The sequence below is a fragment of the Cellulomonas sp. ES6 genome (assembly GCF_030053835.1).
Lineage (GTDB): Bacteria > Actinomycetota > Actinomycetes > Actinomycetales > Cellulomonadaceae > Cellulomonas.
The window spans coordinates 1707684-1764573 of record NZ_CP125655.1 but is presented as its reverse complement, the minus strand read 5'-3'; the positions used below and the strand labels follow the sequence as shown (position 1 = coordinate 1764573).

Sequence of the window (56890 nt, the reverse complement as noted above, 5' to 3'; positions counted from 1 at the left end):
GGTTCGCCGCGCTGACCGCCGACTTCGACCTCGTGGTGGCGCACCGCCCGGACGACGCCGCGCCCTGGCCGCCCGGCGTGCGCGCGGTCCCGCTGCTGCGCGAGCCGCTCGACGTCGCGCTGCCGCCGGACCACCCGCTGGCCTCCCGCGCGACGGTCACGCCGGCGGACCTCACCGGCGAGCCCTGGATCGCCGTGCGGGAGGGCTTCCCGGTCGCGGGCGTGCTCGACGTGGTCGCCGCGGCGGCGGGCGCACCGCTGCGGGTGGTGCAGCGGTTCAACGACTTCGGCGTCGTCGAGGCGCTGGTCGCCGCCGGGCACGGGGTCAGCCTGCTGCCGCGGTTCACGGCGGGTCGCCGCGGGGCCCGCCTGGTCCCGCTCGCGGGGGTCCGTGCCGGGCGGCGCATCGACGTGCTGGCCCGGCCGGACCGGGTCGAGCGCCGCGTCGTCCGCCGCGTGCTGGAGGCCCTGCGTGCGGAGGCCGCCCGGTTCGGCGCCGCCGCCGGCACCGGCCCCCGGTAGCCTTGACCCTCGTGAGCCTGCGCCTGTTCGACACCGCCACCCGCGAGGTGCGCGACTTCGTCCCCGTGGTCCCGGGCCGGGTCGGCATCTACCTGTGCGGCGCGACCGTGCAGGCCCCGCCGCCGCACATCGGGCACGTCCGGTCCGCGGTGGCGTTCGACGTGCTGGTCCGGTGGCTGCGCCGCACGGGCCACGACGTCACGCTCGTGCGGAACGTCACGGACATCGACGACAAGATCCTGGCCCGCTCCGCGGAGGCCGGCGTCGCGTGGTGGGCGTGGGCGATGCAGAACGAGCGGGCGTTCACCGCGGCCTACGACGCGCTCGGCGTGCTGCCCCCGACGTACGAGCCGCGCGCCACGGGTCACGTCCCCGCGATGGTGGCGCTCATGCAGCGCCTGGTCGACACCGGCCACGCGTACGTCGCGGCCGAGGGCGACGTGTACTTCGACGTGCGGTCGTACGCCGACTACGGCTCGCTGACCAGCCAGCGGCTCGACGACATGGCCCCGGCGCCCGACGGCACGGCGGACGACAAGCGCGACCCGCACGACTTCGCGCTCTGGAAGGCGTCGAAGCCCGGGGAGCCCGCCACCGCCGCCTGGGACACCCCGTTCGGCCGCGGCCGCCCGGGCTGGCACCTGGAGTGCTCGGCGATGGCGCAGCGCTACCTGGGTGACACGTTCGACATCCACGGCGGCGGTCTGGACCTGCGGTTCCCGCACCACGAGAACGAGCAGGCGCAGTCCCGCGCGGCCGGCTACGGGTTCGCGCGGTACTGGCTGCACAACGGCTGGGTCACGCAGTCCGGCGCGAAGATGAGCAAGTCGCTCGGCAACGGGCTGCTGGTCAGCGTGCTGCTGGAGTCGGTGCGCCCGGCCGTGGTCCGGTACGCGCTCACCGCGGTGCAGTACCGCTCGATGCTGGAGTGGACGGCCGACACGCTCGCGGAGTCCGAGGCCACGTGGGACCGGCTCGCCGGCTTCGTGGAGCGCGCCGCCGAGCGCGTCCCGGGCGAGGTCACCGCGGCCGAGCTCTCCGCCGCGGAGCTCCCCGAGGGCTTCGCCGCCGCGCTCGACGACGACCTCAACGTGCCCGCCGCGCTCGCGGTCGTGCACGAGCACCTGCGGGCCGGCAACACCGCGCTCGCCTCCGGGGACGACGCGGCGGTCCGCGCGGAGCTCGTCTCCGTGCGGGCGATGCTCGACGTGCTCGGGCTCGACCCGGCCGGCCCCCAGTGGGCTGCCGGCACCACCGACGACCGCCACGCGGCCGCCCTCGACGCGCTGGTGCGCGCCGAGCTGGACGCCCGCGCCGCCGCGCGCGCGCCGCCCGGGACTGGGCGACCGCCGACGCGATCCGTGACCGACTCGCGGCCGCCGGGGTGGCCGTCGAGGACTCCGCCACCGGCGCGCGCTGGTCCCTGGCCGCGCGCCCCACCACCGAGGACGAGGACTGATGGCCGGCAACTCCCAGCGCCGAGGCGCCACCCGCAAGGCGGGCTCCAAGAAGGGCGCGACCGTCGGTTCGGGCGGCCAGCGCCGCCGCGCGCTCGAGGGCCGCGGCCCGACCCCCAAGGCGGAGGAGCGCGAGTACCACCCGGCGGCGAAGCGGAAGGCCGCGGCCGAGCGCCGGCAGGCCGCCGGCGGTCGCTCCGGGGGCCGGCCGACGGGCCGCGGCGGGTCCGGGGGCGGGCGCAACCGCACCGGCTCGGTCACGGAGGTCGTCGCGGGGCGGAACTCCGTGCTGGAGGCCCTGCGCGCCGGCATCCCGGTGTCCGCCGTGTACATCGCGACCCGGCTGGAGGGCGACGACCGCACGCGCGAGATCCTGCGGACGGCGGCCGACGAGGGCTACCCGCTGCTCGAGGTCACCAAGCCGGAGCTCGACCGCATGACGGACGGCGCCGTGCACCAGGGCGTGGCCCTGCAGGTGCCGCCGTACGAGTACGGCGACGTCGAGGACCTGCTGGACGCCGCCGCGGCGAGCGACCGCGCGCCGCTGGTCGTCGCGCTCGACGGCGTCACCGACCCCCGCAACCTCGGCGCGGTGCTGCGCTCGGCCGGCGCGTTCGGCGCGCACGGCGTGCTGGTGCCCGAGCGCCGGTCGGCCGGCGTGACGGCGTCGGCGTGGAAGGTCTCCGCCGGCGCCGCCGCGCGGGTGCCCGTCGCGCGGGCGACGAACCTCGTGCGGGCCCTGGAGCGGCTGCACGAGGCCGGCTGCTTCGTCGTGGGCCTGGACGGCGGCGGCGACGTCGCGATCGGCGACCTGCCGTACGCCACCGACCCGCTGGTGCTCGTCGTCGGCTCCGAGGGCAAGGGCCTGTCGCGGCTCGTGCGCGAGCACTGCGACGCCATCGCCTCCATCCCGATCGCCTCCGAGGTCGAGTCGCTCAACGCGGGGTCGCGGCCGGCATCGCGCTGTACGAGGTCGCGCGGCACCGCGCGTCCTGACGCCCGGGCCTCCCGGGTGCGGCCCGGCCGGCGGCGACGGACGATGGCGGTATGACCGACCACGACACCGCCGTCCGGACCGTCGCCGAGCTGCTGCGCGACCAGCGCCTGGGGGTGCTGACCACGCTCGCCCCCGACGGGACCCTCGTCGCCCGCCCGATGGCGCTGCAGGAGGTCGAGTTCGACGGCGACCTGTGGTTCTTCGCCGAGCGCGGGTCGCGCAAGCTCGCGCACGTCGCGTACGAGCCGCGGGTGAACGTCGCGGTCGGGTCCGGCGCCACCTGGGTCTCCGTCGCGGGGACCGCGGAGCTCGTCGACGACGTCGACAAGAAGCGCGAGCTGTGGAGCGCCGGCGTCGAGGCGTGGCTCCCGCAGGCCCGGAGTCGGCGGAGTCGGTGCTGCTGCGCGTGCGCGCGGAGTCCGCCGAGTACTGGGACGCGCCGGGCGGGCGGCTGGCGACGCTGCTCAGCTTCGTGCGCGCGAAGGTCCGCGGGGAGCGCCTCGAGGGCGAGAACGAGCGCGTCGAGCTCTGACGTGCGGCCCGCGGACCGCGGCCCCGTCGCGCGGCGGGCCGTCAGTCCCGGACGACCGGGATGACGTCCGTGTCCTCGCGCAGGTCGGCGGGGAGACGCCGAGCACGGCCTCCTCGTCCGGCCGGTTCGGCAGGATCGTCGCGATGTAGGACCGCACGGCCTCCTGCATCGGCACGTCCCGCCGCTCCTGCTCGGACAGGAACCACCGGTGGTCGAGCAGCTCGTGGTAGATCTGCGCGGGCTCGAGCTTGGGGCGCAGGGCGCGCGGCACGGCCCGGACGGCGGGCTCGAAGACCTCCGTCAGCCAGTCGTGCGCGACGAACGTCTCGTCGTCGTTCTGCCGGTCCGTCGCGGCGCGGAACTGGTCCAGGTCGTTGAGCAGGCGACGCGCCTGGTTCTCCTGGACGTCGAGCCCGGTGAGCCGCATGAGCCGCCGGGAGTGGTGGCCGGCGTCGACGACCTTCGGCTGGATGCGCACGGAGGTGCCGTCGATGTCGGTGGTGATGTCGAGCTCGCCGACGTCGAACCCCAGGTCGTTGAGCCGCTCGATGCGCGCCTGCACGCGCCACCGCTCGTCGAGCCCGAACCACTCGGAGCTGGTCAGGGCGGTCCAGAGCTCGGTGTAGCGCTCCGCGAGCATGTCGCCGATCGCGACCGCGTCGACCTCCTCCTCGAGGAACTCGCCGGCCTGCAGGTCCATGAGCTCGCCGATGATGTTGACGCGCGCGACCTCGAGGTCGTAGCCCCGCTGCCCGTCCGTGAGGCTGTCGTGCAGGTCCCCGGTCTCCGCGTCGACGAGGTACGCCGCGAACGTCTCCGCGTCGCGCCGGAACAGCGTGTTCGACAGGGACACGTCGCCCCAGTAGAAGCCCGCGAGGTGCAGCCGCACGAGCAGCACCGCGAGGGCGTCGATGAGCCGGGTCGCGGTGTCGGGGCGCAGCGACTGGCTGAACAGCGCGCGGTAGGGCAGCGAGAACCGCAGGTGCTTCGTGATGAGCACGGCCTCGAGCGGCTCGCCGTCGGGGAGGTGCGACCGGTGATGACGCCGACCGGCTCCACGCTCGGCACGTCGAGGCGGCCGAGCTGGCGCAGCAGCTCGTACTCGCGGTACGCGACCGTCTCGCCGATCTCCTTGATCGCGATGACCCGCCCGGACAGCCGCGCGAACCGCACCGTGTGCCGGGAGATGCCTCGGGGCAGCGCGGCGAGCTGGTCCGCGGGCCAGTCCGCCAGCGGGACGTCCCACGGGAGGTCGAGCAGGGCCGGGTCCGGCGCGGCCGCGGTGATCTGCAGGCGCGTGCGAGGGGTCATGGGGTGATTCTCCCATCCGACGACGAAGGGGCGGGGCCGGTGGTGTGCCGGCCCCGCCCCTCCGAGGTGGAGATGTCGTGCGTCAGACGGCGATGCGCTCGCCCGAGCCGGCGTGGAACAGGTGCTGCTCGCCGGTGCGGATGCGGACCCAGATCTTCTCGCCCTTGGCGGGGACCTGGCGCGGGTCGACGCGCACGATGACCTGCGCGTCGCCGGCACCGGAGTGGACGTCGGCCGCGCCGGCCTCGCCGACCAGCGAGCCGTACACGAACGCGTCGGAGCCGAGCTCCTCGACGATGTTCACGACCACCGGCAGCGCGTCCGGCGTGCCCTCGGGGACGACGTCCAGCGACTCCGGGCGGAAGCCGATCGTGATGCTGTTGTTGTCGTCCGAGACCAGGGTGTCGAGCGCGGTGCGCGGCACGGCGATGCCGGCCGAGCCGACCGTGGCGACACCGTCGACGATCGGGAACGTGCCGATGTTCATGGCCGGGGAGCCGATGAAGCCGGCGACGAACACGTTGGCCGGGGTGTCGTACATGTCGCGCGGGGTGCCGACCTGCTGCAGGAGGCCGTCCTTGAGGACCGCGATGCGGTCGCCCATGGTGAGCGCCTCGGTCTGGTCGTGCGTGACGTAGACCGTGGTGACGCCGAGGCGGCGCTGCAGCGAGGCGATCTGGGTGCGCGTCTGGACGCGGAGCTTGGCGTCGAGGTTCGACAGCGGCTCGTCCATGAGGAACACGCGCGGCTGGCGCACGATCGCGCGGCCCATGGCGACGCGCTGGCGCTGACCGCCGGAGAGCGCCTTCGGCTTGCGGTCGAGGTACTGGGTGAGGTCGAGGATCTTGGCGGCCTCCTCGACGCGGGTGCGGATCTCGGCCTTGGGGGTGCCGGCGATCTTGAGCGCGAAGCCCATGTTGTCCGCGACCGTCATGTGCGGGTACAGCGCGTAGTTCTGGAACACCATCGCGATGTCCCGGTCCTTCGGCTGGACGTCGGTGACGTCGCGGTCGCCGATGAGGATGCGACCGGCGTTGACGTCCTCGAGGCCCGCGAGCATGCGGAGCGAGGTCGACTTGCCGCAGCCGGAGGGGCCGACGAGGACGAGGAACTCGCCGTCCTCGATGTGGAGGTCGAGCGCGTCCACCGCGGGGCGCTCGGTGCCCGGGTACACCCGGGTGGCCTTGTCGAACGTGACCGTAGCCATGCGTGATCAGTCCCTTCACCGGCAGGTACGTGCCGGACGATCCGTCGTGAAGAGTGTCAGTGTGTCTTCGCTGACACGGCTCGAGGGAGGTCGGGTGACCCCCCTCGGTCCACGGACATCAAACCACACCCGGGCCCGCCGGTGGGACGTCGGTCACATCTGCGGGGAGTGCGCTCAGTTGAGGACCAGCACGTCGTCGGGCCCGAACCCCAGCAGGTCGCCGTGCCAGGCCCAGACGCCCTGCACGGCGTCGGGCAGCCGGGTCGCCCACGCGAGCGCGCCGGTGCCGAGGTCGAACGCCAGCAGGGTGCGCGACGACGCGGCGGGCGGCCGCGCGTCCTGGCCCGCGGCCGGCTCCACGGGTGTCCCGGCCGCGACGACCTCGGTGGTGATCCCGATCGCCAGGACGTGCCGGCCGTCGGTGAGCACGCCGCCGAAGTCGGCGACGACGGGTGCGGCGGTGCGCCACAGCTCCCGGCCGGTGGCCACGTCCACCGCCCACACCGCCTCGCGGTCCTGCCCGTAGAGGGTGCCCTCCAGCAGCACGAGGCCCGAGTCGACCCACAGCGGCCGCGGCAGGGACCAGCGCCGCCGGTCCCCGGCGACGTCGTAGCCGACGAGGTCCCGCCCGTGCTCGCCGTCGGTGACGACCACCTCGACGTCCGGCAGGCTGCCGTCGTCGACGAGCAGCACCGCGGGCGGCCCGGGGAGGGTGGCGACGGTCCGGCCGGCGCCGTCGAGGACGCGCACGGGGACTCCCGGGGCGGTGAGGCGGCCGGTGCGGGTCGCCTGCAGGTACTGCGACCCGGCGCTCTCCACGCGCCCGTCCGCGGCGGACAGCGCCCACGACCCGAGCGCGCCCTGGACCATCACGTGCCCGCGCTCCATGCCGACGGACGGCGGGTAGGTCAGCGCCTCGCGCGTGAGCGCGGCCGGGTCGAGCGGGACGCGGGTGCGCCAGCGCGGCTCGCCGGCCAGCGCGCCCCCGGCTCCCACGCCGTGACGACGAGCGCCCCGCTGGTCACGGAGGCCAGGGCGTGCACGGAGGCGTCGCCCGCCCAGCCGGACACCGGCGGCACCGAGCGCGAGCCCAGCCGCTCGCCGGTGCGGGCGTCGAACGACACCAGCCGCCCGGCCTCCGGCGGGCCGGCGACGCTGCTGCCGTCGTCGGCCGCGGCCACGGCCAGGGCGGAGCGGTCCAGCACGACGCAGTCCACCACCGCCGCCGGGTCGCCGTCGCCGGCGCACAGCGGGTACTCCGCGCCGAGCCCGGGCACCGCGGGGCCGGCGCCGTCGTCCTCCAGCGAGACGTGCCAGACGGTCTCCCCTGCGCGTCGACGGCGATCAGCTCGCGGGGGTCGTCCCACTCGGGCTGCGACGGCCCGACCCGCAGACCTCCCTCGGCGGTGATCCCGCTGAACACCACGGGCGCGACGGCGTCGGGCAGCCGCCGGGTCGCCTCCAGCGCCGGGCCGACGGTGCGCAGCACGCCGTCGACGCGCTGCCGGGCCGCGACCTCGGCCTGCTCGCGCGCGGCGAGGACGGCCTGCGTCCCGACCAGGACGGCCGCGAGACCGACCGGGACCGGCCACCACCGGCGCAGCCGACGACGGCGGCGGGCGAGCCGGCGGCTGCGCTCCGCCTCGGAGGCCGGGTCGTCGGGTGCGAGGTCCGCGCCGGTCCCGACGTCGACCAGCTCGACGTCCTGCATGGCGGCGCGGTCGCCCCTCATGGCCGCAACCTACGCCCCGGCGGCGCTCCCCGCCCCGCGGGACCCGGGCGTGCCCGGGGGTCGTCCGGTGCGCCCGCCACGGCCGCCGCGAGCCCGGACAGCAGCGCCGCGAGCTCCTCGGGGTCCGCGACCCGGAACCGGGCGGCGGTCGCCCCGTCGCCGACCTTCACGGTCACGTCCTGCGGGCCGAGCGCCCGGAACGCGTGCTCGTCCGTGACGTCGTCCCCGGCGAAGACCACCGTGGCGGCGTGCAGCTCGTCGCGCAGGGCCGCGAGCGCGGCGCCCTTGTCGGCGTCGAGCACCGACACCTCGACCACCTTCTTGCCGTGCAGCGTCACGGAGCCGAGGCGCTCGCCGACCGCCAGCGCCTCGGACTCCGCCCGGTCGCCGACCTCGGGGTCCGCCAGGCGGGTGTGCACCGCGACGGCCGCCGGCTTGGTCTCCACCCAGACGCCGTCGCGGCCGCGGGCCACCGCCTGCAGCTCGCCGCCGAGCGCCGCGAGCCGGTCCGCCTGCTCGTCGGTCAGGGCGATGACGTCGCGGTCCAGCCCGTGCTCCGTGACGCGGGCCCGCTCCGCGCCGTGGCTGCCGATCAGCACGGTGCCGGGGGGACCTCGGCGAGCCGGTGCAGGTCGGCCATGGCGCGCCCGGAGACGAGCGCCAGGCGCACCCGTGCGGGGCTGCCGGCCAGGGAGCGCAGGGCGGCCGCAGCCTCGGGCAGCACGCGGGACAGCTCGGGGTCGTCCTGCAGCGGCGCGAGGGTGCCGTCGAAGTCGAGCGCCAGCAGCACGGGCAGGCGCCCGGGGTCGGACACCGCGTCGAGCAGGGCGGTGCGCAGGTCGTCGGTCACGCGGGGTCCTCCTCAGACGTGCTGGTCGCGCACCGGCACGGCCGTCAGCACGGACAGGAACGAGTCCGACCAGTGGGCGACGTCGTTCTCCAGCACCCGGCGCCGCAGCCGCCGCATGCGCTTGCGCGCCTCGCGGGGGTCGATGTTGGCCGCGTGCTGGATGGCGTTCTTCAGGCCGGCGATGTCGTGGGGGTTGACCAGGATGGCCGCCCCGCCGAGCTCGTCGGCGGCGCCGGTGAACTCGCTGAGCACGAGGGCGCCCCGGTCGTCCGAGCGCGCCGCGATGTACTCCTTGGCGACCAGGTTCATGCCGTCGCGCAGCGCCGTCACCAGCATGACGTCCGCCGCGAGGTACAGCGCCGCCATCTCCTCCATCGGGTAGGAGTGGTGCATGTAGTGGATGGCCGGGTGGCCGAGCTCGCCGAACTCGCCGTTGATCCGGCCGACCAGCACCTCGACGTCGTCGCGCAGCTGCTGGTAGGCGCCCACGTTCTCGCGGCTCGGGGACGCGACCTGCACGAGGGTGGCGTCCGGGACCGTCATGCGACCGTCCTCCAGCAGCTCGCCGAACGCCTTGATGCGGTGCCGGATGCCCTTGGTGTAGTCCAGGCGGTCGACGCCGAGCAGCAGCACCTTCGGGTCCCCGAGCTCGGCCCGGATCTCCTTCGCGCGCTGCTGCACCTCCGGCGTGCGGGCGAGCGAGTCGAACGCGCGGGAGTCGATCGAGATGGGGAACGACGCGGCGCGCACGTGGCGCTGCACCCGGCCGTCCTGCCCGGTGAGCGTTATCATCTGGCCGCGGGTGGTCCGGTCGGTCAGCCGGCGCACCGCCCGCACGAAGTTCGCGGCGTCGCCGCCGCGCTGGAAGCCGACGAGGTCGGCGCCCAGCAGGCCCTCGACGACCTGGAGCCGCCAGGGGAGCTGGACGAAGATCTCCAGCGGGGGAACGGGATGTGGTGGAAGTACCCGATCCGCACGTCCGGGCGCAGCTCCCGGAGGAACGCGGGCACGAGCTGGAGCTGGTAGTCGTGCACCCAGACCGTCGCGCCCTGCGCCGCCTGCGCGGCCGCGGCCTCCGCGAACCGGCGGTTGACCCGCTGGTAGGCGTCCCACCACTGCCGGTGGAACGTCGGCGGCTGGATCACGTCGTGGTACAGCGGCCACAGCGTGTCGTTGGAGAAGCCCTCGTAGTAGTCGCGCAGGTCGTCCTCGGTGAGCTTCACGGGGACCAGGCGCATGTCGTCGGCGTCGAACGGCTCGAGCTCCAGGTCGGCGGAGCCGCCCCAGCCCACCCACGCGCCGTCGGACCGCTGGACCACCGGCTCCAGGGCGGTCACCAGCCCGCCGGGGAGCGGGTCCAGCTCGGGTTCCCGTCGTCGTCCAGCGTCACGTCCACCGGCAGGCGGTTCGCGACGACGACCAGGTCGTAACCAGCAGATGTCACGGATCCATCAGCTCCTTGGTGTCATCCTGACCCTAACGTGACCTTTGCGGTCCCGCCCGGGAAACGTCGGACGACAGGTCCGGGCCCGGTGGCGTCTCCACCGCCGGCCCCGCGTGCCGACCCCGCGCGCCACCGGGGCGGCGGCTACCGTGCCCGCATGGAGCGCATCGGCCTGGCACCGGGCGCCGAGATCGGCGGGTACACCATTCTCGCGCCGCTCGGCTCCGGCGGCATGGGCACGGTGTACCGGGCGGTGGACGGCGGGGGACTCCGGTCGCCCTCAAGCTGCTGCACCCGCACATCGGCGCCGACCCGACGTCGCGGGAGCGGCTGCGCCGGGAGGTCCTCGCCCTGCAGCGGCTGCGCCACCCGGGGGTCGCCGCGGTGCTCGACGCGGAGGCCGACTCGACGGAGGCGTTCCTCGTCACCGAGCTGGTGCCCGGCGAGGACCTCAGCGAGCGCGTGCGCCGGCGGGGTCCGCTCGACGCCGCCGCGCTGCACCGGCTGGCCGACGGGCTGCGGGACGCGCTCGCGGCGGTGCACGCCGCCGGGGTGGTGCACCGGGACCTCAAGCCCAGCAACGTCCTGGTCACGCCGGACGGCCCGGTGCTCATCGACTTCGGCATCGCGCAGGCCGTCGACGAGACCCGCGTGACGTCGACGGGGTTCGTCGTCGGCACGCCGGGGTACCTGGCGCCGGAGCTCGTCGACGGCGCCGAGCCGACGCCCGCCACGGACTGGTGGGGCTGGGCGGCCCTGCTCGCGTTCGCCGCCACCGGCCGCGCCCCGTTCGGCACCCGGCCGCTGGAGGCCGTGCTGGTGCGCACCCGCTCCGGCGACGCCGACCTCGCCGGGCTCGGCCCCGTCACCGCCGGCGCGCTGTGGGACGCGCTCGCCGCCGACCCCGCGGACCGCGCGCAGCCGGACGAGGTGGTCGCCGCGCTCGCGGAGGCCGAGCGGCGGGGGAGCGGTACTCGCCCGAGGCGGCGACCGTGGCGCTCGGCACGGTCGTGCCGTCCCCGCCGCCCGCCGCGACGGCAGCAGGCAGCACGGTGGCCTTCCCGGCCGCGGACGCCACGCCGACCGTCGCGCAGGCGTCGGGGACCGGGCCGGTGCCGCCGGCGGTGCTGCCGGCGACGGGGACCGCCGCGACGGCCGCGTGGCCCGCCGGGGGCCGCCGACCGACCAGACGCAGGCCCTGCCGCCCGGGGCGGGCGCCGCGGGACCTGCCGGGACCGCCGCGACGCAGGCGTGGCCGCGCTCCGACGGCACGGCGGTCGTCGCGCCCGCCGAGGCGCCGGTGCGGGACGGGGCGACGCGGGCGTTCGCGCCGCCGTCCGTCGCGCCCGCCGCCGCGGGGCCGTCCGGGGAGCAGGCGTGGCCGGGTGCGGCGGGCCACGACGGTGCCGCCCCGGGAGGCGCGTGGCCGGGAGGTGCGGGGCCTGACGGTGCGTGGCCCGACGGTGCCGGGCCGGCGGGCGCGTGGCCGGACGGCGACCCGCAGCCCGCCCCCGCGCCGCCGCGTCGCGCCGGGTCGCTGCTCGCCCTCGCGCTGCTGACGGTCGCGGGCGCGGCGCTGGCCCCGGGCTGGACGCTCGTCGCGCTGCTGCCGCTGCTGCTGCTCGCGCGCACCGTGGGGTCGGCGGCCCGCGCGGTCGCCCGCCGGCGGGAGCGTGCGGGTGCCCGGCGCAGCGACACCCTGGTGGCCGTCGCCTCGAGCCCGTGGCACCTGCTGCGGGCGCTGGTCACCGGCCTGCCGTCGCTGCTGGTCGCCGCGAGCGTCGTCGTCATCGTGCTCGGCGTCGGGTGGTGGCTGGTCGGCACGGGGACGCTCGAGGCGGGCCCCCTGCGTGCGGCCGACGACGCTCCCGCGCCGGACGCGGTGCCCGTGCTGCTCGCGGTCGCCGCGGTCGCGGGGCTGGTCGCGCTCTGGGCGGGGCCGTTCGCCCGCGACACCCGCGACGGGGCGCGCCGGCTGCTCGCCGGGGTGGCGCCGGGGCGCGGCGGGGCGACGGCGGTCGTCGTCGTGGCGCTGCTCGCCGCCGGCGTGCTCGTGGCGCTGGCCGCCGGGGGACTGCCGTCGACTGGACGCCGCTGCCGGAGCCGTCGCTGCCCACCACCGTGGGTGGCTGACCCGCAGCCCCGGGAACGCCCGGCCCGACCCCGTACCCTGTGCCCCATGACCGGGGACGACCGAGCGCGCGTGCCGGGCCCCGGCGTGCCCGCCGGCGTGGTCGTGCGCCGCACCCGGACGCACCTGCCGGCCGTCCTCGCCGCGCTGGCCGCGGTCGCCGTGCTCGCCGCCGGGACGACCACCGGCGCGGCGCGGGTGGTGCTCCACCAGTGCGTGCGCCTCGACGAGCCGCTGGCCGCGCTCGGCATCCGCCTCTCGCTGCTGCAGGACGTCGCGGACTGCCCGACGGGCACGCTCGCCGTCACCCCCGACCCGTCGCACGGCGCCGTGCTCACCCTGGGGCTCGTCCTCCCGGTGCTGGCCGCCCACGCCGCCCTGGCCGCCGCCGGGGCGGGTCTGACCGCGCTGCTGCTCCGCCTGGCGGGCAGCGCGCGCCGCGTCCTCGGGGCCGTCGTCCACGCGCTGCCCCGCCCGGCCGGCCCGCAGCCGGCCTCCGCCCCGCAGCCCCTCACGTGGCTGGCGGAGCGCTCCCGTCCCGCACGGGTCCCGCGCGAGCGGCACCCCCACCGTGGCCCTCCGCCGGCGCTCGCCTGAGCCCACCACCGGACACCCACGAGAGCAGGACAACCCATGAGCAGCACGACCCCCGGCAAGGGGAAGCAGACCAAGAACGAGCGGCGCGACGCCGCCCGGGAGCAGGCGCGGGTCCTCCGCGAGCAGCAGGCCAAGCGGGACCGCCGCAACAAGATCGTCGGCATCAGCGCCCTGAGCGTCGCCATCATCGCGCTCGGCGGCGTGGTGTTCTGGCTCCTCAACCAGGGCTCCGGCGGCGAGGGCCTCCCGGAGTACGCCGACACCCCGCTGAGCGAGGTCACGGACGCGCCGAACGTGGCCCTGGAGGACGGCGGCATCGCGGTCGGCGCCGACGGCGTCGGCGCCGAGATCGACGCGGACCTGCCGCGCGTCGACGTCTACCTCGACTACATGTGCCCCGCGTGCGGCGCGTTCGAGCAGACGAACGGCGAGAACCTGGTCTCCCTCGCCTCCGACGGGCAGGCCACGATCGTGTACCACCCGATCGCCATCCTGAACCGGTACTCGAACGGCACCGGCTTCTCGACCCGGGCCGCCTCGGCGGCCGCCCTCGTCGCCGAGCAGGCGCCCGAGGCGTTCCCCGTGTTCAACGAGCAGATGTTCGCGGGCCAGCCCGAGGAGGGCACGTCCGGTCTCACGAACGACGAGATCGCGGACATCGCGAGCGACGCGGGCGTCCCCGACGCCGTCACGGCGCTGATCTCCGACGGCACCGCGCTCGACCGGTTCGGCCAGTGGGTCACGTCGGCGACGAACGCCGCCTCGGCGAACCAGGACCTCGTGAACCCGCAGTCGGGGAACTTCGGCACGCCGACGATCCTCGTCGACGGCACCATCTGGACGGAGAACTGGACCGACCCCTCGGCGCTGCTCCAGGCGGTCGCGGGCTGACGCCACCACCCCGGACGCGGACCGCCCGCCCCCAGCGCCCGGCGCAGGGGGTGCTCCAGGCGGTCCGCGTCCGGGGCCACGTCGCCGCGGCACGTAGGCTGAGCGCTCGTGCCCTCCCTGCTCGTGGACCTGACGCCGCTGCGCGTCAGCCCCGAGTTCCGCCGCCTGTGGTGGGGCCTGTCCGTGGCGAACCTCGGCGCGCAGCTGACGGTCGTCGCGGTCGGGCTGCAGGTGTACGAGCTGACCCGCTCCACCTTCTCGGTCGGCCTGGTCGGGCTCTGCGCGCTGGTGCCGCTCGTCGTCTTCGGGCTGTACGGCGGCGCGATCGTCGACCACGCGGACCGTCGCACCGTCGCGCTGGTGGCGTCCGCGGTGAGCTGGGTCGCGACCCTCGGGCTGGCCGCGCAGGGGTGGGCCGGCAACGAGCACGTCGGCGTGCTGTACGCCCTGGTGGCGGTGCAGTCCGGCGCGGGGGCGGTGAACAGCCCGGCGCGGTCGGCCATCATCCCGCGGCTGCTGGAGCCCCGGCTGATGCCCGCGGCGAACGCCCTGCAGACCGTCGGGTGGAACGTGGCGCTGACGCTGGGGCCGCTGCTCGGCGCCGGTCTGGTGGCCGCGCTCGACTACGGCGTCGTCTACACCGCCGACGCGCTGCTGTTCACCTTCGCCTTCACCGCGCTGCTGCGGCTGCCGCCCATCCCGCCGGAGCCGTCCGGGACGCGCCGGGCCCGCGCCGGCCTCGCGTCGGTGCTCGACGGCCTGCGCTACCTCGGGACCCGGCCGAACGTGCGGATGACGTTCCTCGTCGACCTGATCGCGATGATCACGTCCTCCCCGCGCGTGCTGTTCCCCGCCGTCGGGCTGGTGTACCTCGGCGGCGGCGAGACCACCGCGGGCGTCATGACCGCCGCCGTGGCCGCCGGGGCGATGCTCGCGGGGGTGTTCTCGGGCGGGCTCGCGCGCGTGCGCTGGCAGGGCCGCATCATCGTGCTCGCCATCACCGTCTGGGGGTTCGCGGTCGCGGGCTTCGGCCTGGTGCTGGTGCTCGCGGGGCGCTCCCACCCGGACGACGTGCTGTGGTGGTCGCTGGCGCTCGCGGTCCTCACGCTCGCCGCCGCCGGCGCGGCGGACGCCGTCAGCGCGGTGTTCCGGCAGACGATCCTGCAGACCGCCACCCCCGACGACATGCGCGGCCGGCTGCAGGGCGTGTTCGTCGTGGTCGTCGCCGGCGGCCCGCGCCTGGGCGAGCTGCTGCTCGGCGCCGTCTCGGAGCACCTCGGGGAGGGCGGGGCGGCCCTCGTCGGCGGGCTCGCGTGCGTGGTGCTGCTGTGGGCGCTCGTGCGGTGGCAGCGCGGGTTCTGGCGCTACGACGCCCGCGACCCGCAGCCCTGACGCGCCGGTAGGCTGGCCCCGCGCGACGCCGCGGCGCGCGCCCGCCTCCTTAGCTCAGCTGGCCAGAGCAGCTGTCTTGTAAACAGCAGGTCGTCGGTTCGAATCCGACAGGGGGCTCCGACGAGGTCCGCGCACGGCGCGCGAGGTCGTCACGTGCGGACGAGGTCGTCAGGCGGACCTGACGACCTCGTGCCGAGGTGACGACCTCGCGGGGGTCAAGCCGGGCGGGCCGGCGTCAGGGGACGATGTGGCCCGCCGCGCGGGTCAGGGCGTACCACTGCGCGCGGGTCAGGGGCAGGTCCGAGCCCTGGGCGGCGCCGGCGACGCGCTCGGGCGTCGTGGTGCCGAGCACGACCTGCATCCGGGCCGGGTGCCGGGTGATCCACGCGGTGGCGATCGCGATCGGCGGCACGTCGTAGGCGGCGGCCAGCTCGCCGATCACCTGGTTCAGCTCGGCGAACTCGGGGTTGTCCAGGAACGTGCCGGTGAAGAACCCGGCCTGGAACGGCGACCACGCCTGCACGGTGATGTCGTTCAGGCGGCAGTAGTCGAGGATGCCGCCGGCGTCGCGGGTGACGGACTGCTCGGCGCCGACCATGTTGGCCGCGAGGCCCTGCGTGACGATCGCCGCGTGGGTGATCGACAGCTGCAGCTGGTTGGCGACGATCGGCTGCCGGACGGAGCGGCGCAGCAGGTCGATCTGCCGGGGCGTGTGGTTGGAGACGCCGAACGCCCGCACCTTGCCCGCGGCCTCGAGCTCGTCGAACGCGCGGGCGACCTCGTCGGGCTCGACGAGCGCGTCGGGGCGGTGCAGCAGCAGCACGTCGATGTGGTCGGTGCGCAGGGCGCGCAGCGAGCCCTCGACGGACTCGAGGATGTGCTCGTACGAGAAGTCGAAGTACGGGCCCTCGCGGACGATGCCGCACTTGGTCTGGATCGTGTACTCGTCGCGCTCGGACGGCGTGAGGGCGAGCGCCTGGGCGAACCGTGCCTCGCACTCGTGCAGCTCGCGGCCGTAGACGTCGGCGTGGTCGAGGAACGTGGTGCCGGCGTCGCGGCCGGTGCGCACGAGCTCGCGGATCTCGTCGTCGGACTTCTCGGCGATCCGCATGAGGCCGAGCACGACGTTGGGTGCCTCGATGTCGGTGCCGGGCAGGGTGAAGGTCTTCACGGGGTGCCTCTCGGGACGGTGGTGCGGGGGGTCAGGCGGAGAGCCGCGCGAGCTCGTCGGCGTCGAGCACCAGGTCGGCGGCGCGCACCGAGTCGGTGATGCTCTCGGGCCGGGAGGCCCCGGGGATCGGGATGACGACCGGCGCGAGCGCGAGCTCCCACGCCAGGGCGACCTGCTGCGGGCTGACGCCGTGGGCGTCGGCGACCTCGCGGAACGCCGCGTGACGCTCGCCGAGCTCGCCGGACCGGGTGATGCCGCCGAGCGGGGACCACGGCAGGAACGCGATGCCGAGGTCGGCGCAGTGCCGCAGCTCGTCCAGGCTGGACCGGAACGCCGGCGAGAACTGGTTCTGCACCGACACGAGCCGGCCGCCGAGCACCTGCTGCGCCTCGTCGATCTGCGCGACCGTGGCGTTGGAGATGCCGGCCTGCTGGATCACGCCCTCGTCGAGCAGCTCGGCGAGCGCGCCCACGGAGTCGGCGTACGGCACCTGCGGGTCGGGCCGGTGGAACTGGAACAGCCCGATGGCCTCGACGCCCAGGCGCCGCGCGGACGCCTTCGCCCCGGCCTTGACGTGCTCGGGCCGGCCGTCCTGCGTCCAGGTGCCGTCACCGGGGCGCAGGTGCCCGGCCTTCGTGGCGACCAGCACGTCCTGGGTGCTGCCGCCGTAGGTGCGCAGCGCCTCGGCGATGAGCTCCTCGTTGTGGCCCGCCTCCCCGGCGTGCAGGTGGTACGAGTCGGCCGTGTCGATCAGGGTCACGCCGGCGTCGAGCGCCGCGTGGATGGTGGCCAGGGACCGGGAGCGGTCGGGTCGTCCTTCGATCGACATCGGCATGCCGCCGAGTCCGATCGCGCTCACGGTGCGGTTGCCGAGGGTGCGCTGCTGCACGTGTCCACCTCACGTCGTCGGGGTCGTGCCTCGACCGTAGGTACGCTGGCTCCACAAGTCCAACGACTGGGACTCATGGGATTCAGAAGCGAGGCCGATGATGGACCTGCGGCAGATGGAATACGTCGTCGCGCTGGCGGAGGAGGAGCAGTTCACGCGCGCCGCCGCGCTCTGCGGAGTCTCGCAGTCCGGGCTGTCCGCCGCGATCCGGGCGCTCGAGGACGAGCTGGGCACCCGGCTGTTCGCGCGCACCACGCGCCGGGTCGCGCCGACCGAGGCGGGCCTCGCGCTGCTGCCGTACGCGCGGGCGGTCCTGGACCAGGCGGCGGCCGGGCGGGACGCCGTCGTCCGCGCCACCCACGAGCTGAGCGGCACGCTGCGGCTCGGTGCCGAGCAGTGCCTCGGCGTGGTGGACGTGCCGCCGCTGCTCGAGCGGTTCCGCCGGCGCTACCCGCAGGTGGACATCGCGTTCACGCAGGCCGGCTCGCACGAGCTGGTCGCCGCGGTGCGCGCGGGCGAGCTCGACGTCGCGTTCGTCGCCACGCAGGAGCACCTCGCGGGCGTGCGGCCCGTGGAGCTCGGGCGCCGGGAGGTCGTGCTGCTGTGCCCGCCCGGGCACCCGCTGAGCGCCGCCTCGAAGGCGGACTGGGAGGCGCTGTCCGGGCACGACTTCATCGACTTCCAGCCGAGCTGGGGGGTGCGGTCGCTCAACGACGCGGTGTGCGCGGCCCGCGGGGTCGCCCGGCACGTGCGCTGCACGGTCAACGACATCCACACGCTGCTGGACCTCGTCGACCGCGGGCTCGGGATCGCGCTCGTGCCGCAGCACGTGGCCGCCAAGCCGCAGGCCGCCGGGCTGGTGCCGGTCCGGCTGCCGCAGCAGGCGTGGTGGGTCGTGTCGGCCGTCGTCGGGTCCGCACCCGGCCTCGCGCCGCGCCTGCTCGAGCTGCTCGACGCGGACGAGGACGTGGCCGCCGCGGTCGCGCAGCGCGGGGCCGCCCAGGGACCCGGCCGCGCCGTCGCCGCCGCGCCGGGGCGGGGCTGAGCGCCGTGGCGCGCCGCGCGATCGTCGTCCACGGCACCGGCGGCCACCCGGACAACGTCTGGTACCCGTGGCTGGCGGACCGGCTCACCGCGCGCGGGTACGCCGTGGAGCGCCCGCACCTGCCGCGCCTCAACGTCGAGCCCGTCGCCGAGACGCTGCCCCGGTTCCTGGCCGCGCACCCGCTGGACGGGGACACCGTGCTGGTCGGTCACTCCGGCGGGGCCGCGCTGCTGCTCGCCGTGCTCGAGCACGCCCCCGCCCGCGTGGCGCAGGCCGTCCTGGTCGCCGGGTACGCGACGCCGCCGAACGACGCCGACGAGCCCGTCCTGCAGGACACCTACGACTGGGACCGCATCCGCGCGCACGCGGGCGACCTGGTGTTCGTGAACTCCGTGCGGGACCCGTACGGCTGCGACGCGACGCAGGGTCGGGCGCTGCTGGACCGGCTCGGCGGCACGCTCGTGGTGCGGGACGACGGCCACTTCGGGGACTGGGACCAGCCGTACGACGAGTTCCCGCTGCTGGAGCGGCTGGTGCTCTGAGGGCGGGGCCGGCCGCCGGGGTCGGGCGCGGGCAGGGCCCGGGTACGGCGCGGGCGGGGCCCGGGCATGAAGAAGCCCTCGGCCGCGCAGGGGGCAGGCGACCGAGGGCGTGCCTACTGTAACCCACGCCGCGGCGCGGTGGGCAACTCTCACCCGAACGGATGCCAGGCATCTTGGGGCGCCGGGGCCACCCGTGGTCGTGCGGCGCGTCAGGACGCGCGGCCGGTCTCCTCCAGGAGCCGGAGCGCCGCCGTGACGCGGGGGTTGCGGCCGGGGTCCACGTCGATCCCGAGGGTCCCGTAGATGCCGTTGATGTGGTTCTGGACCGACTTCTCGGTGATGCGCAGCGCCTCGCCGATCCCGGCGTTGGACAGCCCCTGCGCCAGCAGCCGCAGCACGGCGTACTGCCGGTCGGTCAGCCGGGCGACCGTCGACCCGGCGCGCGGCGCCATCCGGTCGAGCAGCGCCGGGTCCAGCGTGGTGCGGCCCGCCGCGGTGGCCCGGATGGCCGCGACCAGGGTCTGCGCGCTCGTGGAGGACGTCTTGGACAGGTAGGACCACCCGCTGGCGACGTCCGGGGGCAGGTCGAGCAGCAGGTCCATGGCGTCGTGCGCCGACAGCAGCAGGATGCCGAGGTCCGGCTGCCGGCGCCGCAGCGTGACGCCGAGCGCGATGCCGTTGCCGTCGGGCAGGTCGATGTCGAGCACGGCCACGTCGGCGGCACCGGGCCGCAGGGCCGCGGCTCCCTCGCTGACCGTGCCGACGGAGGCCACCACGCGCACGTCGTCGGCGGCTCCCAGCGTGAGCTCCAGCATCGACCGGAACAGCGGCTGGTCCTCCACGACGACCACGCGGACCTGGGTGGATGTGGGATCGGACATCTCGGACAGTATGGTCAATGTGACCCGCGGACGCCGGGTCGGCGCGCGAACGGTCCCACGGATGGGGGAGTGCACATGCCCGCAGCGACGGCGGACGACCCGGCAGCGGCGCGGGCCGACCGGCGGACGCTGCTGCTGGCCGCCGGCACCGTCATGTCGGTGTTCGCGGTCGGTGCCGCGGCGCAGACCGCGTGGGTCTACGGCAACCAGGGCGGGTCCGTGCCGGTGCTGCTGCGGATCGCGGCGAACCTGACGGCGGTGGTCGGCATGCTCGTCCTGCTGGTCGTGGTGGGGGTGGCGCGTCCGCGTCGTCCCACGACCCTGGTGGTGCTCGGGGTGCTCGCCGCCGGGGTGGCCGCGGCCGGCGTCCGGTTCGGCGTGCAGGTCACGCTGGGCATCTACCCCCACCCCGCGCGCTCGGTCGTGCTCGCGGAGGTCGTCAGCGGGGCGGTCGTGGCGTGGATCGCGGGGTTCATGGGCCTGGCCGCCATGCTGTCGCAGCGCCGGCTGCGGACCCAGGTCGCGGCCGCGGCGGAGAGCCGCCTGCAGATCGAGCTCGCGCTCCAGGCGCTGCAGTACGAGGAGGTGCGTGTCCGCCGGGAGGTGGCGGAGGGGCTGCACGGCAGCATGCAGCAGCGCCTCGTGCTCGTGGTCGCGCGGCTCGACCGGCTGCGCGACCGGCTGTCCGGCCGCGCGGAGCCGGAGGACCTCGAGCTGCTGGGGGAGGTGCGCGAGCAGATCGAGCTGGTGCGGGAGACGGACGTGCGCTCGACCTCGCGCATGCTCTACCCGGACCAGCTCGAGGTCGGCATGGTCCCGGCGGTCCGCGCCCTGCTCGGGCGGATCCCGACGACGGTCAACACCCGGTTCGGGGTCGCGGACGAGGTGCGGGTGCTCGACGACCCGGCGGACCCACGTCTGACCCGGTCCGAGCGGCTGCTCGCGGTGCGCGTGGTCGAGGAGGGCGTCACGAACGCGCTGCGGCACGGGCACGCGGCGGTGGTCGACGTGCGGGTCGCGGTGGTCGGGGACGCCCTGGAGGTGCGCGTGGCGGACGACGGCGTCGGCTTCGTGCCGGGGTCCGTGCCCGCCTCCGGGACGGCTCGGCTCGGCGACCGCCTGCGTCTGGCCGGGGGCGACCTCCGGGTGACATCCGTCCCGGGGAACGGCACCCAGGTGGTCGCCCGCCTTCCGGTGGAATCTCTGCGCACCGCGGCGCGCTGACCAGCGTCGCGACCGAAGTTCACCCGCCCGATATGTCCGGTTTGTGGGGCTATCTGGTGCAAATTCGCAATTGACGTACCACGGCGGGGGTGCTGCCACCCAAACGGGTGCACGACCACGCAGCCGCAGGCCCTACCGTTCGGCAGCCGGCGCGCGCGGGCCAGGGGGACCTCGGTGCGCCGGAAGGCGCGTCCGTCCCCCGGCTCCACGGCCGCGCCTCGCCCTGGCGAGCCGTCGTCCGCGAGGAGTCCCATGTCCCGCCGCACCGCCGGTCCCACCCCCGTCCGCCGCACCGGCCGCCGCAAGGTCGTCGCCGTCACCGTCGTCGCGCTCGGCGTCGCCGGGCTCGGCCTGGCGTCCGCCGCCCAGCTCACCCTCAACGCCGGCTCCCTGGGCGCCGGCACCACCGTCGTCGCGTCCTGCGACACGAACGGCGTCAAGGTCGGCTTCACCAACACCTTCTCGGTGGCCGCCAAGGGCTACACCGTCAGCGGCGTGACGCTGACCGACGTCGCCGACACCTGCGCGGGCCAGACCGTCAGCGTCGAGCTGCTCGACGCCGACCCGGCCGCCACGACCGCGGGCACGTCCCTCGGCCGGGCCCAGGCCACGGTGCCCACGGGCGGCGGCACCGTCACCCTGACGGTCACCGGCTCCCCGAAGGCTGCCGACGTCAAGGGCGTCGCGGCCGTCATCGCGGGCTGACGCCGGACCCGTCGTGCCCGGCGAGCACGCCGACCGGGCCGGCGCGGGCAGCACGTCTGCCCCGCGCCGGCCCTCCGGCGTGCCCGGGCGCGCCCGCTCCGCCGCCGGCTGGCTGCTCACCGCCGGCGTCGTGGGGCTGCTGCTCTGGTTCGGCTGGCCGAGCACGCTCGGCGGCTGCACCACGCTGACCATCGTCTCCGGCCACTCGATGGAGCCCACGTACCGCACCGGCGACCTCGTCGTGTCCCGGTGCGGGGTCCCGGAGCCCGGGGACGTCGTCGTCTACACCCCGCCCGGCGTCGACGGGCGGATCATCCACCGGGTCGTCGGCGGCGACGCGGACGCCGGCTGGTCGATCCAGGGCGACAACAACGGCTTCACCGACCCGTGGCGGCCGCACCAGGAGGACGTGCTCGGCATCGCCCGCCTCCACCTGCCCGGGGTCGGCCGCGTCGCGTCCCTGCTCCTGGACCCCTGGGCGTGGGCGTCGCTGCTCGTGGTGGCCGCGGGCGTGCTGCTGTGGCCGGGACGCCCCGAGGCGCAGGCCGATGCCGATGCCGCGCCGGTGCCGGATGCCGCGCCGGTGCCGGATGCCGCGCCGGTGCCGGGCGCCGCGCCGGAGCGCGCCCCGTGACCCGTCGCCGGGCCGCCGCCGTCGTCGCCGCGACCGCCGGCCTGCTCGTGCTGCTGCTCCTCACGCCGGCCAGCGCCGCCCGCCTGCTGCTGTCCTCCGGCGGGCTGACCACCGCCGCCGCGGCGCCCTGCACCACCGCGGCGCTCGCGGCGGGCACGGGCGGCGCGTCGGGCACGCTCACCACCGTGGTGCTGTCGGGCGTCCCCGCGGCCTGCCGCGGCCAGCAGGCCACGCTGCGGCTGCACACGGCGGACGGCACCCCGCTCGCCGCGTCCGACGCCTCCGTGACCCTGGCCGCCGCCGACACCACCACCGTGACGGTCCCCGCGTACGCCGCCTCGCGGGTCGCGGGCGTCGCGCTCACGGTCGGCACGTGGGGCGTCCCCGTCACCTGGGCCGCGCCCCAGGCGGGCCCGTCCGGCCCCGTCACGCCCGGCCCCGGGACGGTGTTCGGCCCGCTGCGCTGGACGGTGCTGCCGCAGTCCGGCACGCAGGCGTGCGTCGTGGTGCCGGTCTCGGGGGACGCGGGCACGACCTGGCGGATCGACCTGCACCTGGACCAGCGGCCGTTCAACGGCGTCGCCGACGGCTCGGGCTTCGAGGTGCACACCCCCTACTGGGCGAAGGTGCTCGACCCGCGCCCCGTCGACGGCGTGGTGCAGGTGGGGGGCGTGGCCTCCGGTGGCATGCCCGGCGCGGCCGTGCTGCAGGCGGGGCAGTCGTTCGAGGTGGAGATCTGCCACTACCGCCTGCCCGCCCCGGCGTACGACCCCGCGCTGACGTACAGCCAGACCTCCACCGCGGTGACCGGCAGCGCCTACGACGCCTGCTTCACCACGACCGTCCGGGTGACGGGCACGCCGCAGTTCTTCGCGGGCTGGCGCGCCGACGTGGACCTCGAGCCGCTGCAGACGTTCTTCGCGGCGTCCGGGCGGTCGCTCGACACCTCGAGGATCCGCACCAGCACGGGCGAGCTGTCGGTGGCGCCGCTCGGCGGGACCGTCTACCGCGTCACGCCCCGGCAGGGCTGGAGCGCCCTCGGCATCCGCGACGACGTGCCCCAGACCTTCGGCATCTGCGCCGGCAGCCGCTGACCCCGGCGTCCCCCGATGGGGTGGACCGTGCCCCGGCGTGCTCAACGGCGGCGCCGGGCGGACGATGGGCCCGTCAGGTCGACGGATCGACCGGGCAGGGTCCACGGAGGGGGCGCCCATGGCGCACGAGCACGTCCGCGCACGTCGCGTGGCAGGGGTCACCCTGGCGTGGCTCGGGTGCGCCGGGCTGGCGGTCTCGATGGCGCGCGCGATGACGTGGGACGGCGGGGAGGCCGCCCCGCCGGGGGCGTGCGTCGTGAGCCGGATCAGCGTCGGCTACGACGTCGACTACGACGCGGCGCTCGGTGGCTACGCCGTGACGCGGGCCTCGCTGTCGGGCGTCCCGGACGGCTGCGCGGGCCGGGAGGTCGCGCTCACGCTGCGGGGCCCCGGCGACCGGGCGCTCGCCGAGGCACGCACGCCGGTGACCGCCCCGAGCACGGTCGTGGCGCTCGACGGCACCGTGGTGCCCGCCGAGGACGTCGCCGGCGTGTCGCTGGCCCTCGTGACGGACACCCCGGCCGTCGGCTGAGGGCCGCGCTCAGAGCTCCGTGAGCGCCGGGAGCTTCGCGGCGCGGGTGTCGCCCGACGACCGGCCGCGCAGCCGCCGGGTCGCCCACGGGTAGGCGTACAGCCGCACCCAGCGGGCGTCGAGGCGCGCCTGCTGCGCGCGGGGGAGGCGCGGCAGCGGGGCCAGCGGCTCGTCCCACGCCGGGTCGTCCGGCTCGATCCCCAGGGCGGCGAGCGCGCCCTGGGCGACCCGGGCGTGGGACTCCGTGGTCAGGTGGATCCGGTCCGGCGCCCACATCCGCAGGTCGCGCAGGTGCCGCATGCCCCACAGGTCCAGCACGTGCGCCCCGTGGCGGCGCGCGATCGACCACAGGTGGGCGTTGAACACGCCGACCCGCGGACGCGTCGTGGAGACCAGCGGGGACCCCGAGGAGTCGAAGCCGGTGGCGAGCAGCACGTCCGCGCCGGTGCTCCGGACGAGCGCGACCGCACGCTCCAGGTCCCGCGCCAGGCGGTCCGGGTCGGCGCCCGGGCGCAGGATGTCGTTCCCGCCGCCGACGAGGCTGACCAGGTCCGGGCCGAGCTCCAGCGCCCGTGGCAGCTGCTCGGCGACGATCGGGCGCAGCAGCCGGCCGCGCACCGCGAGGTTGGCGTAGCGCAGCGCCGGGAGCCCGGCCGCGCGCCGCCGGTCGGACAGCAGGCCGGCGAGCACGTCGGCCCAGCCGCGCACGGGGCCGTCCTCGCCCTCGGGCGTGTCCCACAGGCCCTCGGTGAACGAGTCGCCGATCGCGACGTAGCGCTCCCAGCGCGGCGGTGCGCCGTCGTGGGCCGGGTCGGCGCCGGCCGCGGGCTGCTGGCCGGTGGTGCGTGCGGGTCCCCTGCTGTCGTGCGTCCTCACCCCCGCAGTGTGCCCCCGGCGGCCCGGGTGTGTCAGAGGTTCCGACGCCGGCCGCGGCCGCGGGCCGGTCGTCTCAGGGCAGCGACCAGTCGACGGGGTCCGCCCCCAGCTCGGCGAGCAGCGCGTTCACGCGGGAGAACGGCCGGGAGCCGAAGAACCCGCGGCTCGCGGACAGGGGGCTCGGGTGGGCGCTGGCCACGACGGGCACGTCCCCGAGCGCGGGTCGCAGCGACTGCGCGTCGCGGCCCCACAGCACGGCGACCAGCGGGCCGCCCCGCTCGACGAGCGCCGCGATCGCACGGTCGGTCACGGCCTCCCAGCCCCTGCCGCGGTGCGAGGCGGGCTCGCCGGGGCGCACCGTCAGCACCCGGTTGAGCATCATGACGCCGCGGTCCGCCCACGGGGACAGGTCCCCGGTGGTGGGCGCGGGGACCCCGAGGTCGGCCTGCAGCTCGGTGAAGATGTTGGCGAGCGACCGCGGCAGCGGCCGGACGTGCGGCTGCACGGAGAACGACAGCCCCATCGGGTGGCCGGGGGTCGGGTAGGGGTCCTGGCCGACCACCAGCACGCGCACGTCCGCGAGCGGCCGGGTGAAGGCGCGCAGCACGTCCGGCCCGGCGGGCAGGTAGCCCCGCCCGGCGGCGACCTCGGCCCGCAGGAACTCCCCGGCGGCGTGCACCCGGTCCTCGACCGGGGCGAGCGCGGCGGCCCAGTCGGCGGCGACGAGCTCGGACAGCGGTGCGGCGGGGCTCACGGCGACCCACGCTAGCGGACCGCCCCGTGGCCCCCGCGACGAATGACAGCCGTGTCATTCCGGCCGTACGATGGGCGGCGGACCGGATGGCGGCAGGCACGGGAGGGCACGGATGGACGCGACGGCGGGGCTCGACCTCGGCACGGCCGCCCGGCCCGCCCTCGTCGCGGTCGACGGCGGCGCCGACGCCGACGGGCTCAGCGAGCGCGACCAGCAGGTGCTGGCGTTCGAGCGGCAGTGGTGGAAGTACGCCGGCGCCAAGGAGCAGGCCATCCGCGAGCTGTTCGACATGTCGGCCACCCGGTACTACCAGGTGCTCAACGCGCTGATCGACTCGCCGGCCGCCCTCGCGCACGACCCGATGCTCGTCAAGCGGCTCCGGCGCATGCGGTCCACCCGGCAGCGGGCGCGGTCCGCCCGCCGCCTCGGCGCCGACGCCTGACCCGCGCGGCGTGCTGGACCGTCCCGCCAGGCTGAGCCGTTAGCCTGTCCGCCGTGACCAAGGCCAGCTCCCGCTTCCCGGAGGACGAGTTCGACGCCGGTCCGGCGCAGGACGCACCGATCGGCGTGCACCGTGCACCCCGGAGCTGGTGGAGCCGGTGGTGGCCGTTCGTCGCGGTGGTCGTGGTCGTGCCGGCCCTGACGGTGTCGGCCGTGCTGTGGGCCGCGTCCTGGGACGGCAAGCTGCCCGTGATCGGCGGGGGCGACGACACGAACGCCTCGGCGCCCCCCTCGTCGTCCGGCCCCGCCGCGAGCCCGGACGACACGGGCGGCGCCCCGGCGCCGGAGGAGACCGGGGACGCCCCGGTCGAGGAGGTCCCGCCGCCCGCCCCCGACCTGTCCGTGCCGGTCCGCGTGCTCAACGCCGCGAACATCAGCGGGCTCGCCGGCGGTGCCGCGGAGCAGCTCGAGGGCGCCGGCTTCACCGACGTCACGGCCGGGAACGGCAACGCCGGCGGGAGCACCGCCTCCACGGTGTTCTACGCGAACGCCGACCTCGCGGTCACCGCGCAGCAGGTCGCGGCCACGCTCGGCCTGACGAACGTGGTCGAGTCGGCCGAGGTCGCGGACCAGGGCGTCGTCGTGCTCCTGCTGGCCGACTTCGCGGGCTGAAGGTCCGGCCGCCTCTTCCGCCCGTGAGGGGGCGCGGCTACGCTCGGCGCGTCGCGGTGCCTGCCCGCCGGCCCGCCGGGGGACGGGGGCCGTCGGCGACCGGTCACGTCGTCATCAGGAGCACCGCATGCCGCAGGGAACCGTCAAGTGGTTCAACGCCGAGAAGGGCTACGGGTTCATCACCCCGGCCGACGGCGGCCAGGACCTGTTCGTCCACTTCAGCGCCATCCAGACGAACGGCTACCGGACCCTCGAGGAGGGTCAGTCGGTGGACTTCGAGGTCGGCCAGGGCACCAAGGGCCCCCAGGCCGAGCAGGTGCGCCCGCTCTGAGAGCCCCGGCCGTCGGCGCGCCGGGTCAGCCGTCCAGCGCGCCGACGGCCAGCACCACGCACGCCGCGGTCCACGCCAGCGGGGCGACCGCCGCGGGTGAGCCGTCCGCGAGCACCTTCTCCGGCAGCGCGCCGAGCGTCGTCCGGTGGGCGTCGAGCCAGTCCAGCCGGGCCCGCGCCTCGTCCGGCCGGCCGTTCTCCGCGGCCACCAGGGCGTAGAGCGAGGTCTGCGGCGTCCAGGAGATGCCGTCGCGCTTCCACGCCGCCCCGGGCGCGAGGCCGCCCGCGGGACGTGCCATCGCCTCCGCCGAGGCCTGCCACGCGTCGAGCGCCCCGGTCAGCGGCTCCGGCTGGAACGGGGGCAGGACGAACGCGCTCGCGGCGTCCGGGACGCTTCCGCCGGCGTACCGGCCGTACGCGGTGTCGTCGCCGAACTCCCGCTCGACGGCGCCCCGGGTGCGCCCGGCGGCCTCCCGGGCGGCGGCCGCAGCCCCGTCCTCGCCGAGCAGCTCCAGGAGCGCCGGCGCCGACTCGAGGCCCGCGAGCAGCGGCGCGACCGTCCCGAGGGTCAGCTCGTCCTCCGCGACCTCCCAGTAGTCCGGGGAGGCGGGCGGCAGGCCGTCGTCGGCGGTGAGCGCGACCGCGCCGGCGGCGGACCGCGTCACGAGCCCGCGGAGCCGCTCGGCCACCGCCCGGCGCCGGTCCGCGGGCTGGGCGTCGACCACCTCGCCGGCCGCCCACAGCGCCCAGCCCGTGCCGTCGGTCTGCGGCGCGCGGCCGTCCGGCGGCCCGGACCCGTCGGGCAGGTACCGCGCCTCGAACGAGCCGTCGGGCGCCTGCACCCGGTCGAGGAAGCCGAGCACGTCCAGGGCGTCGTTGCCGTGCCCCGTCCGGGCCAGCGCGACCGCGACGAACGCGGCGTCGCGGGGCCACACGTAGCGCCACCGGTCGGTCCATGCTGCCACCGCCGCCCCGTCCGGCAGCAGCAGGGTGTGCAGGTCGAGCAGCGCGTCGGCGACCATGTCCGCGTACGGCCCGTCGGCCCCGCCGGGCAGGGAGCCGGAGGCGAGCCACGCCCGCTGCTCCTCCGCGAGCGCGTCGTCCGCGCGCGTGCCCGGGACGTCCAGCACGCGGGTGCCGTCGTGCAGCGCCGCCGGTGACCCGACCGGGACGTCCACCACGGCGCCGGTGGCGTCGAGGGCCACGCCCTGGGCGTAGAGCGGCAGCGACGCGTCCCGCGGCCCCGACGCGCCCCACGCCACGAGTCCCGTGCCCAGCGCGGCCAGCAGCACGACGGCGGTGGTGCGGCGAGCGGGCATGCGCGGCAGGCTACCGGCCCGGACGCGTCCGCCGAGGGCGGAGCGCCTTGCACTCACCAGGGTCGAGTGCTAACCATTGGTGTTAGCACTCTCGGGTCGAGAGTGACAGAATGACAACCCAGGCCGACCCGGTGAGGTCGCACCGCCCGACGGGACATGACCGACGGGCCGGAGCGACCGTCCGTCGCGGGCACCGACCGGCCGAACCACGAGCCAGAGTGAAGGATCGATAGCCCCATGGCCAAGATCATTGCCTTCAACGAGGAGGCCCGTCGCGGCATCGAGCGGGGTCTGAACACCCTCGCCGACACCGTCAAGGTCACCCTCGGCCCCAAGGGCCGCAACGTCGTCCTGGACAAGAAGTGGGGCGCCCCCACGATCACCAACGACGGTGTCTCCATCGCCAAGGAGATCGAGCTCGAGGACCCGTTCGAGAAGATCGGCGCGGAGCTCGTCAAGGAGGTCGCCAAGAAGACCGACGACGTCGCGGGTGACGGCACCACCACCGCCACCGTGCTCGCCCAGGCGCTGGTGCGCGAGGGCCTGCGCAACGTCGCGGCCGGCGCGAACCCCATCGCCCTCAAGCGCGGCATCGAGCAGGCCGTCGAGGCCGTCACCGCCGCCCTGCTGGAGCAGGCGAAGGAGATCGAGACCAAGGACGAGATCGCCGCCACGGCGTCCATCTCGGCCGGCGACAGCGCGATCGGCGAGCTCATCGCCGAGGCGCTCGACAAGGTCGGCAAGGAGGGCGTCATCACGGTCGAGGAGTCCAACGCCCTCGGCCTGGAGCTCGAGCTCACGGAGGGCATGCGCTTCGACAAGGGCTTCCTGTCGGCGTACTTCGTGACCGACCCGGAGCGCCAGGAGGCCGTCCTCGAGGACGCCTACGTGCTGCTCGTCGAGTCGAAGATCTCGAACGTCAAGGACCTGCTGCCGCTGCTGGAGAAGGTCATCCAGTCCGGCAAGCCGCTGTTCATCGTCGCCGAGGACGTCGAGGGCGAGGCCCTGGCCACGCTCGTCGTCAACAAGATCCGCGGCACCTTCAAGTCCGTCGCCGTCAAGGCCCCGGGCTTCGGCGACCGCCGCAAGGCGATGCTGCAGGACATGGCCATCCTCACGGGCGGCCAGGTCGTGTCCGAGACCGTCGGCCTCAAGCTCGACACCGTCGGCCTCGAGGTCCTCGGCACCGCGCGCAAGATCGTCGTGACCAAGGACGAGACCACGATCGTCGAGGGTGCCGGCGACGCCGCGCAGATCGCCGGTCGCGTGAACCAGATCCGCGCGGAGATCGACAACTCCGACTCGGACTACGACCGCGAGAAGCTCCAGGAGCGCCTCGCCAAGCTGGCCGGCGGTGTGGCCGTCATCAAGGCCGGTGCGGCGACCGAGGTCGAGCTCAAGGAGCGCAAGCACCGCATCGAGGACGCCGTGCGCAACGCCAAGGCGGCCGTCGAGGAGGGCATCGTCGCCGGTGGTGGCGTGGCGCTCATCCAGGCCGGTGCCGTCGCGTTCGAGAAGCTCGAGCTCACCGGTGACGAGGCGACCGGCGCGAACATCGTGAAGGTCGCGATCGACGCCCCGCTCAAGCAGATCGCGGTCAACGCGGGCCTCGAGGGCGGCGTCGTGGCGGAGAAGGTGCGCAACCTCCCGTCCGGCCAGGGCCTGAACGCCGCGACCGGCGTGTACGAGGACCTGCTGGCCGCGGGCGTCAACGACCCGGTCAAGGTCACCCGCTCCGCGCTGCAGAACGCGGCGTCCATCGCGGCGCTGTTCCTCACCACGGAGGCGGTCGTCGCCGACAAGCCGGAGAAGGCCGCGCCGGCCGCTCCGGACGCCGGTGGCATGGGCGGCATGGACTTCTGAGCCACGCCGCACGCGGGCGCTGAGCGTCCGCACCGCACGCACGACGGGCCGGTCACCCCTCCGGGGGTGGCCGGCCCGCCGCGTACCCGCCCCGGGCGTGTGCCCGCCCCCGGGCGCGTGCCCACCCCCGGGCGCGTGCCCGCCCTCTGGCGCGAGTTCGGCACTCCGAGTCGAGTTCGGCAGCTGCAGCTGCCGAACTCGCACGCATACTGCCGAACTCGCCGGGCCGGACGGGGCGGGCGGCGTGGGGGGTGGGTCAGGTCGGGCGGGGGCGGTCGCGGGCCGGGACGCGCAGGCCCGAGGCGCGCAGGCGGCGGATGAGCTCGCCCGCGGAGACCGGCTCGGCGCCGAGCGCCACGAGGGCGGCGTGCCGGTCGTCGGGCACGTCGTAGTGGTCGAGGTCGAACGCGCGCCGGGGCAGCCCGGCGCGCGCGGCGAACGCGTGCAGCTCGTCCAGCGACGTGTCGCTCACGAGGTGCGACCAGGTGCGGCCGTGCCGCGGCCAGAGCGGCGGGTCGACGAGGACCGTCACGCCCCGGGCCGCACCGGGTGCCGGTCGGCGGCCGTGGCCTCAGCGGACCCGGCCGGGCCGGCCGAACCCGCGGCGTCCGGCCCCGCGACGCCCTCGGCAGCGGCGCCCTGGCCCGTGGCGCCGTCCTCGAGCTCAGCGAGCACCTTGTCGAGCTTGTGGAGCTCCGCGCCGAGGTTCTGCCGGGCGGGCTCCTCCCACGCGGCGCCCAGGGGGCTGACGAACAGGCTGGGCCGGCCGAGGAGCTTGCGGACGATGCGCTGCCTCGCGCGGATGTAGTCCGCCATGGGGATGTCGGCGTACTCCTCGCGGACGTCGTGCAGGTACGCCTTGTAGCGCTGCGGCTCGGCGGCCAGCATCGCGAGGTCGGCGTCGCAGAGCACGGCGCAGTCGAAGTCGGCGGGGTCGGCGCTGTGCCGGACCAGGGCGATCACGAGCTGGTGGACGCGCTCGACCCGGTCGGCGGGGACTCCCAGCCCCGTGAGCTGCTCGCGGGCGAGGACGCCCGAGGCGACCTCGTCCTCGCCGCCGCGGTTGGCGTACGCCGCGACGTGCGCCGCGTCGAACACGGCGCCGTGGTACCAGGCCGCGAGCCGGACCAGGTCGGGTTCGTGCGTCTCCTCGGCGAGCTCGTCGACGCGGGCGAGCACGTCGGTCAGGTGCCGGAGGTTGTGGTACGTCCGCCCGGGTCCGGTCCAGCGGCCGACGAGGTCCGCCCCGACCTCCCGGATCTCGTCCGGCGGTGCGGTCGCCCCCGCACCCTGCGCGCTGCGGACGAACGCGGACAACAGCCACTGTGGCGCGTCGTAGACGCCCATGGACAAGCCTCACTGCACCAGACGACCCTGCTCGGACGCGCCATCGTAGCCCCAAGCCCGGACGGCCGCGCACGCGGGTCCGGTCAGTCGCCCGGGTGATCCTGTGACGTGCGCGAGCTCCCGGACCCGCCCGCGGGGAGCGCCACGCGGACGGTCGCCCCGCCGCCGGGCGTCGCGGTGATCGCGACCTCGCCGTGGTGCGCCTCGACGATCGCCGCGACGATCGCCATGCCGAGCCCGGCGCCGCCGCCGGTGCCGTTGCCCTCGCGGGTGCGGGACGCGTCGACCCGGTAGAACCGCTCGAACACGCGGTGGGCGTGCTCGGGGGCGATGCCGGGTCCGTGGTCGCGCACCTCGACGACCACGCGGTCCCCGAGCCGCCCGACCGACAGCTCCGCCGGCGAGCCGGCCGGGGTGTGGCGCGCGACGTTGCCGATGAGGTTCGCCAGCACCTGCCGCAGCCGGGGCTCGTCGCCGACCACGACCGACGGTCCTGCCGACGCGCCGGCGAGCGAGCCGACGCGCACCTCGCGGGTCGGGTCGAGTGCGCGCAGGTCGTGGGCGGCGTCGGTCGTGAGGACGGCGAGGTCGACCGTGTCGGTGCGCCCGGGCCGGTTCGCGTCCAGGCGCGCCAGGGCGAGCAGGTCCTCGACGAGCCCGCCCATGCGGGTGGCCGACTGCTCGATGCGGCGCATCGTGTCGTCCACCTGCTCCTTCTCGGTGAGCGCGCCCATCCGGTACAGCTCGCCGTACCCGCGGATCGCCGCGAGCGGGGTCCGCAGCTCGTGCGACGCGTCCGCGACGAACCGGCGCATCCGCTCCTCGGAGCGGGTCCGGTCGTCGAACGCCGCCTCGATCTGGCTGAGCATGGTGTTGAGCGCGGCGCCGAGCCGGCCGACCTCCGTGGTCTCCGGGGCGGGCGGCACGCGCTCGGACAGGTCCCCGGCGGCGATGCGCGCGGCCGTGGTCTCGATCTCCCGCAGCCCGCGCAGCGACCGCCGCACGGCCCAGCCGCCGACGACGACGCCGATGACGAGGATCGACAGGGCGCTCGACCACAGCAGCAGCGCGGCGCGGCGCACGATGTCCTGCACCTCGCCGAGCGGCTGCGCGAGCATCACGTACCCGACGACCGTCTTCCCCTCGTCGCCCGTGGAGGCGGTGATCGGCGACAGCGCGACCCGCCACGACGAGCCGCGCAGGTCGCTGCCGACCGTGAAGAACGTGGTGCCGCCGGTCAGCCGGGAGGCGTCGACGGACGGCAGCCGCGGCGTGCCGAAGTCCTCGCGGGTGTCCTCCGTCGGGGTCACGTCGCCGGCCTCGCCGAAGATCTCGGCGCGCAGGGCGTAGTCGATCGCGCCCCAGCCGGTCTCGTCGTCCAGCACGGAGAGCGTGCCGTACTGGTGGTAGATCTGCGCGATCGAGTTCCCGTAGACGCGGTTGTTGGCGTCGAGCTTGGTGTCGACCTGCTTGACCAGGTAGTCCGACAGGAGCGTGGTCGTCACGGCGCCGGCGATCCCGAGCCCGGTGGCGAGCAGCACGGTGGTGATCCCGACGAGTCGGGCGAGCAGGGGGGTGCGCGCCCAGGCCGCGCGCAGCGGGGCCACAAGCCGGTCGGTGGCGGTCTGCGCGTCCTGCGCGTCGGCGGGGGCGGTCCCGCTCCCGGGGGGTGCGCCCGCGGCTGCCGGGCCGGCCGGCGCCGCGCCCGCCTGCGCCCCGCCCGCCGGCGGGCGGCGGTCCTGCTCGGGCCCGGCCGTCACGACCCGCTCGGCTTGCGCAGCATGTACCCCACGCCGCGCTTGGTCTGGATCAGGGGCGCGACCTTGGTGCCGTCGGGGAGCGTCACCTGGTCGACCTTGCGGCGCAGGTACGAGATGTACGACTCGACGATGTTCGCGTCGCCGCCCCAGTCGTACTGCCAGACGTGGTCGAGGATCTGCGCCTTCGACAGCACGCGGCCCGGGTTGAGCAGCAGGTAGCGCAGCAGCTTGAACTCGGTGGGGGACAGGTCCACGACCTGCCCGGCGCGGCGGACCTCGTGGCTGTCCTCGTCGAGCTCCAGGTCCTCGTAGCTCAGCACGCTCGCGGCGACGACCTCGCCCACGGCGGTGCGGCGCAGCACGGCGCGGATGCGGGCCACGACCTCCTCGAGGCTGAACGGCTTGGTGACGTAGTCGTCGCCGCCGACGGTGAGGCCGGTGATCTTGTCGGCGGTCTCGTCGCGCGCTGTGAGGAAGACGACGGGCACGTGCTGGCCCTTCTCCCGCAGCCGCCGGGTCACGGTGAAGCCGTCCATGTCCGGCAGCATCACGTCGAGCACCAGCAGGTCGGGCTGCACCTGCTTGGCGAGGCGCAGCGCGGTGCCCCCGTCGGCGGCGGCGTGCACCTCGAACCCGGCGAAGCGCAGGGAGGTGGCGAGCAGCTCGCGGATGTTCGGCTCGTCGTCGACGACGAGGAGCCGTGCCTCGGGGGTGTGCGGTGCGGCGGTCACCGTCTCAGTGTGCGCCCGGTTCCTGGATGCTGCCTGGGAGCGCGCTGGTCGTGACCGCGGCGCGGTACGGTGCTGCCTCGTGAGTGCCGACTCCCCCACGACCCCCGTCCTCACCGTCGTCCAGCTCGACGAGACCGCGCCGCTGGACCGGTTCTCCGACGCGCTGCCCGGGGTGCAGGTGCGCCTGGTGCGCGCGCACGCGGGCGAGGTCCCCTCCGGCGTGCGCGACGGCCTGCTGGTGCTCGGCGGGGAGACCAACGCCTACGACGACGCGCCGGCGGTCGCGACCACGCGCGCGCTGCTGGCGGACGCGGTGGCGGCCGGCGTCCCCGTGCTCGGCATCTGCCTCGGCGCGCAGCTGCTCGCGGTGGCCGCCGGCGGCCGGGTGCACGTCGACGCGCCCCCGGGGCGCGAGGCCGGCGTGGTCGACGTGCGCTGGCGCCCGGAGGCCGCGGCGGACCCGCTGCTCGGCGCGCTGGCCACCGACGCCGGGCGGAGCACCCCCATGCCGACGATGCACGGCGACGCCATCGTCGACCTGCCCCGGGGCGCGACCTGGCTCGCCGCCTCCCGCACCTACCCGTACCAGGCCTTCCGCGTGGGCGAGCGCGCGTGGGGTCTGCAGTTCCACCCGGAGGCGTCGCCCGCGACGATGCACCGCTGGGCGGAGCTCGCCGGCGACGCGGACGTCGCGGCGATCGACGCCGCGGTGGCGGCCGCCGACGCCCGGGTGCTCGTGGACGGCCGGCGCATCGCGGAGACCTTCGCCCGGCTCGTCGTCGCCCGGGCGTCGGAGACCGCCGCCGCCTGAGCCCCGCACGCGCCACGGCCCGGCCGCCCCTCGCGGGGTGACCGGGCCGTCGAGCGTCCGGGGTGGGACCCGGGTCAGGCCTCGATCTGCGGCGTGACCGGCGTCGTCCCGAGCTGCTGCGGCCGGCCGCCGGACTTCAGCGCGGCGAGTCGCGCCTCGATCTCGATCTCCTCGCCCGAGGCCTCGAGCTCGGCGAACTGCGCGTCGAGCGACGACGCCGCGATCTCCGCCTGGCCCATCGCGAGGGCCTCCTCGCGGCGCACCTTCTCCTCGAAGCGGGCGAGCTCGCTCGTCGGGTCGAGCACGTTGATCGAGGAGATCGCCGTCTGCACGGTCTGCTGCGCCTGCGCCGACTTCTGCCGCGCCACCAGGGTGTCCCGGCGCTGCTTGAGCTGGCCCAGCTTGTCCTTCATCTGAGCCAGGCCGGACTTGAGCTTCTCGACCGTCTCGCGCTGCGACGCGATGATCGGCTCGGAGTCGCGGACCTCGCCCTCGGCGGCGATCTGCTTGCCGAGCGCGACCTTGGCCAGGTTGTCGAACTTGTCGGCGTTCGCCGCGTCGCCCGCCTGGCGGTACTGGTCGGCGCGCGACGACGCGGCCAGCGCCTTGGCACCCCACTCGCGGGCCGCGGCGACGTCCTCGTTGTAGTCCTGCTCCGCCAGGCGCAGGTTGCCGATCGTCTGCGCGATCGCCTTCTCGGCCTCCGCGATCGAGTTCGTGTAGTCCCGGACCAGCTGGTCCAGCATCTTCTGGGGGTCCTCGGCCTGGTCGATCAGGGCGTTGATGTTCGCCCGAGCGAGCTGGGTGATCCGCCCGAAGATGCTCTGCTTCTCCGTCATCGCCTGGTGCCTCTCTCGTGTGGTGCGCCTGCCGAACATGATCAGAACCCGCCGCCCCGGCCGCCCCCGCCGAAGCCGCCGCCGTGGCCGCCGCCCCCGAAGCCCCCGCCGCCGCCGTGCGCGCCGCCGCCGCCCCAGCCGCCGCCCCCGCCGCGCAGGATCGAGTCGATGATGATGCCGCCCAGCACCATCCCGCCGATGTCGCCGAGACCGCCGCCGCCCCCGCCCCGCGGGCCGCCGCGTCGCTGCTCGTCGTACCAGTCGACGTCGCGCTGGGCGAGCGACTGCGCCTCGCGGACGAGCCGCTCCGCCTGCTGCGCCGCCACCAGGCCCTGCTCCGGGTCGGTCTCCCGCTGGTCCACCGCGGCGCGGAACAGCCGGTGGGCCTCCGCGAGGCGGGTGCGGGCCTCCGGGCCGACGGCGCCGCGGCGGGTCTCCACGTAGTCGGTGGTGCCGCGCAGGGCGGAGTCCACGCGGCCGAGCGTCTGCTCGAGCAGCTGCCGGGAGCGCGCGGCGCGGTCCTGCGCCTCGCGCATCGGCGCGAGCGCCTGGTCGATCGCGGCCTCGGCGTCCGTGATGGTCGCGAGCGCGGCGAGCGGGTCGCCCTGCCCGTCGCGGGCGGCGCGCGCGGTGGCGATCGCGGCGCGGGCGGCCTCGGCGCGGGCCGACACCTCCGGGTGCCGGGGCGCGAGCCGGTCGGCGTCCTCGAGGTCCGAGCCGATCGACGCGACGGCCGCGTCCAGCCGCGCGCCGATGGTGGCGAGGTCCGTGCCCGCGCGGTCGACGGCGTCCAGCAGCGTCGTGACCTGCCCGAGCGCCTCCTCGGCGGCGCGGGCGTACCGCACGGCGATGCCGCGGTCACCCGCGGCGACGGCCTGGCGCCCCTGCCCGATCGCCGTGCCCACCTCGTCGAGCAGCCGCAGCGCCTGGTCCGGGTTGCCGGTCACGGAGGCGAGCGAGGTGGCCGGGTAGGTCGCGGCGAGCGTGGCGAGCGTGCCGCGCGCGGCCTCGACGCGGGCGCGCAGGGCGGCGGCGACACGCTCGTGCGCGTCCAGCGCCTCGCCTGCACGCGACTCCACGTCCCGCAGGCGGTCGAACGCCTCCTTCTGCGCGTCGAGCGCGTCCGAGACCTGGTCGACGATCGCCAGGATGCGCCCGGCCGTCTGCCGCACCTGCGGCTCGGTGTCCGGGACGTCGTCGTCGAGCGTCTGACGGAGCCGGAACGCCTCGGTGACCTGGGCCTTCGCCTGGGCCAGGACCTGCTCGAACTCGCGGGTCGCGTCCGGGCCGAACTGCGCCTGGGCGAAGCCGAGCTCCTGCTCGGAGGACCGCAGGGCGTCGTCCGCGCCCACGAGCGCCGACGACGAGCGGCGGTCGAGCTCCGCGGTCGGCAGCTCGGCGTACGGGTCGACGGGGCGGCCCGGCGCCTGGGGACCCCCGGCACCGACGGGCGTCGTGAGGCGGGAGCGGCGGCGGGCGCTCGCCCAGCCGACCGCGGTGAGCACCGCGATGACCACGAGCCCGCCGACGAACAGCCAGCCCAGCGCCGACCCGCCGCCGCCCCCGGTCGCGGCCTCGCGGATGCCGTCGGCGGCGGTCACGGCGGCGCCCGACCAGTCGTCCTGACGCAGCCGGTCCTCGACGTCGGCGGCCACGCCGTCGAGCGCGCTGCCCGACAGCCCGTCCACCGACTCCGGCGCCAGCACGTACGAGCGCTGGTCGACGGCGACGGCCAGCACCATGTCCTGCGAGCCCAGGCCGGTCTGCTGCGCTGTCTGCTGGACCCAGTCCTCCCGGTCGAGGTTGCCGAAGTCGTCCACGTACACGACGTACAGCTGGTACGGGGTGGCCTCCGCGAGCTCGTCCAGCGCGGCCTGCACCGTGCCCTCGTCACCGCCCAGGACGCCCGCCTGGTCGGTGATCTCGCCGGCGAGCGCCAGCGGGTCGGTCGCCGGCACGACCGGGCCGGCGGGCGCGGACGCCGCGGCCACGGCCGGGGTCAGCGGGACGGGCGCCGCCGGGGCGGCCCCCACCAGGAGCGGTGCCGCGAGCAGCACGGGGACGAGCGGGAGGGCGGCGGACCAGCCACGGGACGACGACGGCACCCGACGATCCTTTCTCAGGGCGTGCACCCGTCGCAACGGAGGAACACGCGCCGCGGTTCCCGCTCCGCTCCCGCGCCCTCTCCCGCGCGCTCCCGTTCCGCTCCCTCGCCCGGTCGGCCCGGGTACCCGTGCACCGAGAGTCCAGGACACGCCCGGGGGCGCGGCCGGTACGCCGGCGTGTCCTGGACTCTGGGCGACCGCACGGGGCGCGATCGCGGGGTGCGCGGGGTGCGCGCGGGGGGACGGGGCAGTGCGCGCGGGGTGCGCGGGGTGCGAGGCGCGCGGGGTGCGCGCGGGGGACGGGGCAGTGCGCGCGGGGGCGGGGGCGTCAGGCCGGCTGCTCGAGGTCCTCCGCGTCGACGATGCGGTAGGCGTAGCCCTGCTCCGCGAGGAACCGCTGCCGGTGCGCCGCGAAGTCCTGGTCGACGGTGTCCCGCGCGACGACCGCGTAGAAGTGCGCGGTGCGCCCGTCGCCCTTCGGGCGCAGCAGCCGGCCGAGGCGCTGGGCCTCCTCCTGCCGGGACCCGAACGAGCCGGAGACCTGGATCGCGACCGACGCCTCGGGCAGGTCGATCGAGAAGTTCGCGACCTTCGACACCACGAGCGTCGTGATCTCCCCGGCCCGGAACGCGTCGAACAGCCGCTGCCGCTCGTTCACGGTGGTCGACCCGGTGATCACGGGCGCGCCGATGTCGTCCGCGAGCTCCTCGAGCTGGTCGATGTACTGGCCGATGACGAGCAGCGGCTCCCCGGCGTGCCGGGCCACGAGCTGCTTGACGACCTGCGTCTTGCCCGGGGCGCTGGCGGCGAGGCGGTACTTGTCCTCCGGCTCGGCGGTCGCGTAGAGCATCCGGTCCCGGTCGGGCAGCGTGAGGCGGACCTCGACGCAGTCGGCCGGCGCGATGTAGCCCTGCGCCTCGATGTCCTTCCACGGGGCGTCGTACCGCTTGGGCCCGATGAGGCTGAACACCTCGTCCTCGCGGCCGTCCTCGCGCACGAGCGTGGCGGTGAGCCCGAGGCGGCGGCGCGCCTGCAGGTCGGCGGTCATCCGGAAGATCGGGGCCGGCAGCAGGTGCACCTCGTCGTAGACGATGAGGCCCCAGTCGCGGGCGTCGAGCAGCTCCAGGTGGGGGTAGACGCCCTTCCGCCTCAGCGTGAGCACCTGGTACGTCGCGATCGTGACGGGGCGGATCTCCTTGCGGGAGCCCGAGTACTCGCCGATCTCGTCGGGCGTCAGCGAGGTGCGGCGGACCAGCTCGTCCCGCCACTGCCGGGCGGAGACGGTGTTGGTGACGAGGATCAGCGTCGTGGTCTTGGAGCGGGCCATCGCCGCGGCGCCGACCAGCGTCTTGCCGGCGCCGCAGGGCAGCACGACGACGCCGGAGCCGCCGTGCCAGAAGCCGTCCGCCGCCTCGGCCTGGTACGGCCGCAGCTGCCACGGGCGGGGCGTGCCGTCGGGCGTCGGGTCGGACTCGCCGGAGGTGTCGAGGTCGATGGGGTGCGCCTCGCCGTCGACGTAGCCCGCGAGGTCCTCCGCCGGCCAGCCGAGCTTGAGCAGCGCCTGCTTGAGGGTGCCACGCTCGGAGGCGTGGACCACCACGTCGGTGTCGTCGAGCCGCTCGCCGACCAGGCCGGCGGTGCGCCTGGACCGCAGCACCTCGGCCAGCACGGCGGCGTCCAGCGCGTGCAGCACCAGCCCGTGCACGGGGTGCGCGACGAGCTGCAGCCGCCCGTACCGGGACATGGTCTCGGCGACGTCGACCAGCAGCGCGTGGGGCACCGGGTAGCGCGAGTACTCGAGCAGCGTGTCGACGACCTGCTCGGCGTCGTGGCCCGCGGCCCGGGCGTTCCACAGGCCCAGCGGCGTCAGCCGGTAGGTGTGGACGTGCTCGGGGGCGCGCTCCAGCTCGGCGAACGGGGCGATCGCGCGGCGGCAGGCCTCCGCCTGGTCGTGGTCGACCTCGAGCAGGAGGGTCTTGTCGCTCTGGACGATCAGGGGTCCGTCGGTCATGCGGGGTCCGTCCTCCACGGGTCGGGGGCGTGGTCGGCGGCGTCGGGGCCGGCGACCGGGGTGACCGCGGCCACGCGGTGCGCGGCGACGACGATCTCGGCGTCCCGGGTCGTGTCGACGACGCGCACCCGTCCGCCGTCCACGCGGACGGGACGGACGCGCCGCCGCTCCAGGGCGCCGCGCGAGCCGACCACGTCCAGCCACACCTCGGTGTGCCCGGCGGCCGCCTCGCGCAGCAGCCCCAACGCCTCGGCGACGTCGGCTGTTCCCCCCGCGCGGCCCGCGCCGGCGGGGCGGGCGCCGGCGGCGCCGGGCGCCCCGGACGTCCCGGGTGCGGCGCCCGCCCCGGGTGCGGCGCCGCGGTGCGGCGCGGCCCCGTGCTCCGACCCGGCACGCCGCAGCACGCCGACCAGCGCCGCCGCCCGCTCGGCCGGCGGCACCCCGCCGCGTGCCGGCTCGTCGGCGCGCCGACGGGGGGCGGCGACGCGGCGGACCGTCGGCGCGGCGTGCAGCACCTGCCCGTCGGGCGTCTCGGCCACGGGGGCGAGGCCGTGCGCGCGCAGCGCGGCGAGCAGCTCGTGCACCGGCGCCTGCGCGGCGAGCACGGTGGGCGCGAGCCGCACCAGGCCGAGCGCGGCGTGGCGCGGGTCCTCCGCGAGGCCCGCGAGCAGGGCCGGGTCCTCGACGCGGACGTACGACGAGGCGCTGCCCACGCGCAGCCGGCCGTGCCGCCGGGCGGCGTCGCGGACCAGGTACTCCAGCGGCTGCGGCACGCGGCCCCGGGCGTGCGCGGCGAGCTCCCCGAGCAGGTCGTCGGCGGACCGGCCCGCGTCGAGGGCCGCGCGCACCGACTCCGGCGTGAACCGCACGGTCAGGGCGCCGCCGCGGGACTCGACCCGGGCGCTCGCGTCCAGCAGCGCCTCCAGGGCGGCGCCCGGGCGCCCGGGGACGATGCCCGTGAGGTCGGCCTGCAGCAGCAGGTCGTCGACGGCGGCGGGCAGGGCCGCGTCCAGCGCACGCGCCAGGGCCGGCAGGGGGTCGTCGTCCCGCAGCGCGCGGGCGGCGGCGGGCAGGGCGCCCGCGCCGAGCACCCCCAGCCAGCCGGCCTCGCGCAGCACGGCCCCCACCGCGTCCGCCGGCGGCACGGCCCGGGGCGTGCGCCACGCGAGGACGGCGCGCACCTGCTCCGCCGCCGGGGCGGCGCCCGGCGCGAGGTCCTCGAGGACGTCGAGCACCTGCCGGCGCAGGCGCGGCGCCCACGGCCGGGCGCCGTCCGGGCCGAGCGCCGCGCGCACCCCGCCGCGGTCGTCCCGGGTGCCGACCAGGGCCGGCGTGCGCGTGGTCGTCGCCCACCACGCCGCGAGCCGGGCCCAGCGCCCGGGCAGGTCCTGGGCGAGCCACTCGTCGGCGGCGGTCGTGGGGACCCAGTGCGGCGTCTCCTCCCCGTCGTCGCGCACCAGGCCGCCGGCGCCGGCGAGCTCGACGACGAGCGCCGCCTCCGGTTCGGCGACCTCGAGCGCCGCGGCCGTGCGGCGCAGGTCGCGGACCCCGAGCCCTCCGGCCCGCAGCACCGGCGGCGGTGCCTGCTCCCACAGCCGGACCAGCCCGGCCACGAGGCGCACGGCCCGCTCGGCCGCCGCGGCGTGCTCGGCCTCGACCAGGGCGGCGTCGCGGTGCGGGAGGTCCGCGTCGCCGGGCGGGGTGGCCGGCGCCCGGTGCGTCCGGCCGTCGCGCAGCACGAGGGCGACGGACCGGGGGAGCAGCACGTGCCGGTCGTCCGCGCGCACGAGCAGCCCGAGCCGCAGCAGCTCGGTCACGGCGTCGGCGGCGGGCCCGGACGCCGGGCGGACGCCGACCGGGGGACCCCAGCTGAGCGCGTCGAGCACCGCCCTGCCCGCGGCGGGCGCGGACGCCAGCGCCTCCCGCACGGCGGCCTCGTCCGGGTCGTCCGCGCGCGCGGACGCGAGCCCGGCGGCACCGGGACCGAGCAGCTCGGCGACGCCCGGCGCGGGGCGCAGCACGGGGTCGGCGGCGCGACCGCCGACGGGGTGCAGCAGCGCGAGGTCGGTCGCGTCGCGGAGGGCCTCGCGCACGCCCGGGGCCGCCGTCCGGTCGGCGCCGACGGCCGCCACGACGTCACGGGCACGCACCCCCGCGCCGGGGTCGGCGGCCGCGTCGGGGCCGGCGAGCAGCACGACCACCGACTCCACGGCCTGCAGCACCGCCGCGTCGACGCCGGCGAGCGCCCGCTCCAGGCTGGGGCGGCTGGTCGCCCGCGCGGCGAGGGACGCCAGGGTCGCGGGGGAGGGGTGCGCGAGGTCGGGCCGACGCAGCAGCAGGCGCACCAGGTCGTCGTCGGACCTGCCCCGCAGGTGCTCGCTGAACGTGGCCATCCGCACCACGATACGGCGCGGGCCGCGGCACCCGGCGCGTCGGGCGACGGCCGGGAACCGGCGGGTGCACGATGCGGTGCACCGCGCGCCGACCCGGTGCGCCGGTGCGACGGGAGGCAGCGGTGGCGGGTGTGCGCCGGACGCGCGTGGTGGTCGCGAGCACGGCGGGGATCTTCGTCGAGTCGCTGGACTGGACGATGTACGGCCTGCTGGCGCCGTACTTCGCCGGGCAGGTGTTCCCCGGGGACGACCCGGTGACGAAGGTGCTCGGCGCGTACGCGGTGTTCGCGATCGGGTTCGTGGCCCGGCCGGTCGGGTCGTACCTCATGGGGCGGGTGACCGACACCCGCGGCCGGCGGACCGGGCTGCTGGTGTCCGTCTCGCTGATCGCCGTCGGCTCGGCCCTGATCGCCGCGGCCCCGACCTACGCGGTCGCCGGCTGGTGGGCCGCGGTCGTCGTGGTCGCCGCCCGGGTGCTGCAGGGCATCGCGATGGGCGGCGAGGTCGCGACGGCCGCGACGTACGTGGTCGAGGTCGCGCCCGCGGACCGGCGGCACCGGTACGGGGCGTTCGCGTACTCCGGGGACGCCCTCGGGACGCTCGGCGCGACGGTCGTGCTCGCCGTGCTGCTGGGCGTGCTCGGGGCGGACGCCGTGCGGGACGGCGGCTGGCGGGTCGCGTTCGTCGTCGCCGCGCTCTGTGGGCTGCTCGCGCTGTGGATCCGGCGCGGCGTGCCGGAGTCGGAGGTGTTCGAGCGGTCCCGCGCGGCCGGCCTGCAGGCGCCCGGGCCGCTGCTGCGCGCCCACGCCGGGCGGATGGCGCTCGCGTTCATGCTCACCATCGGCTCCACCATGGGCGTGTACTTCGGGTCCGTGTACCTGCCGGAGTTCGCCGGCCACACCGGCCGCTACACCGAGGCCCAGGCCACGTCGCAGCACACGGTCGCGCTCGTCTGCCTGCTGGTCGCGATGATCGCCTCCGGGTTCCTCGCCGACCGGTTCGGGCCGCTCGCGCTGATCCGCACCGGGTTCACGGCCGCGGCGGTGCTCGTCGTGCCGCTGATGCTGGGGCTGGCGTCCGGGGTGCTGCCGTACGTGGTCGCCGCGCCGCTGCTCACGACCTGCGTCGGGCTGCAGCTCGGCGTCACCCCCGTCGCCGGTGCGCGGCTGTTCCCGGTGCCGATCCGCGCCGTGGGGCTGGGCGTGCCCGCCGGGGCCGCCATCGCCCTGTTCGGCGGTACGTTCCTGTTCGTGGCCGAGTGGTTGATCGCGCAGGATGCGCTCCGCCTCGTGCCCGTCTACGCCGCCGTCGGCCTCACGGTCTCCGCCGTCGGGTCGTGGCTGGTGTCCGAGCGCCTCATGTACCCCGCCGACACCCCGGCGGAGCCCGCTGCCCTGGAGGTCTGATGCTCGACCCCGCCGTCCTGACCGCGCTGCGCGAGGAGGCCGCCGCCCAGCTCCCGGAGGTCGTCGCCCTGCGGCACGCCCTGCACCGCACCCCGGAGCTCGGCCTGGACCTGCCGCGCACGCAGGCGCTCGTGCTCGAGGCGCTCGCGCCGCTCGACCTGGAGGTCGCGACCGGTACCGGGCTGACGTCCGTCGTCGCGGTGCTGCGCGGCGGGCGCCCCGGCCCCGCGGTGCTGCTGCGCGGCGACATGGACGCGCTGCCGGTCACCGAGGACTCCGGCGAGCCGTTCGCCTCCGAGAACCCCGGCGTCATGCACGCGTGCGGGCACGACCTGCACGTCGCGGGGCTGGTCGGCGCGGCGCGGCTGCTCGCGGCCCGGCGCGACACGCTGCCCGGCTCGGTCGTGCTGATGTTCCAGCCTGGTGAGGAGGGCGACCACGGCGCCCGGCACATGATCGACGAGGGCGTGCTCGACGCGGCCGGCGAGCGGGTGGTCGCCGCGTACGGGCTGCACGTGCTGTCGGCCCTGCTGCCCGCCGGTCTGGTCACCTCCCGGCCCGGCACGATGCTCGCGGCCGCCGACACGGTGCACGTCACGGTCCACGGCCGGGGCGGCCACGGCTCCATGCCGCACCTCGCGCAGGACCCCGTGCCCGTCGCGGCCGAGATCGTCCTGGCCCTGCAGGCCGCGGTCACCCGGCAGTTCGACGTCTTCGACCCGGTGGTCGTCACCGTCGGGCGGATCGAGGCCGGCACCACCGACAACGTCATCCCCGCCGAGGCCCGGCTCGAGGCGACGGTCCGCACGTTCTCCGAGGCCACCCACGGGGTCGTCGCCGAGCGGCTGACGCGGGTGTGCGAGGGCGTCGCCGCCGCGCACGGCCTGTCCGTCACGGTCGACTACCGGCCGGGGTACCCGGTCACGTCGAACACCCCCGGCGAGGTCGAGCGCGCCGCGGGCCTCACCCGCGCGCTGTTCGGCGAGGCGGCCTACTACCCGGCGCCGCAGCCGCTGCCCGGGGCGGAGGACTTCTCGTACGTCCTGCAGCAGGTGCCCGGCACGTACCTGGGCCTCGGGGCGACCCCCGCGGGGCTGGACCCCGCGACGGCCGCGTACAACCACGCGGCCCAGGCCCGGTTCGCCGACGAGGCGCTCGCGGTCGGCCCGGCGGTGCTCGCCGCGCTCGCGCTGGACCGCCTCGCGGAGGGCTGAGCGGTGGGCTGAGCAGCGGCGCCACCCGTCCGGGTGCTCAGGTCCCGGGCGTCGGTGCCGATCAGCAGGGTGTCAACGCCCACGCGCGGCCCTGGGAGCGCGCGCGCCGACCGGAAGGGACCCCATGGCCCCGATCACCGCCGGGCACCTGCCCGGGGCGACGCACGAGGTGTGCGTCGCGCGCCAGGGCATCTACGACGTGCTCAGCCGCCCGATCGGCCACGAGCTGCTGTTCCGCGCGAGCTCCGACGCCGTCGAGTCCGGCGTCCGCCCCGGCATCGACGACAACCGTGCGACCGCGACGGTCATCGTCGCGACGCTCACCGAGTTCGGCGTCGAGGACCTCGCAGGCAGCGGCGACCTGTTCGTCAACGTGCCCCGGTCCTTCATCGTGGACGAGCTGCCGGTGGCGCTCGACCCGCACCGCGTCGTCCTCGAGGTGCTCGAGCAGGTGCCCGCGGACGAGGAGGTGGTCGCGGGCGTCGAGCGGCTGCGCCGACTCGGCTTCGGCATCGCGCTGGACGACTTCGTGCCCGGCGACGCGCGCTGGCCGCTGCTGCCGCTGTGCGACTACGTCAAGGTCGACATGTCGGACGTGGGCGACCGGCTCGCGGAGTTCGCCGCGCAGCTGCGCGAGGAGGCGCCGACCGCCGCCCTGGTCGCGGAGCACGTGGAGGACGAGGACGACTTCCTCGCCGCCCAGGACGCCGGGTTCGACCTGTTCCAGGGCTACCACTTCCGGCGCCCGACGGTGCTGACCCGGCCCGCGCTCGCCCACCACGCGATGGTCGCCGGCCGGCTGCTCGTCCAGCTCGGCGACCCGCAGGTGTCCTACCGCCGGCTGGCCCGGCTCACCGCGGCCGACCCGGCGATCGCGCTCAAGGTGTTCCGGGTCGTGAACAGCGTCTCGGGCGCGGGGCGGACCGTCCGCAACCTGCACCAGGCGCTCGTGCTGCTGGGGCGGGAGCGGTTCCGGGCGATGCTCGTGCTGGAGGTGCTCGCCACCGCCGGCCACCACGACGACGAGATCCCCCTGATGGCGCTGGCCCGCACGCGCGCCGCCGAGATCCTCGCGCCGCAGGACCCGCTCGAGGCGTCGACCGAGGCCCTGGTGCGCATCGTCTCCGAGCTGCTCGACGTCCCCGTGGCGGACCTGGACCCGGAGCTGCACCGCTCGCAGCCCAGCGCCCGCGTGGTCGCGGCCTGCGACGTGCTCGACGCGTACCTCGACGCCATCGCCGAGGAGCACTCGCCGAGCATCCGCTCCCCGTACTCCGCGCTGCACGTGTCGCTGGTGTACCTGACCGCGCTGCGCGAGGCCCGGGCGCTGCTCGCCACGGTGTACCAGCCGGTGCCGCGGCTGCAGGCCCTGGACGGCGAGCCGGACGACGGCGTGGCGTTCGCCTGACCGGGACCTCCCCCGCGGCCCCGGGGGTCCGCGCCCGCGGCGGAGCGGGCGTGGGCGGGTGGCGCGACCGGTAGCCTGGTGACGTGCGGGCGGTCCGCGCGCTTCCGACGACACACCAGGGGATCGCAGTGCCCACCGGCAAGGTCAAGTGGTTCGACACCGATCGCGGGTTCGGCTTCATCGCCGCCGACGACGGCACCGAGGTGTTCCTGCACGCGTCCGCCCTGCCCGCCGGCATCGGCTCGCCCAAGCCCGGCACCCGCGTCGACTTCGGCGTCGCGGACGGCCGCCGCGGCCCGCAGGCGCTGTCCGTCAAGCTGCTCGACCCGGTGCCGTCGGTCGTGAAGGCCGCGCGCAAGCCCGCCGACGACATGGCGGTCATCGTCGAGGACCTCATCAAGGTGCTCGACCGCGTCGGCAACGACCTGCGCCGCGGCCGCTACCCCGAGAAGTCCCGCGCCGGCCAGGTCTCCGCCCTGCTGCGCGCCGTCGCCGACGACCTCGAGGCCTGAGATGGCGACGGCGACCCAGGACGCGGTGCTCGGCGGCGCCGTCGACCTCGCCCGCGAGGCGGCCCTCGACCTCGCGGAGCACCCCGAGGACGTCGGCGAGCACCTCGGGTACACGGTCGAGGCCGACCGCCTCGTCTCGCACCGCTTCGCCTGCACCGCGAAGGGCTACCGCGGCTGGGTGTGGACGGTCACGCTGTCGCGCGTGCCGCGCGCCCGCAAGGCCACCGTGTGCGAGGCGGTCCTGCTGCCCGGCGACGACGCCGTCCTGGCGCCGGCGTGGGTGCCGTGGGAGGAGCGCCTGCGCCCCGGTGACATCGGCCCCGGCGACGTGCTGCCGTTCCGCGCCGACGACCCCCGCCTGGAGCCCGGCTTCACGCCGACCGGCGACCCGGAGGTGGACGAGGTCGCGATCGGCGAGCTCGCGCTGGCCCGCAACCGGGTGCTGTCGCCCGTCGGCATCGCGGAGGCCGCCGAGCGCTGGTACCGCGGCCGGCAGGGCCCGGCGACCGCCGGGTCCGTCGCGTCCGTCGAGCCCTGCATGACGTGCGGGTTCCTGGTGCCGCTGCAGGGTCCGCTCGGCACGGTGTTCGGCGTCTGCGTCAACGAGTGGTCGCCCGACGACGGCAAGGTCGTCGCGCTCGAGCACGGCTGCGGCGCCCACTCGGAGACCGACGTCGAGCCGCGGCCCTCGGAGTGGCCGGACGTGCCCGTGACCCGCGACCTCGTGCTGGAGCCGACCTCGGGCACCGGGGCCGCCGGGGCCTCCGGGGCGGGGACGACCGCCGACGGGGTCGCGCCCGGGGCCGACGACGCGGCCGCGACCGGGGGCGACGCCACCGGGACCACCCCGGACGCCGGGGCCGACGAGGCCCCCGCCACGCAGCCGGAGCCGTGACCGCCGACGTCCTCGGCACGCGCGCGCTGCGCGAGCGGGTGCTCAGGACGTGGCGCACGGACCCGGCGCGGCTGCGCGAGGACGCGAACACCGAGGAGGACCACGCCCGCGGCTACTACCGCGACCGCGTGGTGGTGGAGCTCGCGCAGAACGCCGCCGACGCCGCCGTCCGCGCCGGTGTGCCCGGGCGGCTGCTGCTGCGGCTGACCGCGGCGGGCGCCGACGCCCCGGGCGCGCAGGACGCGAACGGGGACGGGGACGGCCGCGGAACCGGCGAGGGGTCCGGGCCCGACGGGGACGCGGTGCCTGGTGGGGACGCGGCGCCGGCCCGGGGCGCGGTGCCCGCTGGGGACGCGGTGCCGGCCGGGGGCGCGGCGGTCCTCGTCGCGGCGAACACGGGCGCGCCGCTGGACGCGGCGGGCGTGGCGTCGCTCGCGTCGATGCGCGCGTCCTCGTCGCGCGACTGGGGCGGGCCGGCGACGGGGGGCGGGCTGGTCGGGCGCTTCGGCGTGGGGTTCGCCGCGGTGCGCGCGGTGTCCGACGAGCTCGCGGTGCTCTCCACCTCCGGGGCGGTGCGGTTCTCGCTCGCGGAGACACGCCGGGACCTCGCGCTCGCCGCGGCCGGCGAGCCCCGGCTGGCGGACGAGGTGGCCCGGCGCGAGGGCTCGCTGCCCGCGCTGCGACTGCCCCGGGAGCACGCGGGCCGCCCGCCCGGCGGGTACGACACGGCGGTCGTGCTGGCGCTGCGCGACGAGGAGGCCGTCGACGCCGTGCGGCGGATGCTGGCCGAGGTCGGCGACACGCTGCTGCTCGCCCTGCCGGCGCTCACGGAGGTCGTCGTCGAGGACGACCTGGCCGGGACGCGGCGGCGCGTGGCCGACCTGGACCGGCGGTGGCGGCGGCGCACGGCGGAGGGCGAGCTCGACCCGGCCCTCCTCGCCGACCGGCCCGTGGAGGAGCGCGGCCGCCGCGGGTGGCGCGTCACGTGGGCGCAGCCGCGGGACGGGCGGGCGCCGGGGGCCGGGCGTACCCCGGCCGTGCTGCACGCGCCGACGCCGACCGACGACCCCCTCGACCTGCCGGCCCTGCTCGTCGCGACGCTGCCGCTGGACCCGACCCGCCGGCGTGCGGCGCGCGGCCGGGCGACGGACGCGCTGCTCGACGTCGCGGGCGACCTGTACGCGCTGCTGGCGGCCGACGTGGCGTCCGACGGCGGGGACGCCCTGCGGCTGGTCCCGCTGGGTCTGCCGGCGGGTGAGGTCGACGCGGCCCTGCGCCCGCGGCTGCTCGACGCCCTGTCCCGCACCCCGCTCCTGCCGGCGGCCGCCCCCGAGAGGCCGGCAGGCGGGCGTGGTGCCGGCGACGACACCCCGGGTCCTGGCCTCTCGGCGGACGGCGCGGGCGGCAGCGGCGCCACCGCGGAGCTGGTCGAGCCGCGGCGGGCCGTCGCGCTCGCGGGGCCGGCCGCGGCGGAGCTGACGCGGGCGCTGGCGCCGTGGTTCGGCGGGATGGTGGTGCTGCCCGAGGGCGGCCTGCCGGCGGCGCGGTCGCTGGGCGTCGAGGTCCGGGAGGTCGCCGACGTCGTGGACGAGCTGCCGGCCGCGGCGAACCTGCCGCCGGCGCGCTGGCGTGCGCTGTACGGCGCCCTGGACGCCGCGGTGGGGGACCCCCTGGTGCGGGAGGCGCTCGCCGGGCTGCCGGTGCCGCTGGCGGACGGGCGCGTGGTGCGCGGCGCGCGGGGCCTGCTGCTGCCCGTCGAGGGCCCGGACGACCACGAGCCGCTCGGCTCGCACGACGCGCACGACGCGCACGACGCGCACGACGCGCACGACGCGCACGGTGGGGCGGGCGCGGTGGCGGACGCGCTCGGCGTCCTCGGCCGCTGGGGCGTCCGGCTCGTGCACCCCGAGGCCGCGCACCCCGTGCTGGAGCGGCTCGGGGCCGCCCCCGCCGACCCGGCGGCGCTGCTGGCGCACCCGGGCGTGCGGCAGGCCGTGCTGGACCAGGCCGACGAGGACGACCTCGAGCTCGCCGGGCAGGTCACCGAGGCGGTGCTGACGCTGGTGCGCGCCGCGCTCGCCGAGAGCACGGACGCCGGTCTCGACCCCGGGGCGCCCGTGCCGGCGGGGCGCGCGGTGCTGGGCCTGCTCACGCTGCGCGACGCCGACGGGGAACCGGCGCCGGCGCACGGGCTGCTGCTCCCGGGGTCCCCGGCCGCGGCGCTGCTGGACGACCGGGTGCTGGCGCCGGTCGACCCGGCGGCGGTGGAGCGCTGGGGTCCCGCGGCGCTCATCGCGGTGGGGGTGCGCGCCGACCTGGTGGTGCTGCGGCTCGCCGACGTCGCCACGTCCGGGCCCGACCTCGACGACGACTCCGGGCTCGTCGCGGACGGGCTCGACGGGTGGGACGACTACCTGGCCGAGGTCGCCCGGCTGCTCGGGGAGGGGGAGTCGCTGCCGGAGGTCGTCGCGGTGGCGGACCTCGACGCCGTCGACCCCGGGGCGTGGCCGCGGGTGCTCGCCCGGTTCGCGGAGCCCGGGCCGCTGCGCCGGGCGCTGCTCGACCCGGTGCGCCCGGAGCAGGGCACGGGGACCGCCCCGTCGTACACGGCGTGGTGGCTGCGGCACCGGTCGGGCCTCGTGCCGGGCGGGCCGTTCGCCGTCGCGGGTGCCGAGCCGGCCGCCACGCGGCTGCTGCCGCCGGCCCCGGCGGAGGTCGCCGGACTGGACGACGCGGTGCTCGCCGCGCTGGGCGGCGTCGGGCGGGTGGCCGACGTGCCGGCCCCCGACTGGAACCGGCTGCTGCGGGCGGCGGCTCCGGTGGGTGCCCCCGTCGACCTCGCGCTGGCCGGGGCGGTCTGGGCGGCGTGGGCGGGACGCGCCCGGGCGTGGGCGGACGACGACGCCGCGCGGCCCGGGCTGGACGTGCTCCCCGCGCTCGTCGCCCCGGACCGGGTGGCCCTGGTGCACGCCGAGGACGCCGCGGTGGCGCCCGAGCCGATGTGGTGGCAGCGCACCGACGTGGCCGCGATGGTGCCGCCGGCGGGGCCGGTCGACCCGGACGACCTCGCGGAGGCGCTGGGGGTGCCGACCGCGGACGAGCTCGCCGACGGCGCGGTCGCGCAGGAGGACGGCGACGACGCCGGCGCGCTGAGCACCACGCCGCCCGCCGTGCGGACGCTGCTGCCGGGCGCCCCGCCCACCTGGGTGGAGCACGAGTCGCTGCGGGTGGACGGCGTGCCGGTCGACTGGTGGGTCGAGGGGGCGGGCCCGGAGGCGGTCGTGCACGCGACGCACCTCGCGGGGCTGGCGCGCGGGCTCGCGCAGGCCGCCGGGGCGTGGTCCCTGCGGCACGCCGTCGAGCTGGTGCTGCTCGAGCCGGAGCGGGCGGCCGAGCTCGCCGTGGAGCAGGCGGGCGACGGTCGCGGCATGATGACGGGGCGATGACCCGCTCCCTCCTGACCTCCGCGTACCTGCCCGCCCTGCTCTACGAGACGGGGCTCGGCGCCGTCACCCCGGTGGTCGCCCTGGTCGCCGCGGAGCTCGGTGCGGGCCTCGACCGCGCCGCGCTGGTCGTCGCGCTCGTCGGCGTCGGCCAGATTCTCGGGGACGTCCCGGCCGGGGCGCTCGCCGCCCGCGTGGGCGACCGCCGCGCGATGATCGTGGCCGCGGGGGTCGCCTGCGTCGCGCTGGTGACGTGCGCGCTCGCGCCCACGCTCCCGGTGCTCGGCGCGGGGGTGCTGGTGATGGGGGCCGCCTCCGCGGTGTTCCACCTGGCCCGGCAGGCGTACCTCACGGAGGCCGTGCCGGTCGTGAACCGGGCCCGCGCGCTGTCGACGCTGGGCGGGGTCGCGCGGATCGGCGTGTTCCTCGGGCCGTTCCTCGGCGCCGGGGTGCTGCACCTCGGCGGCCTGCGGTCCGTGTTCTGGCTCGCCGTCGTCACGAGCGTGGCGGCGGCACTCGTCGTCGGCCTCGCGGGCGACCCGGACGACCCGCACGGCGCCCCTCGCCCCCGCGCCACCGTGTCGACCGCCGCGCTGGTGCGGCGGCACGCGCGGCTGCTGGCGACGCTCGGCGTGGCGGTCGTCCTGGTCGGCGCCGTGCGCTCGACGCGTCAGGTCGTGCTGCCGCTGTGGTCGGAGCACCTGGGCCTGTCGCCCGCGACCACCAGCCTGGTGTTCGGGATCTCCGGCGCGGTCGACATGCTGCTGTTCTACCCGGCGGGCAGGGTGATGGACCGCCGCGGCCGGCTGTGGGTGGCGGTGCCGTCGATGCTGGTGCTGGGCGGTGCGATCGCGGCGCTGCCGCTGACGGGCTCCCTCGCGGGGCTCACCGTGGTGGCGATGGTCATGGGGTTCGGCAACGGCATCGGCTCGGGCATCCTCATGACGCTCGGCGCGGACGTCGCACCGCCGGACGCCCGGGCGCAGTTCCTCGGGGTGTGGCGGGTGTTCCAGGACTCCGGCGCGGCGGCCGGCCCGCTGGTCGTCTCCGCGGTGGCGGCGGCCGGCAGCCTCGCCGCGGGCATCGTGACGATGGGGGCCGCGGGCGTGCTGTCGGCGGCCGCGCTCGCGGCGTTCGTGCCCCGGTGGTCGGAGCACGCGACCGGCCGGACGCGCGCGCGGGCGGCGGAGGCCCGGGCCGCGCGCGAGGCCGCCCGCACGGACGACGCCTGACGGTGCCGTCAGGGCTGTGCCGGCGGGGCCGTCAGCGCCCGGGCCGGCGGCGGCTCCAGCCGAGCCCCAGGACCCCCAGCACCGCGCCGACCGCGCACGTCCACACGCCGAGCGGCCCGGCGGCCCCGGTGAGCCACAGCACCAGCGCGACCACCAGCGCCGTCAGCCAGACCGCGATCCCGACGAGGAACACCGGCCGCAGGCTGACGGGCACGGGGTCGGGCGCGGGCTTGCGCTGCTCGGGGCGCAGGGCGAGGCGGATGAACGACGGCACGGGACCACCCTAGGCCGTGCGGGACGGCGCCCGGCCCGTGCCGCCCGGGACCGCGTGGTCAGTCGCCGAACGCCAGCGCCGTGGCCGTGCCGAGCGCCTGGGGGACCGCCGCCAGGTAGGCGTGGGCGACGTCCCACGGCTCGAGCCCGGTGGCCAGCACGCCCTCGGTGTCGTTCTCCTCGTGCGCCAGGACCGCGGCCAGGACCTTCCCGAGCCGGCCCTCGTGCCGCAGCAGCGCGCCCGCGAGGGCGCCGGAGACGCCGGTGCGCTCGACGAGCTCGCCGAGGTCCAGGGACTGCTGCGCCGCCACGGCGGACAGCAGCCCGGCGGTGTACCCGGCGTCGTCGCCGGCGAGCGCGTGGCACGCCGTGGCGCGCGTCAGGACGGACCACAGCGACGCCACGGACGTCGGCCGCGCCTGGATGAGGGACGCGATGGCCAGGGCGTGCAACTGCCGCGGCCCGACGAGCACGACGGCCTGCTGCACGGAGTCGATCTCGCGGCGCAGGCCGAACGCCGAGGAGTTGACCAGGTGGAGCACCCGCATGGACAGCTCGGGGTCGGCGGCGACGGTCCGCACGACGGCGTGCTGGTCGACGGGGTCCTGCCCGAGGACGCGCACGAGCTCCAGGCACTGCAGCTCGCCGGCGGAGAACGTCCGGCGCACCGGCGGGGTGTCGCGCTGGAACATCGGGCCCTGCAGCAGGTCGGCGCCGAGGGACAGCGCCAGCGCGACCCGCTCGGCGTCGTCCGCGTGCTCGCCGACCACGGTGGCGCCGGCGGCGTGCGCGCGGGAGACGAGGTCGGCCAGCTGGTCGGGCCCCCGGCGCAGGTCGACCTTGACCAGCGACGCCCGCGGGAGCAGGCGGTCCTGGGGCAGGGAGCCGTCGTAGTCGGCCAGGGCGACGCGCGAGCCGCGGGCGGTCGTGGCGGCGACCAGCGCGTCGGCCTCGGGGTGCCGCGTCAGGGCGGGCGTGACCTCCAGGACGAGGCGGGCGGCATCGTACCAGACGGCCACCGAGCCGGACAGCAGCCCGGTGGTGGCGCGCAGCAGGACGGGCCGGTCGTCGGCGAGGCCCGTGAGGTCCAGGCGCCGGTACGCGGTCTCGACGGCGGGCTCGGTGACGTCCTCCGGCAGCGGGACGCCGGACGGCCCGCCGACGCGCACGTGCACGGCGTAGCCGAAGACGCTCCGGTCGGGGTGGACGACCGGCTGGCGCAGCACGGTGGTCTCGCCGCCGCCGATGGGCCCGGCGGTGCGCGGACCCGCCGGCGCGACGTCGTCACCGAGGGGGGAGGTCATGGCGGGCTCCTGCGGGAGGGGGAGGTCAGGCGGCCGGGGCGAGCGGCGCGCGCAGCGGCCAGTCCTCGGTGAGGACGGTCTGCACGGCCGTCCCGCTCACGGGGTCCAGGACCAGGGGGGCGAGGAGGTTCGCGGTCGGCGGCTCGCCGCCCTCCGCGGGGCGGACCACGACGAGGCGCACCGCGTGGGCGCGGTCGGTGCCGAGGGCCGTGAGCACGTCCGCGTCGAGGACGGGCGCGTACTCCGGGAAGAACACGGCCGGGTCGACGACGAAGAGCCGCACCGGGCGGGCGCCCTCGGGCTCCGAGCGCAGCGCGTAGAGCACGCCGGCGTCGTCCAACGGGGTGAGCGTGAAGTCCTCGTAGCCCGCGAGCCCCGGCATGGGGGCCTGCAGGTGGAGGTGCTCGGGCAGGTGGGTGCGACGCGCGGCGTCGACGAGGTCAGCGGTCATCGCAGGAAGTCCAGGAGGGTCGGCTGAAGCACCTTGGCGGCGGCGCCCAGGGCGCCCTGGTACGCGACCTCCTGCGACTGGATGTCGAGGATGATCTGCGCGAGGTCGACGTCCTGGATGGCTCCGAGGCGCGTCTTGGCGGTGATCTGGTTGGCGGAGATGAGGTCCTGCGCGGAGTCGACCTGGTTCTGGCGCGCACCGTTCGACGACAGCTCCGTGAGCATGTTGTCGAGGTGCCCGTCGATCTCGTCGAGGAACGCCGAGGGGTCGAAGTCCGTGGTCGTGTCGTTGAGCGCCGCCGTGATGCGGTCGAGCACCGCGAACACCGAGTCGGTGCCCTCGCCGAAGACGGCCGAGCCGGTGCTGTCGACGCGCACCGTGGTGTCGCTCGCGACCGTGCGCTCGACGCGGGCGGTCGCGACGCCGTTGAACGTGTAGCCGCCGGCGGCGTCGCTGAACGCCTCCCCGGAGACGGTGCCCGCGAAGACGGACCGCCCCAGGTAGGTGGTGTTCGCCTGGGCCAGCAGCGACTCCCGGATGCCCTCGATCTCCTGGGCGAGCGCCGCCCGGGAGGTGGTGCCGAGCGCTCCGCTGCCGCCCTGGACCGTGAGGTTGCGGGCCTTGCGGAGCGAGGAGAGCGACGTGGTGAGCGCGCTGTCGACCGTGAGCAGCCAGGCCTCGCCGTCGGCGGCGTTCCGGCTGTACTGGTCGAGCAGCCGCTGGTCGCCCTGGATGCGCAGCACGTCGGCGGTGCCGGCGGGGTCGTCGGAGGCGACGGTGATCTTCGTGCCCGACGACATCTGCGCCTGCAGGTCGGACATCTTCTGCAGGTTGGTCTGCAGGTTGCCCAGCGTCGAGGCCCGCACCGTGAAGTGCGTGACGCGCCCGATGGTGCTCATCGGCCCACCACCCCCGTCCGGTTGATCAGCGTGTCGAGCATCTCGTCCACCGCGGTCAGCACGCGGGCCGCCCCCTCGTACGCCCGCTGGAACGCGAGCATGTTGACGGTCTCCTCGTCGGTGTCGACGGAGGTCTGCGCGAGCTGGGCGGACGCGGCGGTGGCGCGCGCGGCCTCGGCGACGGTGGCGCGGGAGGACGCGCTCGCGGACTTCACGCCGAGGTCGACGACGAACGCGGACCACAGCGAGTCGGGCCCGCCGGCGGTCTTCGCGAGCCCGGCGATCTTCTCCCCGACGGTGCCGTCGAACGCCTCCGCGGCGCTGGCGGACACCGCGATGTCGTCGGGGTCCGTGATCGCGACCGCGAGGCTCTTGGCCGGGTTGCCGGGGTCGTAGGTGAAGAAGTCGATGCCGGTGCGCCCGTCGACGGTGTAGCCGTCGTCGTGGATCGCGTTGACCTGCTCGGCGATCTGCGTGGCGAGCCCGTCGAGCTGCGCGGCCGCCCCGGTGAGGACGCCGCCGCTGCCCGCGGGGGCCAGGACGGTGAGCAGGCCGGCGACGGTGCCGCCGTCGATGCCCGCGGCGTGGCCGGTCTTCGCCCACCGGATCGTGACCGCGTCGCCGTCGACGGCGCCCTGGAACGACACGGGGCTGGTGGGGGCGACCTCGAGCGCGTTGGCGCTGCCCCCGGAGACCAGGGCGTTGCCGGCGACCATGACGTCGAGCGTGCCGTCCGCGTTGGCGCGGGTGGACGCGCCGACGAGGGACGACAGCTGCGTGACGAGCAGGTCGCGCTGGTCCATCAGCTCGTTGGCCGACCCGCCCGCGTTGCTGATCGCGAGGATGCGGGTGTTGAGGTCGGCGACGTTCGCGGCGGTGGTGTTCACCTGCGTGACGAGCGACGTGGTGGTCGTCAGCGCCTGCTGCCACTGGGTGTCGATGTCGCGGTACATCGTGCCGATCCGGTCGGCGACGGCCTTGCCGCGCTCGAGCAGCACGGAGCGGTTGGCGACGGTCCCGGAGGAGTTGGCGACGTCCGACCAGGAGGTCCAGAACGCCGTGAGGTCCTTCGAGAACCCGGTCGCGGACGGCTCGCCGATGGTGGTCTCGAGCGTCTTGTACTCGGTCGCCACGGCGGACAGCCGCGACGAGCCGGAGGTCTCGTTGCGCACGCGGGCGTCGAGGAACACGTCGCCCAGCCGCTCGATGCCGGTCACCGCGGTGCCGATCCCGACGCCGTCCGTCGTGGAGAACATCGACGGCACGGTGGCGGCGGGCAGCGAGCTCATCGCGGCGCGCTGCCGCGTGTAGCCGACCGTGTTGGCGTTGGCCACGTTCTGGCCCGACACCTCGAGCGCCTGGCGCTGCGCGATCAGGGAGCTGAGGGCGGTGCCCAGTCCGGAGAAGGTGCTCAACGGGTCCTCTTCCTCGGGTTCGTCGGGGTCGTCGGGCGCGGCCGCGTCAGAACGAGCGGTCCAGCAGCTGCGCGCTGCGGTCGGCCCCGGCGGTCGTGTGGCCCGTCGGGTCGTAGGTCTGCACCGACTCCTGCAGGGACATCAGGGTCTCCTGCGTGGCCCGGTGCGAGAGGGCCAGCAGCTCGCGGTTGCCGTCGGCGAGCTGGGCGATCTCGGTGGTGAGCTGGACGAAGGCGTCGCGGTGCGCCTGCAGCAGGTCGTCCCACGGCGCCGGCGCGTGCTGGGCGAGCGTCTGCAGGGTGCTGCCGGGCTCCAGGCCCAGCTCGATCGCGACCGCGTCGGCCTCGACGGACCGGCCGAGCTCGGCGTCGCGGATCTCGTCGAGGACGGTCTCGACCTCGCGGGTG

General features: G+C 76.5%; 48 protein-coding genes, 1 tRNA gene and 6 pseudogenes (2 of these 55 only partly in view). 28 read left to right on the top strand and 27 right to left on the bottom strand.

What is annotated here, in order from left to right; genetic code table 11:
• The 4 genes and pseudogenes from P9841_RS08305 to P9841_RS19110 all read left to right on the top strand — a co-directional run.
• Positions 1-521 carry the 3' portion of a LysR family transcriptional regulator gene (locus P9841_RS08305; RefSeq protein WP_283321577.1) on the top strand. 394 nt of this gene lie to the left of the window's left edge, so only the last 521 of its 915 coding nucleotides appear in the window; its start codon lies off the left edge, out of view; its stop codon occupies positions 519-521.
• An 11-nt stretch (positions 522-532) separates the two neighbouring features.
• A pseudogene (gene cysS / locus P9841_RS08300) lies at positions 533-1980 on the top strand (cysteine--tRNA ligase).
• Positions 1980-2974 (top strand): annotated as a pseudogene (gene rlmB / locus P9841_RS08295) (23S rRNA (guanosine(2251)-2'-O)-methyltransferase RlmB). Before cysS ends, rlmB begins: the two co-directional pseudogenes overlap by 1 nt.
• Positions 2975-3025: 51 nt before the next feature.
• A pseudogene (locus tag P9841_RS19110) lies at positions 3026-3507 on the top strand (pyridoxamine 5'-phosphate oxidase family protein).
• 88 nt (positions 3508-3595) lie between these two features.
• Here the strand turns inward: P9841_RS19110 and P9841_RS08280 are convergent.
• The 7 genes and pseudogenes from P9841_RS08280 to P9841_RS08250 all read right to left on the bottom strand — a co-directional run.
• Positions 3596-4818: pseudogene (locus P9841_RS08280) on the bottom strand (DUF4032 domain-containing protein); the annotation flags it as partial.
• A gap of 82 nt (positions 4819-4900) precedes the next feature.
• Entirely contained in the window at positions 4901-6025 is a 1125-nt protein-coding gene (locus tag P9841_RS08275; protein WP_283321575.1) for an ABC transporter ATP-binding protein, read from the bottom strand.
• Positions 6026-6199: 174 nt separating this feature from the next.
• On the bottom strand, positions 6200-7021 hold the full coding sequence (locus tag P9841_RS08270; RefSeq protein WP_283321574.1) for an outer membrane protein assembly factor BamB family protein: 822 nt from the start codon (positions 7019-7021) through the stop codon (positions 6200-6202).
• Positions 6934-7302 carry a hypothetical protein gene (locus tag P9841_RS08265; RefSeq protein WP_283321573.1) on the bottom strand — a complete coding sequence of 123 codons (369 nt, stop codon included), beginning with the start codon at positions 7300-7302 and terminating at the stop codon, positions 6934-6936. The genes P9841_RS08270 and P9841_RS08265 overlap by 88 nt, the downstream gene beginning before the upstream one ends.
• Positions 7303-7753: 451 nt before the next feature.
• Positions 7754-8356 (bottom strand): trehalose-phosphatase, encoded by a 603-nt coding sequence (otsB, locus tag P9841_RS08260; RefSeq protein WP_283321572.1) that lies wholly within the window; start codon positions 8354-8356, stop codon positions 7754-7756.
• On the bottom strand, positions 8350-8607 hold the full coding sequence (locus P9841_RS08255; protein ID WP_283321571.1) for a trehalose-phosphatase: 258 nt from the start codon (positions 8605-8607) through the stop codon (positions 8350-8352). Before P9841_RS08255 ends, otsB begins: the two co-directional genes overlap by 7 nt.
• Positions 8608-8619: 12 nt before the next feature.
• Positions 8620-10051 (bottom strand): annotated as a pseudogene (locus P9841_RS08250) (alpha,alpha-trehalose-phosphate synthase (UDP-forming)).
• A 285-nt stretch (positions 10052-10336) separates the two neighbouring features.
• Here P9841_RS08250 and P9841_RS08245 point away from each other — a divergent pair.
• From P9841_RS08245 to P9841_RS08225, 5 genes and pseudogenes are all read left to right on the top strand, one after another.
• Positions 10337-10819: pseudogene (locus P9841_RS08245) on the top strand (serine/threonine-protein kinase); the annotation flags it as partial.
• Between the two features lie 532 nt (positions 10820-11351).
• A complete protein-coding gene (locus tag P9841_RS08240; RefSeq protein WP_283321570.1) occupies positions 11352-12779 on the top strand; it encodes a hypothetical protein in 1428 nt (475 codons plus the stop codon).
• A gap of 36 nt (positions 12780-12815) precedes the next feature.
• Positions 12816-13670, top strand: a complete 855-nt coding sequence (locus tag P9841_RS08235; protein ID WP_283321569.1) for a DsbA family protein — start codon at positions 12816-12818, stop codon at positions 13668-13670.
• Between the two features lie 108 nt (positions 13671-13778).
• A complete protein-coding gene (locus tag P9841_RS08230) occupies positions 13779-15062 on the top strand; it encodes an MFS transporter (RefSeq protein ID WP_283321568.1) in 1284 nt (427 codons plus the stop codon).
• Between the two features lie 43 nt (positions 15063-15105).
• A tRNA-Thr gene (locus P9841_RS08225) sits at positions 15106-15179 on the top strand.
• A 118-nt stretch (positions 15180-15297) separates the two neighbouring features.
• Here P9841_RS08225 and P9841_RS08220 read toward each other — a convergent pair.
• Positions 15298-16233 (bottom strand): aldo/keto reductase, encoded by a 936-nt coding sequence (locus tag P9841_RS08220; RefSeq protein WP_283321567.1) that lies wholly within the window; start codon positions 16231-16233, stop codon positions 15298-15300.
• Between the two features lie 31 nt (positions 16234-16264).
• Complete coding sequence (locus tag P9841_RS08215; protein WP_283321566.1) at positions 16265-17122, bottom strand: aldo/keto reductase; 858 nt, start codon at positions 17120-17122, stop codon at positions 16265-16267.
• 97 nt (positions 17123-17219) lie between these two features.
• On the opposite strand from P9841_RS08215, the gene P9841_RS08210 reads away from it, so the two are divergent.
• Both P9841_RS08210 and P9841_RS08205 read left to right on the top strand, forming a co-directional pair.
• Complete coding sequence (locus P9841_RS08210) at positions 17220-18167, top strand: LysR family transcriptional regulator (RefSeq protein ID WP_283321565.1); 948 nt, start codon at positions 17220-17222, stop codon at positions 18165-18167.
• A gap of 5 nt (positions 18168-18172) precedes the next feature.
• Positions 18173-18709 carry an RBBP9/YdeN family alpha/beta hydrolase gene (locus P9841_RS08205; protein ID WP_283321564.1) on the top strand — a complete coding sequence of 179 codons (537 nt, stop codon included), beginning with the start codon at positions 18173-18175 and terminating at the stop codon, positions 18707-18709.
• 209 nt (positions 18710-18918) lie between these two features.
• On the opposite strand, the gene P9841_RS08200 is transcribed toward P9841_RS08205, so the two are convergent.
• Positions 18919-19590 carry a response regulator transcription factor gene (locus P9841_RS08200; protein ID WP_283321563.1) on the bottom strand — a complete coding sequence of 224 codons (672 nt, stop codon included), beginning with the start codon at positions 19588-19590 and terminating at the stop codon, positions 18919-18921.
• Positions 19591-19665: 75 nt separating this feature from the next.
• Here P9841_RS08200 and P9841_RS08195 point away from each other — a divergent pair, with 75 nt between their 5' ends.
• The 5 genes from P9841_RS08195 (at position 19666) to P9841_RS08175 (ending at position 23779) form a co-directional block, all read left to right on the top strand.
• Positions 19666-20814: a sensor histidine kinase gene (locus P9841_RS08195; RefSeq protein ID WP_283321562.1), complete on the top strand. Its 1149-nt coding sequence runs from the start codon at positions 19666-19668 to the stop codon at positions 20812-20814.
• A 252-nt stretch (positions 20815-21066) separates the two neighbouring features.
• Positions 21067-21519: a hypothetical protein gene (locus tag P9841_RS08190; RefSeq protein ID WP_283321561.1), complete on the top strand. Its 453-nt coding sequence runs from the start codon at positions 21067-21069 to the stop codon at positions 21517-21519.
• Positions 21520-21532: 13 nt separating this feature from the next.
• Complete coding sequence (locus P9841_RS08185; RefSeq protein WP_283321560.1) at positions 21533-22153, top strand: signal peptidase I; 621 nt, start codon at positions 21533-21535, stop codon at positions 22151-22153.
• Complete coding sequence (locus P9841_RS08180; protein WP_283321559.1) at positions 22150-23247, top strand: hypothetical protein; 1098 nt, start codon at positions 22150-22152, stop codon at positions 23245-23247. The genes P9841_RS08185 and P9841_RS08180 overlap by 4 nt, the downstream gene beginning before the upstream one ends.
• Positions 23248-23395: 148 nt before the next feature.
• Positions 23396-23779 carry a hypothetical protein gene (locus tag P9841_RS08175; protein WP_283321558.1) on the top strand — a complete coding sequence of 128 codons (384 nt, stop codon included), beginning with the start codon at positions 23396-23398 and terminating at the stop codon, positions 23777-23779.
• A 9-nt stretch (positions 23780-23788) separates the two neighbouring features.
• Here P9841_RS08175 and P9841_RS08170 read toward each other — a convergent pair whose 3' ends face one another.
• Positions 23789-24655 (bottom strand): SGNH/GDSL hydrolase family protein, encoded by an 867-nt coding sequence (locus tag P9841_RS08170; RefSeq protein WP_459349143.1) that lies wholly within the window; start codon positions 24653-24655, stop codon positions 23789-23791.
• Positions 24656-24728: 73 nt separating this feature from the next.
• Complete coding sequence (locus P9841_RS08165; RefSeq protein ID WP_283321557.1) at positions 24729-25409, bottom strand: uracil-DNA glycosylase; 681 nt, start codon at positions 25407-25409, stop codon at positions 24729-24731.
• 112 nt (positions 25410-25521) lie between these two features.
• Between P9841_RS08165 and napA the strand changes: the two genes are divergently transcribed.
• The 3 genes from napA to P9841_RS08150 all read left to right on the top strand — a co-directional run bounded on the left by napA (position 25522) and on the right by P9841_RS08150 (position 26853).
• A complete protein-coding gene (gene napA, locus P9841_RS08160) occupies positions 25522-25851 on the top strand; it encodes a nucleoid-associated protein NapA (protein ID WP_283321556.1) in 330 nt (109 codons plus the stop codon).
• Between the two features lie 53 nt (positions 25852-25904).
• Positions 25905-26522, top strand: coding sequence for a LytR C-terminal domain-containing protein (locus P9841_RS08155; protein ID WP_283321555.1), 618 nt, complete (start codon positions 25905-25907; stop codon positions 26520-26522).
• A 127-nt stretch (positions 26523-26649) separates the two neighbouring features.
• On the top strand, positions 26650-26853 hold the full coding sequence (locus P9841_RS08150) for a cold-shock protein (RefSeq protein WP_222171312.1): 204 nt from the start codon (positions 26650-26652) through the stop codon (positions 26851-26853).
• Positions 26854-26878: 25 nt separating this feature from the next.
• Here P9841_RS08150 and P9841_RS08145 read toward each other — a convergent pair whose 3' ends face one another.
• Positions 26879-28171 carry a glycoside hydrolase family 15 protein gene (locus tag P9841_RS08145; RefSeq protein ID WP_283321554.1) on the bottom strand — a complete coding sequence of 431 codons (1293 nt, stop codon included), beginning with the start codon at positions 28169-28171 and terminating at the stop codon, positions 26879-26881.
• A 237-nt stretch (positions 28172-28408) separates the two neighbouring features.
• On the opposite strand from P9841_RS08145, the gene groL reads away from it, so the two are divergent.
• Positions 28409-30034, top strand: coding sequence for a chaperonin GroEL (gene groL / locus P9841_RS08140; RefSeq protein WP_283321553.1), 1626 nt, complete (start codon positions 28409-28411; stop codon positions 30032-30034).
• A gap of 256 nt (positions 30035-30290) precedes the next feature.
• On the opposite strand, the gene P9841_RS08135 is transcribed toward groL, so the two are convergent.
• From P9841_RS08135 to P9841_RS08120, 4 genes are all read right to left on the bottom strand, one after another.
• Positions 30291-30566 (bottom strand): DUF4031 domain-containing protein, encoded by a 276-nt coding sequence (locus P9841_RS08135; RefSeq protein WP_283321552.1) that lies wholly within the window; start codon positions 30564-30566, stop codon positions 30291-30293.
• Positions 30563-31381, bottom strand: a complete 819-nt coding sequence (locus P9841_RS08130; protein ID WP_283321551.1) for an HD domain-containing protein — start codon at positions 31379-31381, stop codon at positions 30563-30565. Before P9841_RS08130 ends, P9841_RS08135 begins: the two co-directional genes overlap by 4 nt.
• A gap of 83 nt (positions 31382-31464) precedes the next feature.
• Entirely contained in the window at positions 31465-33141 is a 1677-nt protein-coding gene (locus tag P9841_RS08125) for a sensor histidine kinase (RefSeq protein ID WP_283321550.1), read from the bottom strand.
• Positions 33138-33872, bottom strand: coding sequence for a response regulator transcription factor (locus P9841_RS08120; protein ID WP_283321549.1), 735 nt, complete (start codon positions 33870-33872; stop codon positions 33138-33140). Before P9841_RS08120 ends, P9841_RS08125 begins: the two co-directional genes overlap by 4 nt.
• 79 nt (positions 33873-33951) lie before the next feature.
• Here P9841_RS08120 and P9841_RS08115 point away from each other — a divergent pair, with 79 nt between their 5' ends.
• Positions 33952-34683 carry a type 1 glutamine amidotransferase gene (locus P9841_RS08115; protein WP_283321548.1) on the top strand — a complete coding sequence of 244 codons (732 nt, stop codon included), beginning with the start codon at positions 33952-33954 and terminating at the stop codon, positions 34681-34683.
• Between the two features lie 74 nt (positions 34684-34757).
• Here P9841_RS08115 and P9841_RS08110 read toward each other — a convergent pair whose 3' ends face one another.
• The 4 genes from P9841_RS08110 to P9841_RS08095 all read right to left on the bottom strand — a co-directional run bounded on the left by P9841_RS08110 (position 34758) and on the right by P9841_RS08095 (position 42031).
• Positions 34758-35522, bottom strand: a complete 765-nt coding sequence (locus tag P9841_RS08110) for a PspA/IM30 family protein (protein ID WP_283321547.1) — start codon at positions 35520-35522, stop codon at positions 34758-34760.
• Between the two features lie 41 nt (positions 35523-35563).
• Positions 35564-37627 carry a TPM domain-containing protein gene (locus tag P9841_RS08105; protein WP_283321546.1) on the bottom strand — a complete coding sequence of 688 codons (2064 nt, stop codon included), beginning with the start codon at positions 37625-37627 and terminating at the stop codon, positions 35564-35566.
• A 328-nt stretch (positions 37628-37955) separates the two neighbouring features.
• Complete coding sequence (locus P9841_RS08100; protein WP_283321545.1) at positions 37956-39638, bottom strand: DNA repair helicase XPB; 1683 nt, start codon at positions 39636-39638, stop codon at positions 37956-37958.
• On the bottom strand, positions 39635-42031 hold the full coding sequence (locus tag P9841_RS08095) for a helicase-associated domain-containing protein (protein WP_283321544.1): 2397 nt from the start codon (positions 42029-42031) through the stop codon (positions 39635-39637). The genes P9841_RS08100 and P9841_RS08095 overlap by 4 nt, the downstream gene beginning before the upstream one ends.
• A gap of 131 nt (positions 42032-42162) precedes the next feature.
• Here P9841_RS08095 and P9841_RS08090 point away from each other — a divergent pair, with 131 nt between their 5' ends.
• The 7 genes from P9841_RS08090 (at position 42163) to P9841_RS08060 (ending at position 52141) form a co-directional block, all read left to right on the top strand.
• Positions 42163-43437: an MFS transporter gene (locus tag P9841_RS08090; protein WP_283321543.1), complete on the top strand. Its 1275-nt coding sequence runs from the start codon at positions 42163-42165 to the stop codon at positions 43435-43437.
• Positions 43437-44651, top strand: coding sequence for a M20 metallopeptidase family protein (locus P9841_RS08085; protein ID WP_283321542.1), 1215 nt, complete (start codon positions 43437-43439; stop codon positions 44649-44651). Before P9841_RS08090 ends, P9841_RS08085 begins: the two co-directional genes overlap by 1 nt.
• Positions 44652-44775: 124 nt before the next feature.
• Positions 44776-46059 carry an EAL and HDOD domain-containing protein gene (locus P9841_RS08080; RefSeq protein ID WP_283321541.1) on the top strand — a complete coding sequence of 428 codons (1284 nt, stop codon included), beginning with the start codon at positions 44776-44778 and terminating at the stop codon, positions 46057-46059.
• Positions 46060-46187: 128 nt separating this feature from the next.
• Entirely contained in the window at positions 46188-46571 is a 384-nt protein-coding gene (locus P9841_RS08075) for a cold-shock protein (protein ID WP_222171326.1), read from the top strand.
• A 1-nt stretch (position 46572) separates the two neighbouring features.
• Positions 46573-47466, top strand: coding sequence for a DUF3027 domain-containing protein (locus tag P9841_RS08070; RefSeq protein WP_283321540.1), 894 nt, complete (start codon positions 46573-46575; stop codon positions 47464-47466).
• Entirely contained in the window at positions 47463-50912 is a 3450-nt protein-coding gene (locus tag P9841_RS08065) for an ATP-binding protein (RefSeq protein ID WP_283321539.1), read from the top strand. The genes P9841_RS08070 and P9841_RS08065 overlap by 4 nt, the downstream gene beginning before the upstream one ends.
• Positions 50909-52141 (top strand): MFS transporter, encoded by a 1233-nt coding sequence (locus P9841_RS08060; RefSeq protein WP_283321538.1) that lies wholly within the window; start codon positions 50909-50911, stop codon positions 52139-52141. Before P9841_RS08065 ends, P9841_RS08060 begins: the two co-directional genes overlap by 4 nt.
• A 31-nt stretch (positions 52142-52172) precedes the next feature.
• Here P9841_RS08060 and P9841_RS08055 read toward each other — a convergent pair whose 3' ends face one another.
• The 6 genes in view from P9841_RS08055 to flgN are tightly spaced (at most 58 nt apart) and all read right to left on the bottom strand, a layout consistent with a single transcriptional unit that may run on beyond the window.
• The gene (locus P9841_RS08055) at positions 52173-52415 is read right to left on the bottom strand and encodes a DUF2530 domain-containing protein (protein ID WP_283321537.1); all 243 of its coding nucleotides are present in this window, start codon (positions 52413-52415) and stop codon (positions 52173-52175) included.
• Positions 52416-52473: 58 nt separating this feature from the next.
• A complete protein-coding gene (locus tag P9841_RS08050; protein ID WP_283321536.1) occupies positions 52474-53718 on the bottom strand; it encodes an EAL and HDOD domain-containing protein in 1245 nt (414 codons plus the stop codon).
• A gap of 25 nt (positions 53719-53743) precedes the next feature.
• Positions 53744-54169, bottom strand: coding sequence for a flagellar assembly protein FliW (locus tag P9841_RS08045; protein ID WP_283321535.1), 426 nt, complete (start codon positions 54167-54169; stop codon positions 53744-53746).
• Positions 54166-55068, bottom strand: a complete 903-nt coding sequence (gene flgL, locus P9841_RS08040) for a flagellar hook-associated protein FlgL (RefSeq protein WP_283321534.1) — start codon at positions 55066-55068, stop codon at positions 54166-54168. Before flgL ends, P9841_RS08045 begins: the two co-directional genes overlap by 4 nt.
• Complete coding sequence (flgK, locus tag P9841_RS08035; RefSeq protein WP_283321533.1) at positions 55065-56483, bottom strand: flagellar hook-associated protein FlgK; 1419 nt, start codon at positions 56481-56483, stop codon at positions 55065-55067. The genes flgL and flgK overlap by 4 nt, the downstream gene beginning before the upstream one ends.
• Positions 56484-56529: 46 nt before the next feature.
• Positions 56530-56890, bottom strand: partial view of a flagellar export chaperone FlgN gene (gene flgN / locus P9841_RS08030; RefSeq protein WP_283321532.1) — the 3' portion only. The gene runs 125 nt beyond the window's last position; only the last 361 of its 486 coding nucleotides appear in the window; the start codon falls outside the window, past its right edge; the stop codon is at positions 56530-56532.

Excerpts from the sequence above, each read along its gene's own strand:
- P9841_RS08045 (WP_283321535.1), bottom strand. The coding sequence starts at position 54,169 with ATGACCGCTGACCTCGTCGACGCCGCGCGTCGCACCCACCTGCCCGAG.
- P9841_RS08200 (WP_283321563.1), bottom strand. The coding sequence starts at position 19,590 with ATGTCCGATCCCACATCCACCCAGGTCCGCGTGGTCGTCGTGGAGGAC.
- P9841_RS08130 (WP_283321551.1), bottom strand. The coding sequence starts at position 31,381 with ATGGGCGTCTACGACGCGCCACAGTGGCTGTTGTCCGCGTTCGTCCGC.
- P9841_RS08095 (WP_283321544.1), bottom strand. The coding sequence starts at position 42,031 with ATGGCCACGTTCAGCGAGCACCTGCGGGGCAGGTCCGACGACGACCTG.
- P9841_RS08275 (WP_283321575.1), bottom strand. The coding sequence starts at position 6,025 with ATGGCTACGGTCACGTTCGACAAGGCCACCCGGGTGTACCCGGGCACC.
- P9841_RS08070 (WP_283321540.1), top strand. The coding sequence starts at position 46,573 with ATGGCGACGGCGACCCAGGACGCGGTGCTCGGCGGCGCCGTCGACCTC.
- P9841_RS08050 (WP_283321536.1), bottom strand. The coding sequence starts at position 53,718 with ATGACCTCCCCCCTCGGTGACGACGTCGCGCCGGCGGGTCCGCGCACC.
- P9841_RS08110 (WP_283321547.1), bottom strand. The coding sequence starts at position 35,522 with ATGACGGAGAAGCAGAGCATCTTCGGGCGGATCACCCAGCTCGCTCGG.
- P9841_RS08235 (WP_283321569.1), top strand. The coding sequence starts at position 12,816 with ATGAGCAGCACGACCCCCGGCAAGGGGAAGCAGACCAAGAACGAGCGG.
- flgL (WP_283321534.1), bottom strand. The coding sequence starts at position 55,068 with ATGAGCACCATCGGGCGCGTCACGCACTTCACGGTGCGGGCCTCGACG.
- P9841_RS08195 (WP_283321562.1), top strand. The coding sequence starts at position 19,666 with ATGCCCGCAGCGACGGCGGACGACCCGGCAGCGGCGCGGGCCGACCGG.
- P9841_RS08190 (WP_283321561.1), top strand. The coding sequence starts at position 21,067 with ATGTCCCGCCGCACCGCCGGTCCCACCCCCGTCCGCCGCACCGGCCGC.
- napA (WP_283321556.1), top strand. The coding sequence starts at position 25,522 with ATGGACGCGACGGCGGGGCTCGACCTCGGCACGGCCGCCCGGCCCGCC.
- P9841_RS08060 (WP_283321538.1), top strand. The coding sequence starts at position 50,909 with ATGACCCGCTCCCTCCTGACCTCCGCGTACCTGCCCGCCCTGCTCTAC.
- P9841_RS08210 (WP_283321565.1), top strand. The coding sequence starts at position 17,220 with ATGATGGACCTGCGGCAGATGGAATACGTCGTCGCGCTGGCGGAGGAG.
- groL (WP_283321553.1), top strand. The coding sequence starts at position 28,409 with ATGGCCAAGATCATTGCCTTCAACGAGGAGGCCCGTCGCGGCATCGAG.
- P9841_RS08100 (WP_283321545.1), bottom strand. The coding sequence starts at position 39,638 with ATGACCGACGGACCCCTGATCGTCCAGAGCGACAAGACCCTCCTGCTC.
- P9841_RS08150 (WP_222171312.1), top strand. The coding sequence starts at position 26,650 with ATGCCGCAGGGAACCGTCAAGTGGTTCAACGCCGAGAAGGGCTACGGG.
- P9841_RS08085 (WP_283321542.1), top strand. The coding sequence starts at position 43,437 with ATGCTCGACCCCGCCGTCCTGACCGCGCTGCGCGAGGAGGCCGCCGCC.
- P9841_RS08145 (WP_283321554.1), bottom strand. The coding sequence starts at position 28,171 with ATGCCCGCTCGCCGCACCACCGCCGTCGTGCTGCTGGCCGCGCTGGGC.
- P9841_RS08080 (WP_283321541.1), top strand. The coding sequence starts at position 44,776 with ATGGCCCCGATCACCGCCGGGCACCTGCCCGGGGCGACGCACGAGGTG.